This window comes from Massilia sp. CMS3.1 (assembly GCF_051262535.1).
Taxonomy (GTDB): Bacteria; Pseudomonadota; Gammaproteobacteria; order Burkholderiales; family Burkholderiaceae_D; genus Telluria.
In genome coordinates, this window is the sequence record NZ_JBIMES010000020.1 from 1 (window position 1) to 50,614 (window position 50,614).

The window sequence follows — 50,614 nt, forward strand, 5'->3', positions numbered from 1 at the left end:
AAGGCGAACGGCCAGTACGCCAGCGCCGAGGGCTTCTACGGCGCCAACCTGGGCAACGAAATCGCTACCTTCACCGTGATGGCTGGCGGCGGCGGCCTGGTCGATTCGAGCGGCTCGCCAACCAACAACGGTCAAGTCACCGTGTTCGCCAAGGCCGACACTGGTAGCTTGGACGCTGGCTACTTCTTCCGTGAAAACGGCGACGACCTGTCGCTGGAATCGGTGATGGCCTTCGCCTTCACCAACGCCAACACCGTTGGTCGTCCAGACGCCCTGCAAGTGAGCGAAATCGCCTGCCAGTTTGCTGGTTACAAAGGTGCTGGTTGCAACGGTCGCCCTTACGCTAACGACCCAGGCCACATCTTCCTGGGTAACAACGGTCAGTTCAAGCTGGCCGAAGTGCCAGAGCCAGGTTCGCTGGCCCTGTTCGGTATCGCCATGCTGGGCGCCGGCTTCGTGAGCCGCAAGCGCGCCACGAAGGCGTAATACGTTCGAATACAGCTTGGCTCCTTGATGATTAGGGGCCAGCCAAAATGCCAGTCAGCCCAGCTGACTGGCATTTTTCATTTGGAACTCGCAACGATCGTTAACTTTGTGCCCACAAAAAAAGGGTCGCAGAGATGGCGAGCAATGGGAATTGAGTCGGAATTCTTTACATATCAGTTTTCAGCGAGTTAACATTTATCTCTAACTATCTGATTTTAAACGGTTATTAAAATCTGGCACACAAATTGCTGATGAGGAGATAGCTTCACCTCATCGAACTACTGAATACGAAAAGACTACCAATCATGAAATTTCTGAAAAAACTCGCTTGTGCCGCCGCTGTTGCAATGAGCTTTGCTGGTAGCGCCAACGCCGCTACCGTGATGAACGACTGGGTCTTCAACCCAATCGGCACCGGCTTCGCCGCTGGTCAGACGGTCAAGGAATCGCTGGACGTGAACGGCAATGCCTTCATCCAGATCACCCCAACCGGCGCCAACAGCTTCTCGTTCACCGAGCACGCTGTGTTCAACATCGTCCAGGCTGACGCCAACGGCAAGCTGTTCCCAGTGAACTACCCAGGCGGCAACATCACCGCAACTTTCGTCGGTGCCGGTAACGGTACCTTCAACGGCGCCTTCTCGTTCACCGGCGGCACCATCCGCATGTACCAGAACCCGACGAACAACCAGTACGGCAGCACCGACGGCTTCTACGGCGCCAACCTGGGCAACGAAATCGCTACCTTTACCGTGATGGCTGGCGGCGGCGGCCTGGTCGATGCGAGCGGCTCGCCAACCAACAACGGTCAAGTCACCGTGTTCGCCAAGGCCGACACTGGTACCCTGGACGCTGGCTACTTCTTCCGCGAAAACGGCGACGACCTGTCGCTGGAATCGATCCTGGCCTTCGCCTTCACCAACGCCAACACCGTCGGCCGCCCAGACGGCGTGCAGGTGAGTGAAATTGCCTGCGAATTCGCCGGTTTCAAAGGTGCTGGTTGCAACGGCACCGGCTACGCCAACGGCCCAGGTAACATCTTCCTTGGCAACAACGGTCAGTTCAAGCTGGCTGAAGTGCCAGAGCCAGGTTCGCTGGCCCTGTTCGGTATCGCCCTGCTGGGCGCCGGCTTCGTGAGCCGCAAGCGCGCCAAGAAGGCGTAATCACCTGTTACATACAGCTTGGCCCTTGATGACAAGGGGCCAGCCGGAATGCCAGTCAGCCCAGCTGACTGGCATTTTTTATTCGGGATGCGCGGCTAGCGGGCCGCCTGGGTCGCCGGCTTTCCAAACAGCTCTTCGGCGCGGCGGAACAGGATCCAGGAAGTCGCAATGAGCTTGTCGCCGCTGACCGGCACATGACCCTTGTGCGTATGCGTAAACCCGGCCGGCGCGATGATCAGGCGGCCCTTTCTGGCGTCGACCTTGCGCTGCTGGTACAGGAATTCGGTCTCGCCGCCTTCCTTCACGTCGTTCAGGTAGAACTGGAACAGCAGTACCCGGTGCAGGGTGTCGCAGCTGGCGTTCTGCGGATAGATCTCGGAATGCCAGTGGTGATAGCCGCCAAGCCCCTGCAGGTATTTTTGCAGGTTGATCGGGCCGCAGCGGTACATGGACTGCAGCAGCGCAGCCAGGTGCGGCCGGCCGCATTCGTCGAAGTTCGCCAGCGACAATGCCACCGGCTGCCCGCTCTGCGGGTGCGCCACCATCGGCGCCAGCGCGCCCAGCACCAGTGCGCGGTACTGGTCGATGTAGTTGGTGAGATGCTGCGCCACAGCCGCCATCATCAGGTTGCCGACGTCATGCCACTCGGGGTGCGGTCCGATGGTGAGGTCCCAGCTGTCCTTCTTGCTGGTGTCGACGCCATTGCCGGTGCGCCCGCGCGCCACCTTGTCGCTGGCCTCGAAGCGCGCCACGATGGCGTCGCATTGTTGCGCCGTGAGGGCGCCGTCGTAGATGCCGATGAAGTCGTTCACGGTGATGTCCCTTTCGCACTTGCCTGGGGCGGCAAATGAATCGAGCGCGCCAGCAAATGTCCCGCCAGCCAGCCGCCGACCAGGCCGCCGATATGGGCCGCGTTGTCGGTGTGCGGATACACGAAGCCCATCCATAGGCTGAACAGTAAAAACGGCACGAGCGAGGAGCGCAGCTCGGAGACGACGGTCGGCGGCACGCCGCTGTTGGCGCGGCCGAGGAAGGCCAGCAGGCCGCCGATGATGCCGAAGATCGCACCCGAGGCGCCGACGCTGTTCACATGCGGATTCCACAGCACGCTGGCGATGCTGCCCGAGACGCCGGCGAGGAAATACAGGGCGACGAAGCGCGTGCTGCCGAAGATGCGTTCGGTGAGGCGCCCGACCTGCCACAGCGCCAGCATGTTGAACACCAGGTGCAGCAGGCTCCCGTGCAGGAACATCGAACTCACCAAACGCCACCATTGCCCGCCGCGCGTGAGCCGGCCGACGTTCGAGCCCCATTCGACCAGTTGCTGCGCATGCAGGATCGCCGAAGCGTTCGGCTGCAGCGCGAACAGCTGGCGCAGGGGACCGACCAGCTCCGACTGGAAATGCTTGAGGGCGAGCCACATCAGCGCAAAGATGCCGATATTTGCCGCCAGCAGGCCCCAGATCACCGGCGTCGACGGGCTCCAGTAGTCGATCCGGTCGTGGAAGACTTCGTTTTCCTCGTGCTCGCGCACGAAGGTCTCGCTCTGGCGCGTGGGCAGCAGGCTGACAATGCGCGCAGCCGTCTCGCGATCAGGCGCGGTAAAGCCGATCGTCATGTCGCCCTTCACGCCGACCACGTCGAACCAGACATCCTGGCCGCTGGCATAGGCGTTGATGATGTCGACACGGCGCAGCTTGTGCTCTTCGCGGCGCGACAGGAACAGGCGCTGCGGCGTGCCGCGCACGAACACGAAATCGGTCTCGATGGCGAGCTCGCCCTGGCCGCGCAAGCGGAAAGGGTTGGTCGGCCACTTGGCCCCGGCCGTATAGAAACGAACCTCGAAAACGGTACTGGTGCTGCTGGTACTACTTGCCATCGGCAACGCCCTGGCCGCGCTTGCGCTCGTGGTTCCAGAGCACATCGCTCCCGCCAGCGAAGCGGTTCAGCACGCGCGCCAGCACGAACATCAGGTCCGACAGGCGGTTCACGTACTGGCGCGGCTGCGGGTGGATGGTGTCCTGTTTCGACAGCGCGACGATGGCGCGCTCGGCGCGGCGGCAGACCGTGCGGCACACATGCGCCGTCGAGGCCGCGCGCGAGCCGGCCGGCAGGATGAATTCCTTCAGGGTCGGCAGGTCGGCATTGTACTTTTCCAGCAGATCGTCCAGGCGCGCGACATGCTCGTCCTTGATCATCTGGTAGCCGGGGATGCACAGCTCGCCGCCCAGGTCGAACAGGTCGTGCTGGATCGAAACCAGCTCCTCGCGCAGGTCTGGCGGCATGTCCTCGCACAGCAAGAGGCCGACGAAGGAATTGAGTTCGTCCACTTCGCCCAGGGCGTGGACGCGGGCGCTGTCCTTGCCGGTACGGCTGCCGTCGCCGAGGCCCGTGCTGCCGTCGTCTCCGGTGCGCGTGGCGATTTTGGAAAGTCGATTACCCATGATGATGGCCTGCCTTGAAAAAAAGATAGCCCGAGGATACGACAAAACGATGCGATTGTGCTTACAATCGAAGGATGTCCGCATCCCTCCAAGTCCCCCTCAGTGCCCCCATCGAGCGCCGCCAGCAAGTGGCCGCCGCCCTGCGTGCAGTATTGCCGGACGGCGCCGTCCTGTCCGATCCGGAAGATACGCGTCCTTACGAATGCGACGGCCTGGCCGCTTACCGCCAGTTGCCGATGATCGTCACGCTCCCGGTAAACGAAGAGCAGGTGCTGGCGGTCCTGAACGTCTGCCGCGCGCTGAAAGTGCCGATCGTGCCGCGCGGCGCCGGCACCGGCCTGTCGGGCGGGGCGCTGCCGATTCACGACGGCGTGGTGCTGTCGACCGCGCGCCTGAACCGCATCGTGCGCGTGGATGACTACGCGCGCACGGCCGTCGTCCAGCCCGGCGTGCGCAATCTCGCCATCTCGGAAGCCGCGGCCCAGTACGGCCTGTATTACGCGCCGGACCCGTCCTCGCAGATCGCCTGCACCATCGGCGGCAACGTGGCCGAGAACTCGGGCGGCGTGCACTGCCTGAAATACGGCCTCACCGTGCACAACGTGCTGCGCGTGCGCGTGGCCACCATCGACGGCGAGATCATTGAACTGGGCAGCGAAGCGCTCGACGCGCCGGGCCTCGATTTGCTGGCCGTCTTCATCGGCTCGGAAGGCATGCTCGGCATCGTGACCGAGGTGACGGTAAAACTGGTGCCGAAACCGGCCGCGGCGCAGGTCATCATGGCCTCGTTCAATGATGTCGTAACCGGCGGCAATGCGGTGGCCAGCGTGATCGCGGCCGGCATCATCCCGGCCGGCCTGGAGATGATGGACCGCACCTCGGCGCGCATGGTCGAGCCGTTCGTGCACGCCGGCTACGACACCGATGCCGCCGCCATCCTGCTGTGCGAGGCCGACGGCACGCCTTTGGAAGTGGCTGAAGAGATCGAGCGCATGACGCAAGTACTGGAAGCGGCCGGCGCCAGCGCGATCGCGGTCTCGCAAACCGAGGCCGAGCGGATGCGCTTCTGGTCCGGGCGCAAGAACGCCTTCCCGGCAGCGGGGCGCATCTCGCCGGATTACTACTGCATGGACGGCACCATTCCGCGCAAGCACCTGGCGCAGGTGCTGACCGGGATCGAGGCGATGGAAACGACCTACGGCCTGCGCTGCGCCAATGTGTTCCACGCGGGCGACGGCAATTTGCATCCGCTGATCCTGTTCGATGCGAACCAGCCGGGCGAATTCGACCGCGCCGAAGCCTTTGGCGCGGCGATCCTGGCGCTGTGCGTCGAAGTCGGGGGCACGATCACGGGCGAGCATGGCGTGGGCATGGAAAAGATCAATTCGATGTGCGTGCAGTTCGGACGGCCGGAGCTCGACATGTTCTTCGCGGTGAAGCGCGCCTTCGACGTGCCGATGCTGCTCAACCCGGACAAGGCGATCCCGACCCCGCACCGCTGCGCCGAGTTCGGCAAGCTGCATGTGCATCACGGGGCCGTGCCCTTCCCCGATCTTCCGCGCTTCTAGAAAGAGACAATGCAAGCGATTCAACAATTCAGGGAGCAGGTACGTCAAGCCGCTGCCGGCAAGACGCCACTGCGCATCCGCGGCGGCGGCACCAAGGACTGGTACGGCGGCCCTTTACCTTCAAGCGGCGAGATCCTCGATACGCGCATTCACACCGGCGTGGTGGACTACGAGCCGACCGAACTGGTGATCACGGCGCGCTGCGGCACGCCGCTTGCCGAGATCGAGGCCGTGCTGGCCGCGCAAAACCAGATGCTGGCCTTCGAGCCGCCGCATTTTGGCGACGGCGCCACCTTTGGCGGCGCCGTCGCTGCGGGATTGTCCGGCCCGCGCCGCGCCACCAGCGGCGCCGTGCGCGATTTTGTATTGGGCGCGACACTCATGGACGGCAAGGGCGAAGTATTGAAATTTGGCGGCCAGGTCATGAAGAACGTGGCCGGCTACGACGTCTCGCGCTTGCTGGCCGGGTCGATGGGTACGCTCGGGCTGATGCTGGAACTGTCCGTCAAGGTGCTGCCGCGCGCGGTGCGTGAAGCCACGCTGCGCTTCGAGACCAGCGAGATCGAGGCGATCCGCATGCTCAATACCTGGGGCGGCCAGCCGCTGCCCATTTCCGGCAGCTGCTGGCACCAGGGTGTGCTGGCGCTGCGCCTGTCCGGCGCCCGCGCCGCGGTCGACGCGGCGGTGCGCTCGCTGGGCGGGCAGGTAATGCCCGACTGTGCGAGCTTCTGGGCGCACTTGCGCGAACAGCGCCATGCTTTCTTCGAGGGCGACACGCCGCTGTGGCGCTTGTCGGTGCCGTCGACCACGGGCGCGATCGTGACGGGCGGCGAACAGCTGATCGAGTGGGGCGGGGCGCAACGCTGGCTGCGCGCATCGTCAAGCGACGCGGCCATGATCCGCCGCCTTGTCGCCGCCGCCGGCGGCCATGCGAGCCTGTTCCGCGGCGGCGACAAGACTGTCGGCGTGTTCCAGCCGCTGGCGCCCGCCGTGGCGCGCATCCACGAGCGCCTCAAAACGGCCTTCGACCCTGCGACCATTTTCAATCCCGGACGAATGTTCTAGCATGCAAACCAACCTGGCCGATTTCATCAAGGGCACCGCGGATGGCGACGAGGCCGAAGCGATCCTGCGTGCCTGCGTGCACTGCGGCTTCTGCACCGCAACCTGCCCGACCTATCAACTGCTGGGCGACGAGCTCGATGGCCCGCGCGGGCGCATCTACCTGATCAAGCAGGTGCTCGAAGGCGCCGAGCCCACCCGCAAGACGCAATTGCACCTGGACCGCTGCCTGACCTGCCGCAACTGCGAGTCGACCTGCCCGTCGGGCGTAAAGTACGGGCGCCTGGTCGATATCGGACGCCGCGTGGTGGACGAACGCGTGCCGCGTCCCCCAGCGGACCGCATCAGGCGGACGATGTTGAAAGAGTTCCTGCCGCGCACGAGCCTGTTCAAGCCGGCTTTCAAAGCGGGCAGCGCGCTGCGGCCCCTCCTGTCGAAGGAGCTGCAGGATAAACTGCAACGCCCGCGCCACGCCGGCCACTGGCCGACGCGCACGCATGCACGCAAGATGCTGGTGCTCGATGGCTGCGTGCAGCCGGCGATGGCGCCGAACATCAATGCGGCCACCGCGCGTGTATTCGACGCGCTCGGCGTGCAGTTGGTGGTCGCGCCGAAGGCCGGCTGCTGCGGCGCCGTGCGCTATCACCTGAACGACCAGGCCGGCGGCCTGGACGACATGCGCCGCAACATCGACGCCTGGTGGCCGTATGTGGAAGGGGCGGGGGAGGTGGAGGCGATCGTGATGACGGCGTCCGGTTGCGGCGTCACGGTCAAGGAATACGGGCACCTGTTGGCCCACGATCCCGCCTACGCGGCGAAAGCAGGGCGCATCTCGATGCTCACGCGCGACCTGTCGGAAATCCTGCCCGAGTTCGAGGAGCAGCTGGCCGCCAGCCTGCGCGGCAAGATCACCGGGCGCGTCGCGTTTCACCCGCCATGCACGCTGCAGCACGGCCAGCAAATTCGCGGCAAGGTCGAAGGGGTATTGCGCGCGGCCGGCGTCGACGTCGTGCTGTGCGCCGACAGCCACCTGTGCTGCGGCTCGGCCGGCACCTATTCGGTGCTGCATCCCGGAATCGCCCACGAACTGCGCGACCGCAAGCTGGCCAACCTGGCAGCGACCGGCGCGAAGGAAATCGTGTCGGCGAACATCGGCTGCATGACGCACCTGCAATCGGGAACCGACACGCCGGTCACGCACTGGATCGAGCTGGTGGACCGGGCCCTGGCCACTGCCGGCGCACAGCGCTGACCGGCCCGGCCGGCTTGGCGCACACGGCAGCGCATTCTCTGTTGACCAACAATCTGGTCATTTCTCTCCTTCGATCACGCGCCTTGCGAGGCGCGTGACGGTCCCCTATTGGCGTACCGAAACAGTCGCTTGACACGACTTGACCAGCTAAGTTGCGGTAAAGTAACAAAATGTATCAAATAAGCGACGGAAGTTACAGGATTTAACGACTCTGCAGGCAATTTTTGATCTCAACTTTGCTACGCATCAATGTTGTGTAACAGTATTTATGCGCGTCAACGCTATTAGTCAGATGTATGTGACTGGACCATGACAGCGAGTTGTTAAAATAAATCTACCATTCGGGAGTCGTTGTGAAGCATAAGAGTACTTTGAGCAAAAGCGCCATCGCGCTGGCAGTCACCCTGGCCTACCCGGCCTTCGCCCTGGCACAGCAGCCGATCGATCCGGCTGTCACAATGCAGCGTGTGGAAGTCACCGGCAGTAACATCAAGCGTACCGAAGCCGAAGCCGCAGGTTCTGTCCAGGTCTTGACCCGCGATGACATCGAACGTACCGGCCAAACGACGGCACTCGGCATCCTGACCTCGACTGCTTCGGTCGACACCAGCCTGAACTCGGCCACCTCCAGCAGCGGCGGTTTCGCCACCGGCGCTTCGGGTGTGAGCATGCGCGGCCTGCAAAAGGTCTCGACCCTGATCCTGGTCAACGGTCGCCGCATCGCCAATTACGGCCTGGCGGACAACGCCCAGGAAAATTTCACCAACCTCGACGCCATCGCCAGCGACGCGATCGAACGCATCGAAATCCTGAAGGACGGCGCCTCGGCAATTTATGGCTCCGACGCCATTGCCGGCGTGATCAACATCATCCTGCGCAAGGACTACCAGGGCGCCCAGATCCGCGTGAACCATCGCGAATCGCAGCATTTCCACGACGACCGCAGCCGTAGCGTGTCGGCCATCGTCGGCTTCGGCGACATCGACAAGCAGGGCTTCAACACCTACATCAGCGCCGAGTTCTACAAGCGTGATGGCTACAGCGTCGGCGACCTGAAGGACTACTACCCGGCATGGCACCGCAAGACCCCGGGCCGTTCGACCTGGGATGCAAAGAGCACCCTGTCGCCAACCGGTAACTACTTCCGCAGCAGCACCAACATCGTCGCCGCACCGGGCTGTCCTGCCGACGCGATCGACCCGGCCGACAAGCTTTGTAAATGGGACGTCCTGCCGTACAGCGGCCTGACCACCAACAACAAGCGTCACGCCATCGCCAGCAACACCCACTTCAAGATTGGCAGCGCGATCAACGCCAACTTCGAGCTCACCTCCGCCGGCGCGACCAGCGACTACATCGTGGCGCCGTTCAGCGTCAGCAACGGGAGCACGACCGCCGCGCAGAGCGTCTGGTACAACGTCAACGCCGGCAAGATGGTGGGACCGTACTCGTATCCGAAGCTGCCGGTCGGCCACCCAAACAACCCGTACAACGTCGCGACCGAATACCGTGCGCGCATGATGGACACCGGCAACGGTTTCAACTTCAACCGTACTGAGTCCGACCAGTGGCGCGCCATGCTGTCGCTGGATGGCACAATCGGCAGCTTCGACTGGCGTTCGGCTGCCGGCTGGATGAAATCGTCGGCGACGAAGGCCACCCGCGCCGTCAGCGCCGTCAACTACACCGCTGCGATCAACAATGCTACCTACAAATTCGGCCAGCAAAACGATCCAGCGCTGCTGAACTCGATGTTCCCGATTCGTACCACCGAAGGCGAATCCGATATCAAGTTCTTCGACGCCACCATCTCGGGCGCGGTCATGCAACTGCCGGCCGGTCCGTTGAGCATCGCTGTCGGCACCGACATCCGCAGCAATGGTTACTGGATGAAGAGCTCGGATAACGTCCTGAATGGCGAGCTGGTCGGCATCTTCGGCCTGCAAGTTGCCGACCGCGTCAACCAGTACGCCGTGTTCACCGAAGCCACGGTTCCTGTTTTCAAGAACCTGGAACTGAGCGCTGCCGTGCGTGCCGACAAGACCGCCGGTTTCGATGCGCATGTGTCGCCGAAACTGGGCCTGCGCTATACGGTCAACGACAAGCTGCTGCTGCGCGCAACGGCATCGGGCGGTTTCCGCGCACCGAACATCGTCGAATCGGGTGACGGCCGCGGCCGCAGCTCGGTCGCCACCAGCGTCGTCGATCCACGCCGCTGCCCGACCGCCAACGCACTGAACGCACTGGTGCAAAACGGGGCCGGCGCGACGGCTAGCGACAAGGTGCAGGCGAACAGCTTCCGCGTCCAGGAATGCGTCGGCAGCCTGCCGAGCTTCGTGTCGTCGAATCCGGAACTGGAACCGGAAACCTCGCGTTCGCTGACCGCCGGTTTCGTCTTCCAACCGATCAAGAACTGGTCGATGGCGATGGACTACTATCACATCGAGCGCCGCAACGAGATCGGTACCCGCACGACGGCCGACATCCTGGCCGATGAAGCCAACCTGCCGGCCGGTCAGCTGGTCCGTATCGACAGCACCGCGGCCGACAACGAGTTCCTGGCACTAGCACGCAAGTACGCGCCGAACACCACCCTCAACTACGGTGGCGTTAACCAGCTGGGCCTGGTGTACAACCCGTACGTCAACAGCGGCAAGACGCGCGTCTCGGGCCTTGACTTCGATACATCGGGCCGCATCAAGTTGCTGGGTACGGACGTTCGCCTGAAGCTGGACGGCACGTATGTGCTGAAGTACCAGACCTTCAACGTTGGCAAGGGTGTCTATGACCGCAACATGGTTGGTACCTGGGACTTCGGTTCGCGCATGACGGTCAAAGCCCGCGCCAACGTGAAAAAGGGTGACTTCGACAATGGCCTGACCTGGAACTACGCCAGCGGCTATACCAACGACAGCATCAGTTCGCCGACCTACTGCGCGACGCAAAACGTCGCCGCGGCGAACATGGCTGACTGCTCGCGTGTCGACCACCACACGACCCTGGACTACAACCTGGCTTACACGGGCATCCCGCACGTGACACTGAATGCGTACGTCTACAACGTGCTCGGCGAAGACCGTCCGATCCAGTACCGTGACGGCTGGAACACGACCTCGCCGCAGTTCCGCGCGTTCGGCGTTGCCGCAACCTACAAGTTCTAATGTTTTGATCGGCTGAAGTAGTACGAACGTAGTACGAAAGACCAGGCTTCGGCCTGGTCTTTTTTTGCCCGTCACAACACGTCTTTTGCCGCCGTGCTAGCATGCCGTCCCATCCATGACCGACAAGAGTACGCCATGAGTTCAGTCTTTCGCCTCGTGCGCGACGAGGGAGGCGCTGCCCCCGTCGTCCTGTTCGAAGACTCCACCACGCCCGGTTTCGTTCCCTTGTGGGAAGAGGTCGGTGTCTACGACGCCCTGTATAACAGCGACGGCAGGCACGGGCGGGACGTATCGCGTGCGCTGGCCTACGGGCTGGACAGGGTGTCGAGCGAACCCGGGCTGAACCGCCTGGTCCCGTCGTCGGCATTGATGGCGGAAGCGATCCGCTTCCTGGAAAACGTCAACCGTGGCTGTGTCATCCACGGCTCGGCGGAAATCCAGACGCGCTGAGAAGACCTTACTTGCCACGTCAAACCATCACGATTTCCGGCGAAACGCTGGACCGTAGCCGCATCGAACAACTGCTGCACGACGACGCCATGCTCGTCTTCGAGGACTGCGACCTGTCCGGCGCCGACCTCTCGCGCCTGGATCTGCAGGAGAGCAGCTTTCGCAATTGCGTGCTGCTTGAAACCTCGTTCTATGCGGCCAATCTTTCGCGCACGCGCTGGCAGCGCTGCCGCGCCGGCCACGCCGACTTCGAATCCGCCGACCTGGTCGACGCCCGCTTCGACGCCTCGGACCTGAACAACACGGTCTGGCGCCGCGCCAAGCTCGCCTCCTGTGCTTTCAAGCGCTGCAAACTCACCGGCGCCGCTTTTGAAGACGTGAGCTACCTCGGCCTGTCGTTCGAAGACTCCCTCTTGATCGGCGCCGACCTGCGCCGCATGTCGTTTCGCAAGATGACGCTGGTCGGCCTCGATTTCGCCGACGCCGATTTGTCGGGCTGCGATTTCCGCGACACCGTGTTCGAGGGTGGCAGCCTGCGCGAAGCCCATATCAAGGACACGCGCTTTGATGGCGCCGACCTGCGCGAAGCCAACCTGGGTGGATTGAAACTTCTCAATGCCAAGCTGTTCGCGGGTGCAACCATTTCACCGCGCCAGGCGGCCGAGATCGTGCAGGCGATGGGCTTGAACGTGGCCTAGGAATGTCGAAAAATCTTACAGTGACGGCGCTGTTGAATTGCCTTATATCACTAACTCTTTGATTATTATCAATATGTTTCAGGTGGAACAGTTATTGCTTATTATAAATAATAATTAACCATAACTAAGGACCTGAAAATGAACGCTTCCCGTACCCTGGCATTGTGTGTCGCTCTTGCAGCTGCATGTGTTACTCCGGCCGCGAGTGCCACCGTCTTGACGAATCAAGGTAACGGCATCGCCGCGCCTTCATACACCATCGATTTCTCCGGTCAATCCGTTGGGGCGGACGTGAGCAATGCGTATGCCGCCGATGGCCTTACCTTCTTTGGACTGAATGCAGTCAGCTTGTATGGCGAGACCTTCGCGCCAACCAAGGCACCGGCAGTCGTGAATTTTTACGCGGGTATCAACAATTCTTTCGGCTTCAATTTCGATAATGCCGTTACCGACGTGTCCTTCTTCCTTGTCACGAATGGCGCGGGTACGACGATTACTTCCTATCTGAAAGGTACCGCAGTCGAATCGTTTAACGTCGGTCGCTACCTGGGCGTCAACAGCTTCCAGGGCTTTACCAATACGATGATCGACAGTGTCCGCTTCAACGTGGGTGGCGACGGCCTCGCCCTGATGGACAATGTCGATTTCACGAACGCGCAGACGAATGATGTGCCCGAGCCGACGAGCATTGCTCTGCTGGCCCTGGGCCTGGCTGGGATTGCCGCGCGTCGCCGCAAGGCATGAGTCGAGCAGCCTGCTCATCGGAGCTGGCCCGACTTGTAAGCAAATGCCACGAATGTAAGGGATTGTTAAGCTCGTCAACTGTTTGTTGATGCGGCCCGTTGATGGATCAGTGGCATGTGAATCGTGCACTGACCATCAACTAACCGAGGAGCTGCACCATGAAAAAAATTACCGCTACCCTGATCGCCGGCCTGTTCGCTACCGCTGCCTTCGCTCAAACGCCAGCCACCCCGGCTACGCCAGATGCGCAGGCGAACGTGGACGCCACGACGCCGAAAGCTGCGTTCGTCGACAACAAGGATCTGAAGGCCGGCGCGCAAACCGATGGCAAGCTGGTCAAGAAGATCAGCAAGGCCGATGCCAAGGCGGCAGCGAAAGCGGACAAGGATGCCAAAGCCAAGGCCGACAGCAAAGACACCAAGGCGGCAGTCAAGGCAGACATCAAGGTGCCGGCCGACGCGCAGGCCGATGCCCACGCAGCGCACGGTTCGACGACCGCCACGACCTCGACGACGGCCACGACCAAATAAGGTCCCGGCAGTCGCATGCAAGCCCGCGTTCGCGCGGGCTTTTTTGCCATTGTGCGGCTCAGCGCGCCAGCAACTGCTCGATATCTGCGACCAACGCGTGCGGGGGCGTGCGCGGCGCATAACGTTTGACCACGCGGCCGTCGCGCCCGACCAGGAACTTGGTGAAGTTCCACTTGATGCGCTCTGTGCCGAGCAGGCCCGGCGCTTCGCTTTCGAGGTGCCGGAACAGCGGATGCGCATGGGCGCCGTTGACGTCGATCTTGGCGAACAGCGGGAAACTGACGCCGTAATTCTTTTCGCAGAAGGCGCCGATCTCCGCTTCGCTGCCGGATTCCTGCTGGCCGAACTGGTTGCAGGGAAAACCCAACACTTCGATCCCGCGCTCGCGGAACTGGCGATACACCTCTTCCAGTCCCTTGTACTGGGGCGTGAAGCCGCAGGCGCTCGCCGTGTTGACGATCAAAAGTACCTTGCCGCGGTAGCGCGCCAGGTCGATGGGAGCGCCGTCGAGCGCGGTGGCGTGGAAGTCGAATACGTTCATGCTGCAATGATACCAAAAAAGCAAGTATCACTTGGGTGAACAAACTTTGTTCCAAATCAAACGGTATCGTTGACGCAGGCGAGGTACGACGAAAACCATCTAAGCTGGTTCCTGACGGTCGTCCGTCCGGATGGCTGCGCCCTTCCCAGTGGAGGTTGTCATGGCGACCGCACCAAACGAAGAAATCATGATCGGCGAGGACGGCAACGAGATCTTCATCCGCAGCTGGCATCCGGCCGAGCCGCCCCGCGCGCTGGTCGTCATCTGCCACGGCGTCAATTCGCACAGCGGCCAGTATGGCTGGACGGCGGGGCAATTGACCGCCAACGGCTGCGCCGTGTATGCGCTCGACTTGCGCGGGCGCGGCAAGTCGAGCGGAGAGCGTTTTTATGTCGACCATATCGGCGACTATGTCAGCGACCTGCACAGCCTGGTCACCCTGGCCAAGTCGCGCGAGCCGGCACTGCCGGTATTCTTGCTCGGCCACAGCGCCGGCGGGGTCGTTTCCTGCGTCTACACCCTCGAACACCAGGCGGAAATCGATGGCCTGATCTGCGAAAGCTTCGCCTTCAAGGTGCCGGCACCCGACATCGCGCTCGCGCTCATCAAGGGGCTCAGCCACGTCGCGCCGCACCTGCGTGTCCTGAGGCTCAAGAACGAGGATTTTTCGCGCGACCCGCTGGCGGTGGCGAGCCTGAACAGCGACCCGCTGATCGCGCGCGAAGTGCAGCCGGCGAAAACGGTCGCCGCCCTGGTGCGCGCCGACGAGCGGCTCGAGAAGCAGTTCCCGCTCATTACCGTGCCGGTCTTCATCATGCACGGGACGGTGGACCGGGCGACGGTGCCGCAAGGCAGCCAGTTTTTCTACGATACCGTCGGCTCGAGCGACAAGACGCTCAAGCTCTACGAGGGGCATTACCACGATCTGTTCAACGATTACGGCAAGGACGACGTCATGGCCGATACCACGGAATGGATCAACCGGCACCTGCCAAGTGCGCCGGCCGGCATGGCGCCGGGCATGGCGTAAGGGACTTGGGCGGGCTTACACCAGGCCGAGATGCTCCGTCCCGCTCGAGAAATCGCGGTCCTTCGCGTTCTTGCTGTTGAGCTTGATGTTCAGGCGCAGGTCGTTCACCGAGTCGGCATTGCGCAGCGCGTCTTCGTACGAGATGCGATCGCCCTCGTACAGGTCGAACAGCGCCTGGTCGAACGTCTGCATGCCGAGTTCGCGCGACTTCTTCATGATCTCCTTGATTTCATGCACTTCGCCTTTGAAGATCAGGTCCGAGATCAGCGGCGAGTTGAGCAGGATTTCCATGGCCACCACACGGCCTTTGTCTTCCTTCTTCGGGATCAGGCGCTGCGAGACCAGGCCGCGCAGGTTCAGCGACAGGTCCATCAGCAATTGCTGGCGCCGCTCTTCGGGGAAGAAGTTGATGATGCGGTCGAGCGCCTGATTCGCGCTGTTGGCGTGCAGCGTGGCCAGGCACAGGTGGCCGGTCTCGGCGAACGCGATCGCGTGCTCCATCGTTTCCCGGTCGCGAATTTCTCCGATCTGGATCACGTCCGGCGCCTGGCGCAGCGAGTTTTTCAGGGCTGCTTCAAAACTGTCGGTGTCGACGCCCACTTCGCGCTGCGTAATCACGCAGTTGCGGTGCGGATGCACGAATTCGACCGGGTCTTCGATGGTGATGATGTGGCCGTAGCTGTTCTCGTTACGGTAGCCGACCATGGCGGCGAGCGTCGTCGATTTGCCCGAGCCGGTGGCGCCGACCATGATCACGAGGCCGCGCTTGGACATGACGACATCCTTCAGTACATTCGGCAAGGCCAGGTCTTCGAACTTCGGAATCTGCGTCGTGATCGTACGCAGCACCATGCCGACGCTGCTCATCTGCACAAACGCCGAGACGCGGAAGCGTCCCAGATCGCCCGGGCTGATTGCGAAGTTCGCTTCGCGGGTGGTCTCGAAGCCGGCGGTCTGCTTGTCGTTCATGATCGAACGCGCGAGATCGGCCGTGTGCGTGGCCGTCAGCGGCTGGTTTGAGACCGGCGTCATCCTGCCGTCGATCTTGATCGCCGGCGGGAAGCCGGAGGTAATGAAGAGGTCCGAACCGCCCTTGCTGACCATCAGGCGCAGCAGGTCGAACATGAATTTTGAGGCCTGGTCGCGTTCCATGGCTTAACCCGGGAAGTTTTCGGGGATCTTGGCGGCCGAGCGGGCGGCGGCGCTGGAGATCACATTGCGGCGCACGAGGTCCGTCAGGTTCTGGTCCAGCGTCTGCATGCCGATATTGCTGCCGGTCTGGATGCTCGAGTACATCTGGGCGATCTTCGCTTCGCGGATCAGGTTGCGGATCGCCGGCGTGCCGAGCATGATTTCGTGGGCTGCCACGCGCCCGGAACCATCCTTGGTTTTCAGCAGGGTCTGCGAGATGACGGCCTGCAGCGACTCGGACAGCATCGCGCGCACCATCTCTTTTTCCTCGGCCGGGAACACGTCGACGATACGGTCGATGGTCTTCGCCGCCGACGAGGTATGCAGGGTGCCGAACACCAGGTGGCCGGTTTCGGCGGCCGACAAAGCGAGACGGATGGTCTCGAGGTCGCGCAGTTCGCCGACCAGGATGGCATCCGGGTCTTCACGCAGCGCCGAACGCAGCGAGTTACTGAAGGAGAGGGTGTGCGGGCCGACTTCGCGCTGGTTGATCAAGCATTTTTTTGACTCGTGGACGAATTCGATCGGGTCCTCGATCGTCAGGATGTGCCCATATTCCGTCTCGTTCAGGTGGTTGACCATCGCCGCCAGCGTGGTCGATTTACCCGAGCCGGTCGGGCCGGTCACGAGCACCAGGCCGCGCGGGCGCAGCGCCAGTTCGGCGAAGATCTTCGGGGCGTTCAATTCTTCGAGCGACAGGATTTTCGACGGGATGGTACGCAGCACGGCGGCCGCGCCGCGTTCCTGATTAAAAGCGTTGACGCGAAAACGCGCCAGGCCGGGAATCGCGAACGAAAAATCGCATTCGAGCATCTCCTCGTACTGCTTGCGCTGGCCGTCGTTCATGATGTCATAGATCATGGCGTGCACGTCCTTGTGCTCGAGCGGCGGCAGGTTGATGCGGCGTACGTCGCCATGCACGCGTATCATCGGCGGCAAGCCGGCCGACAGGTGCAGGTCGGAGGCCTTGTTCTTTACCGAGAAGGCGAGTAGTTCTGAGATGTCCATTTATAATCCTTATGCCGTAGAGCTTCTAACAACACCGCCATGGCGGCGTTGTTAGACGCGCTAACGTAATATTGCAAATATTGCCCATAGAAAACGATTATGTCCACAATCGCTGCCAACTTGCAAGCTGTCGAAGCGACAATCGCCGCCGCCGCGGAGGCTGCCGCCAGGCCCCGTTCGAGCGTCCAGTTGCTCGCCGTATCGAAGACCTTCCCGATGGAGGCCGTGGTCGAGGCCATCGCCGCCGGACAGCGCGCCTTCGGTGAAAACTATCTGCAGGAAGGCGTCGAAAAAATCGCCGCCGTGGCGCGCGCGCAACCGGATGGGCTCGTGGAGTGGCATTTCATCGGTCCGATCCAGAGCAACAAGACGCGCCCGATTGCCACCAGCTTCGCCTGGGTGCACACGGTCGAACGCCTCAAGATCGCCCAGCGCCTGTCCGAACAGCGGCCCCCGGAGATGGGACCCCTGAACATCTGCCTGCAAGTGAACATCAGCGGCGAGGCCACCAAGAGCGGTGCGACCCCGGCCGAATTGCCTGAACTGGCACGCCAGGTCGCCGCGCTGCCGAATCTGACACTGCGCGGCTTGATGGCCATTCCCGAAGCCCAGGCCGATGCTGCGCTCCAGCGCGCGGCCTTCGCCAAATTGCGCGCGCTGGCCGACGCGCTGCGCGCCGGCGGGCTGGCGATCGATACGCTGTCGATGGGCATGTCGGGCGACATGGCAGCCGCCATTGCCGAAGGCGCGACCATCGTGCGCGTCGGCAGCGCGATCTTCGGTTCGCGACACTACGATTAAGGGACAAGCATGAAGATCGCGTTTATCGGTGGCGGGAATATGGCAACGGCGCTGATCGCCGGGCTGGTGGAGGAGGGCGGCGCGGGCACGCAGGTGCATGTGGTCGATCCGAATCCGGAGGCCTTGACGCGGCTGGCGGCGCAGTATGGCGCTTCTACTTCCGGCGCCATCGATGCCGCGGTGGGCGCTGTCGACGTGATCGTGCTCGCGGTAAAACCGCAGCAGATGCGCGACGTCGCACAGGCACTGGCGCCGCATTTGACAGCCGGGCCGCTGGTGCTGTCGATCGCGGCGGGCATTCGCGGCGCGGATTTGTCGCGCTGGCTGGGCGGCTATGGCGCCATCGTGCGCGCGATGCCGAACACGCCGGCCTTGATCGGGATGGGCGTGACCGGCCTGGTGGCCGCCGCCGGCGTGAGCGCCCCGCAGCGCGCGGCCGCCGACAGCGTGCTGCGCGCGGTCGGGCAGACCGTGTGGCTGGACGATGAAGAGCTGATCGATCCGGTGACGGCGGTGTCGGGCAGCGGGCCGGCGTATGTGTTCTATTTTCTGGAAGCGATGCAGGCCGCGGCCGTGGAGATGGGCTTGCGCCCGGAGCAGGGCAAGCAGCTGGCGCTGGCGACCTTTGCCGGGGCCACGCAGCTGGCGGCGCAGTCGGACGAGTCGCTCGAGGTCTTGCGCCAGCGCGTGACCTCGAAAGGCGGCACGACGCACGCGGCCATTACCAGCATGGAGTCGTCAGGCGTGAAGGCGGCAATCGTTGCGGCGATGAAGGCGGCAGCGGCAAGAGGGCGCGCGTTGGGGGATGAGTTGGGAAAGGATTAACGGTCGCGTCCAAGCTCGCGCCGTACCGCGTGGGCTCAAGAGCCCACCCGACGAAACGGCGCAAAGGCAGGTGGGCCCGGCGGCCCCTTATGCCATCAACGTCGATTGATCAGCATGCCCAGGATGACGCCGGCAGCGGCGCCGATGCCGACTGCCTTCCATGGATTGTCCTTGACGTAGGTGTCCGTGGCCTTGGCGGCGGCTTTCGACTTCTCGATGACTTCCAGGTTTGCCAGGCCTTCTTTGGCGCCGGCGATGGCGCCTTCGAACTTGGCTTTCGCGTTCTTGAGCTCATCGCCGGTCAGCGTGCTGCCGTGGCGCAGCCAGGCTTCGGCGTCCTGGATGACCGTTTTCAGGTCGGCCATCAGTTGATCGCGGGCACCGGTCTGGGTCGGGATTTTTTCCATCATGGGGAGTCCTCTTCATGTCAATGTGAGATGCGGCCTCGTAAGCCGCAACGGGTCGTGCAATTCGGACAATATTATCCTAATGCATAGTCTAACGCGACACCCACGAAAAGGGCCGCACCCAACCAATTGTTGTGCCGGAAGGCTGCAAAGCAGCGCATCCGGTCGCGCTCGCGGATCAGGCTGTAGTGATACAAGGCGATGCCCGCCGCGACCACCACGCCACCGACGAACCACCAGCGCAGGCCCAGCATCCAGCCGCACACCAGGTCGATGGCGAGGGCCAGGCCATAGCACAGCATCACGGCGGCCACGTCGAAGCGCCCGAAGGTAATGGCCGAGGTGCGCATGCCGATTTTGAGGTCGTCGTCGCGGTCGACCATCGCGTATTCGGTATCGTAGGCCACGGCCCAGAACACGTTCGCCGCCAGCAGCCACCAGGCCACGGCGGGCACCGTGTTCTGGACGGCCGCAAACGCCATCGGGATGCCGAAGCCGAAGGCAATGCCGAGATAGGCTTGCGGGATGGCGAAGAACCGCTTGAAATAGGGGTAGGTGCCGGCGACGATCACGGCCAGCACCGACAATTGCTTGGTGAGCGTGTTGAGCGGCAGGATCAGCAGGAAGGAAATGAGCGCCAATACGAGCGCGACCATGACCGCTTCCCAGCTCTTGATGCGCCCGCTGGTCAATGGCCGGTCGGCTGTGCGCTTGACGTGTTTGTCGAAATCGCGGTCGGCGTAGTCGTTGATCGCACAGCCGGCCGAACGCATCAGGGCGGTACCGAGGACGAAAATGACGACGATCATCGGATCGGGCTTGCCGCCGGACGCCATCCACAGCGCCCACAGGGTCGGCCAGAGCAGGAGAAGAATGCCGATCGGCTTGTCAGCGCGGACCAGCCGGAAGTAGAGCGCCAGCTTGTTCATGATTCGCTTCTTGTCGCGCAAGAATTATTGTGTACAAGACAGCGATTTTACCGGATCGCGAACGCACGCGACCAGACGACATTACGCCGCCTTGTCCAGCGCCAGCATATCCACGCCCGGCAAATCGCAATGCGCCACCGCATTGCACACCGCCTCGATCGCTGCGCGCCGGGTAAAACTCTTGCGCCACACAATCACCACGCGGCGCGAGGGCGCCGGGGCCGCGAAGGGCACAAACGACAGCAAGCCGTGTGGATCGTCCATGTCGCGCACCGAAGCGCGCGGCAACACGGTCAGGCCGATGCCGCTGGCCACCATGTGGCGGATCGTTTCCAGCGACGAGCCCTCGAAGGTGCGCTGCATGCCGTTGCCCGGCGACGAGAAGCGCGCCATTTCCGGGCACACTTCCAGTACCTGGTCCCGGAAGCAGTGGCCGCTGCCCAGCAGCAGCATGGTTTCCGCTTTCAAATCGTCGGCCGGGATTTCGCGGCGCTTGGACCAGGGATGGGCACGCGGGGTGGCGACGACGAAGGGTTCGTCGTACAGCGTCTGCATCAGCATGCCGTGGTCCGGCAGCGGCAGCGCCATGATGGCGGCGTCGAGCTCGCCCTGGCGCAGCAGTTCCAGGAGTTTGACGGTGAAGTTTTCCTGCAACACGAGCGGCATCTGCGGCACGTTGTCGATCAGGTTACGCACCAAAGGCGGCAGCAGGTAGGGCCCGATTGTGTAGATCACGCCCAAACGCAAGGGACCGGCCAGCGGGTCCTTGTTCTGCTTGGCCAGTTCCTTGATCGCGGCGGTCTGCTCGAGCACGCGCTCGGCCTGGGCCACGATCTGGGCGCCGACCGGCGTGACCGACACTTCCGAGCCACCGCGTTCGAACAGCGTGACGCCGAGCTCGTCTTCGAGTTTCTTGATGGCGACCGACAGGGTGGGTTGGGCGACGAAACACGATTCGGCGGCATGCCCGAAATGTTTGGCACGCGCGACGGCGACGATGTATTTCAGCTCGGTGAGTGTCATAGAAGATGGTCAGTCAAATTGCAATGTTGCAATAATAAACCTGCCATGGCCCGGCGTGGTCTGCCGAGAAATAGTATTTTAACGAGAATCTTAGTCGATATAATTGCCCCGCGGGTGATATCGATAACGAATAATCGCCTGCACGTTCAGAAAGGCAGCCGCATGACCTCTACGTTTGGCCCGTCCGAAGCCCTGGCCTATATCCAGAAATTGCTGTCCGTCATGCACCAGCAAGGCGGCTCGGATCTCTTCATTTCCGCCGATTTCCCGCCCAGCATGAAGTACCAGGGCGCGATGAAACCGATGAGCCAGCAGCGCCTGACCGGCGAAGTCACGCGTGCGCTGGCCCTGTCGCTGATGAACGAGCGCCAGCGCGCCGAATTCGAAGCGCAAATGGAGTGCAATTTCGCGATATCCCTGCCGAATGTCTGCCGCTTCCGTGTGAATGTGTTCGTGCAGCAGCAAAGCGTCAGCATGGTGGTACGGACCATCGCTTCGGAAATCCCGAATTTCGAAAAACTCGAACTGCCCGAGGTCCTGAAAGAGGTCGTCATGACCAAGCGCGGCCTGGTGCTGGTCGTCGGCGGCACCGGTTCCGGCAAGTCGACCACGCTGGCGGCGATGATCGATTACCGCAACAGCAATTCGGCCGGCCACATCATCACGGTCGAGGACCCGGTCGAATACGTCCACAAGAACAAGAATTGCCTGGTGACGCACCGCGAAGTCGGCGTCGACACCCATTCCTGGCACAACGCGCTGAAGAACACGCTGCGCCAGGCGCCGGACGTGATCCTGATCGGCGAGATCCGCGATACGGAAACGATGGAGCACGCGATCGCGTTTGCCGAGACCGGCCACCTGTGCCTGGGCACGCTGCACGCGAACAACGCCAACCAGACGATGGACCGGATCATCAACTTCTTCCCGGAAGAGCGCCGCAACCAGTTACTCATGGATTTATCGGCCAACCTGCGTGCGATCGTCTCCCAGCGGCTGGTGCGTACCGAGGATGGCAAGGGCCGCAAAGCCGCGATCGAGATTTTGCTGAATACCCCGACCATCGGCGAAATGATCCTGAAGGGGAATTTCCACAGCATCAAGGAGATCATGCACAAGTCGCGCGAGCTGGGCATGTGCACCTTCGACCAGGCGCTGTACGAGCTCTACAACAACGGCCATATCGGCTATGACGAGGCGATCAGGAACGCCGACTCGGCCAATGGCCTGCGCCTGCAAATCAAGCTGTCGGGCGAACGGCGCGAGCTCGATGAAGGCCGCGCCGGCAACACATCGTCGCTGTCGATGATGCTCGAAGAAGAACCGCAAGACCCTGCCAATCCGAGTTGACTTAGTCCAAGCTGAACCTTATGCCGAATTTTGAAACCAAACTCTGCTCGCGCGCCGAGCTCAAGGCGCGCGTCGCCGCCCTCCCGAAACCGGTCGTGCTGACCAACGGCGTGTTCGACATCCTGCACCGCGGCCACGTCACCTACCTGGCGCAGGCACGTGAACTGGGCGCTTCGCTGGTTGTCGCCGCGAACACCGACGCTTCCGTGAAACGCCTCGGCAAGGGCGACGACCGCCCGCTCAACACCCTGGCCGACCGGATGGCGGTGCTGGCGGCACTCGAATCGGTCAGCCTGGTCGTCGAATTCGACGAAGATACGGCCCTGGAGACGGTGCTGGAGGCGCGTCCCGGGATCTACGCCAAGGGCGGCGACTACGACATGAGCGCGATTCCGGAAGGGCAGGCCGTGCTGGCCTACGGCGGCCAGGCGGTTGCCATCGATTTCGAACACGACCGCTCGACCACCAAGCTGCTGACGAAAGTGCGCGCCGGCTAGAAAGGAGCGGCCGAATGCAAAAAACACTGGGCATCCTCCTGCTGCTCGGCATTGCTGTCTATGCAGCCGCCTGCCTCGCCCTGTTTCTCCTGCAGCGTTCCCTCATCTATTTCCCACCCGCCAAGGCCGCCATCCAGGCCCCAACGGTCTCGACTCTGACCGTCCCGGGCGCCATTCTAAAAATTTCCGAACGCCCGCGCGCAGGAAAGCGGGCCATCATCTATTTCGGCGGCAACGGCGAAGACGTCACGATGAGCCTGCCCCTGCTGGACGAGGCCTTTCCCGACCACGCCCTCTACCTGCTGCATTACCGCGGCTACACCGGCAGCAGCGGCAAGCCGGCGGAAGCGGCGCTGGTGGCCGACGCCCTGCTGCTGTTCGACCGGGTCGCCGCCGCGCACGCCGAAGTGGTACTGATTGGGCGCAGCCTGGGCAGCGGCATCGCACTGCAGGTGGCCAGCAGGCGTGCGGTGCACAGGCTGGTGCTGGTGACGCCTTATGACAGCCTGGCGGCGCTGGCGGGGCGCCAGTTCCCGTATTTTCCGGTGCGCTGGCTGCTGCGCGACCGTTACGACTCGGTGCGCTACGCACCGCAGGTGACAGCCCCGACCCTCGTGATCGCCGCCGGGCAGGACGAAGTGATCCCGGCGCAGAGCACGGCCCGGCTGCTCGCGCGCTTTGCCGATGGCGTGGCAACGCAACAGGTGATCGACGGAGCCGGACACAATACGATTTCCGAGCGCGCCGGCTATGTGAAAACGCTGCAATGGGCGAGGAAATGAACGGCGGCCGGCATCCACCACGAGCATGCCGATCGGCTCATTTTATTATCACAATAACAATAATCGGCTCGGAAAGTTGTTCCGCGCCCACGTTATCGCTTCAACAGACTATTTCCCAGTGGCACGAACTGGTAGACTCCGCCAGCTCACGTCCTTCACAGATGTGTTGAATTACATTAAACATACAAGGGCTGACGCCATGACCGAACCGACCGCCGCCGACCCGCGCCTGCGCGCCGACCCGCTGGCCGACGACACGGTCGCGCGCATCTTCGGCGACTGGAATGACGGCGCGGCCCGCCTGTCGCGCTGGGAGGCGATTGCGCACGTCGAACGCGCGCTGGCGGGCTGGGACACCAACGGCGCCCTCGATGGCTGGACGGCAGACGGCAGCACGCCGGCACCGATCGTCGCCGCCCTCGAAGACTATGTCCTGCAAGCGTGCCGCTTGCCGGCCTGGTGTGACGCCGGGAAAATCGGCTGTGCCGAAGCGGTGTTCGCCGACATCGGCATGCTCGCGCCCACCTTGCTGGCGTGCGCCAGCCTGCCGGAATCGGCGGTGATGGTCGACCCGCTCGGACAGCAGCCTGAGGACCGGCTGCGTGCGGCGGCGTCCTTGCTGTTGGCGGCGCTGGTGCGCGGCGGCCTGCTTGACGCGAGCGGCGCCGGCGTGGCGCAGGTACTCAAGCTGCGCCTGACGAATGCGCTGATCCGCCACCTGATCGTGCGCGGGAACCCGGCCGAGGCGCTGGCGCATGGCGCCGCCATTCCGGCGCTGCTGCCCGAAGGCGCGGACGACTACCGCGCGTTCTTTGCGCGCGGCTGGGACGTGCGCGCGAATGGCTTGCCGCGCAACCAGGAAGAACTGGCCTGCACGCTGCTCACCCTCCATTACGTGTTCCTGCGCAGCCTGCGCCGCCTGGGCCTGGGTCTGAAGGAGCAGGAAGAGGGCGCCTGGCTGCACGCCTGGAACGTGGTGGGCCACCTGCTCGGCATCGAGGAGGCGCTGCTGGCCGCGACGATGCAGGACGCCGCGGCACTGTTCGCCCGCCTGCAACGCGCCGCGCGTGCCGTGGCCCGCGCGCGCTACCTGGCGCCCGGCGGCAAGCGCAGTGTGCCCGGCTACGGAAAAATGACCGATCCGCGTCCGGCGCTGGCCGCCGCCCTGATGCGTGTCGTGGGGGACGAGATCGCGCCGCGTTCCCTGACACTGTTCCCGGTGCTGCTGGCGCGCCGTTTGTGCGGGCCTGCGACCGGCCGCATCCTGGGCCTGGACGGCCAGGTGACAAGTTTCTCGCGCGCGCTGTTCGCGCTGGGAATGGGGACGGCCCGCTGTGTCGATACCGCGGCGCGTCTCCTGTGCCCGGGACTGTCGACCAGGCGCCTGGCCGCACGCATCCTCGGCTACCGCCTGGCGCAACGCTTCCTGACCGATCCGGTCCGGCCGCTGGACTTGCCGGACGCGCTCCTGCGCCAGGTCGAAGCTGCCCTGCGCGAGTCGGATGCCGACCCGGCGGCGCCCGGCTGGGTGAATGCCATCGAACGCCGTTGCAGGCCGCAGCGCGGCGGGCGCAGCGCGCACGAGGCAGCCGCATGCTGACATGGGTGCGTCCGGGGCTGCGGGCAAGCGCTGTCCTGGTCCTGCTGGCGCTCGTACTGGTGCTCTTGCCGCGCGCGTCGGTGGCATCGACGCCGCTGGTGCTCGACGAGCGCAGCGGCAGCGTCGAAGCCTGGCCTGCGCTGACGATGCTGACGGAACCGGACGGCAGGCTCGGTATCGAAGCCGTCATGCAGGCGCCGCAGCGCTTTGCCGCGCCGCTGTCGAGCCAGGGGACGCTGGGCGTGCTGAACGCCCCGGTCTGGCTGCGCGTCCCCGTTATCGTGCCGGCGGGCAGCCGCGCCAACTGGATCGTCAACATCGATTACGCGGTCCTGAACAAGGTCGAGCTGTTCGTCACAGCTGACGGCCGGGTGCGTCAGCATGCGCTGGCGGGCAACCTGCAGCCGGAGCAGCAGGGCACGCGCCGGCTCCGTACGCCCGCCATGCTGCTCGACCTGGCGCCGGGAGCGCGCCATGACATCTACCTGCGCATCGATAACATCGGCCCGCTGGTACTGCCGATCCGCTTCTCGCAACCCTCGGTATTCCACGCCGATGCCCTCAGCGAGCAGATGCTGCAGGGCCTGCTGCTGGGCCTGTCCTTGTGCCTGCTGCTCTACAGCCTGGGCCAGGCCATCAACTTGCGCGAGCCGCTGTTTGCCAAGTACGCGCTGATGCTGCTGGGGACCGCCCTGTTCTCGGCCGAGACATTCGGTATCGGCACCCAGTACGCCTGGGGCGGCAATGCCTGGATGACGATCCATGCGTTCGGCCTGTTCGCCTTGACCTCCTCGTTCGGCGCCTACCTGTTCGTCGAACAGGCGCTGGCGCGTCCCGGCAGGGACCGCGTCTTCCGCCGCCTGATGAAAAGCGGCGCCGCGCTCACCGCCGCGGCCGCGCTGGCGTTCGGCCTGGACCTGATCGGCCCCGGCCAACTGTTGGCCGTTGCCAGCACGCTCGGCATCATGCCGATGCTGCTTGGCCTGCCGGGCGCCTGGCGGCGCGCGCGCGGCGGCGACGCAGTCGGCTTCTATTTCCTGGGCGGCTGGGCGCTCAGCTTCGCCGGCGCGCTCGCGCTGAGCCGGATGGTCGGCGGCGCGCTCCCTGCCAATTTCTGGACCATGCACGCGCTGCAGTTCGCGACCTCGATCGACATGGTGGTTTTCATGCGCGTGCTGGGCCTGCGCACGGCCGAGATCCGCCACGCCATGCTGCGCGCGCAAGCAGCCACGCGCCTGAAATCTGACTTCCTGGCGAATATGAGCCACGAGATCCGCACCCCGATGAACGCGATCATCGGCATGAGCCGACTGGCCCTGATGGCCGAACCGGCGCCGCGCCTGCGCAATTACCTGGGCAAGATCCTGGGCGCGGGCGAACACCTGCTCGGCATCGTCAACGACATTCTCGACCTCTCGAAGATCGAGGCCGGCCAGATGACGCTCGAACAGGTCGAGTTCGACCTGAAGGACCTGCTCGAGGGTTTGTCGAACCTGACCGCGCCCAAGCTTGACGCCGAGAACGTCGACATCGTGTTCCGGATCGGGCACGGTGTGCCGGCGCGCCTGGTCGGCGATCCGCGGCGCCTGGGCCAGGTCCTGATCAACCTGGCCGGCAACGCCGTCAAGTTCACCGAAGAAGGCGAAATCGTCGTCACGGTCGACGTCGCAGCGCGCAGCACGACCTGCGTCAGCTTGCGCTTCGGCGTTAGCGACACCGGCATCGGCATGGACAAGGACCAGCTGGCGCGCCTGTTCCAGTCGTTCAGCCAGGGCGACGACTCGATCACGCGCAAGTACGGCGGCACGGGACTGGGCCTGTCCATCTCGAAGCAGCTGGTCGAACTGATGGGCGGCGCGATCCTGGTCACCAGCACGCCGGGCGTGGGCAGCAGCTTCAGCTTCACCGTCGCGCTGGGGCAGGGCGACCTTGCCGGCGGCGTGCTGGCCGCGCCCGGCGCCACGCCCAGGCGCCCGGCGCTCGATGCGCGCGACCTGGCGCGCCTGCGTGGCGCGCGCATCCTGCTGGTCGAGGACAACGCCAACAACCGCGAGGTGGCGCTCGACTTCCTGGCCGCCGCCCCGGTCCTGGTCGACGTCGCCGTGCATGGCGCCGAGGCCGCCGACATGGTGCGGCAGGCGCACTACGACCTGGTGCTGATGGACATCCAGATGCACGAGGTCGACGGCTTGACCGCGACACGCCGCATCCGCGCCATCGCGGGCCTGGAAAAGCTGCCGATCGTCGCCATGACGGCGAACGCGATGGCGGGCGACCGCGAACGCAGCCTCGCCGCAGGCATGAACGATCATATCCCCAAGCCGATCGATCCGGACCTGTTGTTCCGCACCCTGCTGGCCTGGATCGATCCGGCGCGCCTGGCCGGTCGCGTGGCGCCGGCGCCGCATCGGGCGACGCCCCCTGGGGGCGACACGGTCGTGCTGCCGCCGGTCGCGGGCATCGACTGGGACGCCGCGCTGCTTGGGGTCGACTACCAGCATGCGCGCCTGATCAGGCGCGTGCGCGGCTTCGTGGGAGAATACCGGGCGGCGCCGCGCCAGCTGGCCGAGGCACTGGCGGCAGGCGACGACGCGCCGCTGCGCGCACTGGCGCACAACCTGAGCTCGAGCGCGGCCTATATCGGCGCCCACGCGCTGGCGGCAAGCGCGCGCCAGGTCGAGGACGCGCTGCGTGCCGGCCAGCGCGCGCGCGCGGCCGCCCTGGCGTCCGGCCTGATCGCGGCCCTCGACGCGGTATTGGCTGGCATCGCGCCGCTGGCCGGTGCGCGCGACCCGGCTGCACCCCCAGCCGACGCGCTGCCGGCGCTGTTCGAGCGGCTGGCCGCGCACCTGGCGGCGGACGATGCGCGTGCACGCGACGTGCTGGCGCAATTGCAGACGCTGCTGCCCGGTCCCGAATACGCAGCGCCGCTGGCGCAAATCGCGCACGCCGTCGACGAACTGGAATACGCGGCCGCCCTGGTGCCGTTGGCGCGGTTGGCGCGCCTGCCTGGCCTGAACCTTGAGGAAACCGCATGACGCCCCCCGAGCTGCAGAAAGTCCTGATCGCCGACGACGACGCGATCAACCGCGACGTCCTGTGCGAGCTGCTGCAGCCGGAGTACACGGTGCTGCTGGCGAAAAACGGCACCCAGGCCCTGGAACGCGCCACGCGCCACGTGCCGGACCTGATCCTGCTCGACGTGATGATGCCCGACGTGAGCGGTTTCGACGTGCTGCGGCGCCTGCGTGCGGCGCCCCAGACCGAGCACATCTCGGTGATTTTCATCTCGGGCCTGAACCGCCCGGAAGACGAAGCGGCCGGCCTCAAAATGGGCGCCTCCGACTACATCGCCAAGCCCTTCAATGCGACGGTGGTGCTGGCGCGCGTGGCGCTGCACCTGCAACTGGTGCGCCAGCGCCGCCTGCTCGAACACCTGGCGCACGTCGACGGCCTGACGGAACTGGCCAACCGGCGCCGCTTCGACGACGTCTACGACCTCGAATGGCAACGCGCGCGCCGTAGCGGGCTGCCCTTGTCGCTGGCTCTGCTCGATATCGACTCGTTCAAGCAGTTCAACGACCTGTACGGCCATCCGGCCGGCGACCGCGCCCTGCGCGCCGTCGCGCGCGTCGCCGGCGCCCACATGCGGCGCCCCGCCGACCTGGCGGCGCGCTACGGCGGCGAAGAGCTGGTGCTCCTGATGCCCGCAACCGATGCCGCGCAGGCGCTCCCCATGATGGAGGCGCTGCGCGAAGCGGTGGCCGGTTTGCGCATCGCGCACGCCGGTTCGGCGGCCGCGCCTGTCATTACCGTGAGCATCGGCGGCGCCACGCTCGACCCGTCCTTGTCGGAAAGCTCTGCGGAGCTGTTCGAGGCGGCCGATGTGCAGCTGTACCGGGCGAAGCAGGGTGGGCGGAATCGGGTGATGTGGCGAACGGTGCCCGATCACCGCGGCGTTGACTGAATCATTTGTTAGTGAATGCCTATCGGTCTGATAGCAAATAATTAAAGTATCTAATGGTTTTCTGTTAACTACTTAACGTAGTGTTCAAGTCTCCTCGGTTATGTTGTTTGTTTAAGTGACGACAGCTGATCAACCATCGAGGACAAAATGACTGCACGCAATAACAAACCTGGCGCCACTGATGGTGCAGGCTCCGTACTGAGCACCGTGGCAGGACCATCCGTCAGTACGCCGCCATCGAACTTGGGCAGCAAGGAGCCGGTTCCCGCGCGCTTGCTGGAAAAAACCAGCGCCGAAAAGCAGCTTGCGGCCGCCATGCCATTCAACCCGAACAAGCCTGGCGAATATGGCGATGCATCGCGCATGCCGGCAGAGGGCGATCATCACCAGCCGACTACGCCTGCCGCGACCGGCAGCACCAGCACCGAAATCATTGCCTCAGGCAAGGTCGGCAGCGGCCAGCCGCCGGTTGGCCAGAACCCCACCGTCGCACCGCTCGACCGCGTGCGCGTCGACCCCAGCAATCAGGTGCTCACCACCAATCAGGGCGTACCGGTCGCCGACAACCAGCATTCGCTGAAGATCGGCCTGCGCGGGCCGACCGCGATGGAAGACTTCATCCTGCGCGAAAAGATCACCCATTTCGACCACGAGCGGATTCCCGAGCGTGTGGTACATGCGCGCGGTTCGGCCGCCCACGGCTTCTTCGAATCGTATGGCGACTTCAGCGAACTGACCCGCGCCGTCCCCTTCGCCGCCAAGGAGAAGCGCACGCCGGTCTTCGTGCGCTTCTCGACCGTCGCCGGCGAACGCGGTTCGACCGACACGGCGCGCGACGTGCGCGGCTTCGCGGTCAAGTTCTATACCGAACAGGGTAACTGGGACCTGGTGGGTAATAACATTCCGGTGTTCTTCATCCAGGATGCGATGAAATTCCCGGACCTGGTGCACGCCGCCAAGCCGGAGCCGCACCATGGCATGCCGCAGGCGGGCACTGCCCACGACACCTTCTGGGACTTCGCGTCGCTCTCGCCGGAAATCGCGCACATGCTGATGTGGGCGATGTCGGATCGCGCCATCCCGCGCAGCTACCGAACCATGCAGGGCTTCGGCGTGCACACCTTCCGCCTGATCAATGCCGCCGGCGAATCGCGCTTCGTGAAATTCCACTGGACGCCGAAGCAGGGTACGCACTCGCTGGTCTGGGACGAAGCGGTGCGCATCTCGGGCGCCGACTCCGATTTCCATCGGCGCGACCTGTGGGAAGCAATCGAATCGGGCAATTTCCCGGAATGGGAACTGGGCTTCCAGGTCTTTACCGAAGAGCAGGCTGCGTCCTTCCCCTTCGATATCCTCGATGCGACCAAACTGATCCCGGAAGAATTGGTGCCGCTCACCCCGATTGGCCGCATGGTGCTCGATCGCAATCCAGACAACTTCTTCGCCGAAACCGAGCAAGTAGCCTTCTGTACCGCCCACATCGTCCCGGGCATCGATTTCTCGAACGACCCATTGCTGCAGGGCCGTATCCACTCCTACCTCGATACCCAGATCAGCCGGCTGGGCGGCGCGAATTTCCACGAAATTCCAATTAATTCGCCGATTGTCCAGATCCAGAACAACCAGCGCGACGGCATGCACCGCCAGGCCATCAACCGCGGTCGCGTGAACTACGAACCGAATTCGCTGGGCGGCGGCTGTCCTTTCCAGGCTGGAAAGATGGGCTTCACCAGCTTCCCGCAAACTTTTGCGAGCGAAGACAAAGTGCGCGGCAATCCGGAACTGTTCTCCGAGCATTATGGCCAGGCGCGCCTGTTCTACCAGAGCCAGAGCGCGGCCGAACAGGCGCACATCGCCAACGCCTTCCGCTTCGAACTGACCAGGGTGCAGACCCCGGCCGTGCGCGAGCGCGTGCTGGCGCTGCTGGCCAATGTCGACGCAGGCCTGGTGGCGAAAGTCGCCGAAGGCCTGGGCATGGAGGTGCCGGCGCCGCTGCCATTGGCGAGCCCGAACCCGATCCCATCCTACGAACCGTCGCCGGCCCTGTCGTTGCTGAGCCGCCCGGGCCAGACCGGCATCCGCACCCGGCGCGTGGCGATCCTGGTGGCCGCCGGTGTCGACGGCAATGCAGTGCGCGCGATGTATGCCAGCCTGTTGAATGACGGCGCCGTGCCGCGCCTGGTGGGCAGCATGCTGGGCAAGGTCAAGACGAGCGCGGGCGACCCGCTGGATGTCGAGATCTCGCTTGAAGCAGGGCCATCGGTCATGTATGACGCGGTGATCGTTCCGGATGGCGACAAATCGTCCGACCTGTTGGCACGCAATGCCCATGCGATCGACTTCTTGCGTGAGCAATATCGTCACTGCAAGCCGATCATGGCCTTGGGTGGCGGCGCGAATCTGCTGGTCAAGGCGATGATTCCGCCAACGCTGCCGGACGGTTCTGCCGACCCGGCGCTGCTGATCGACGGCAGCCTGGAGGCCTTCAAGGCAGCTTTGGCCAGCCACCGCACGTTCGCGCGCGAGACCGATCCGCCGATGGTGTAAGTCGTCGTTGTAATGCCCCCGTGCAATGCGGGGGCATTGCCGGCGGACTGAGTGAGTTTATGCGCTCACTGTCCGCCGGCATACCCGTTCTGCCTCCACGCCTCATATACCACTACCGCCACCGTGTTCGACAGGTTCAGGCTGCGGTTGTCCGGCATCATCGGCAGGCGGATGCGCTGGGCGGGCGGGAAAGCGTCGCGGAAAGCCGGCGCCAGGCCGCGCGATTCGGGGCCGAAGATGAAGACGTCGCCCGGCTCGAAGGCGGCGTTCGCGAAGGGCGCCGAGCCGTGCGTGGTGAGCGCGAACATGCGCGCCGGGTCGGGCTGGGTGTCAGCGATAAAAGCATCCCAGTTCTTGTGCACCTTCATCGTTGCGTAGTCGTGGTAATCGAGGCCGGCGCGGCGCATCTTGGCGTCGTCGAGCGGAAAGCCGAGCGGCTCGATCAGGTGCAGCTGCACGCCGGTGTTGGCGCACAGGCGGATGACGTTGCCGGTGTTCGGCGGGATTTCGGGTTCGACTAAAACGACGTGAAACAATTCATGCTCCTTGGTGTGGTGGCGTGCGCGCGAACACCAGGTTCGACACGCGCGCGGCGCCGGCCGCCTTCAGGGTGGCGGCCAGTTCGTTCAATGTGTGCCCGCTCGTCATGACGTCGTCGACGACGCCGACGTGCCGGCCCTCTATCAGCGCCGCCATCCCGGGTGCCAGCGCGAACGCGCCGCGTATGTTGCCGGCACGCTCGCGCGGCGCCACGCCCGACTGCGCCGCCGTCTCGATGGCCCGCATTGCCAGGCGCGGCTGCAGGTGGACGCCGAGCATGGCGGACAAGGGTCGGGCGATCTCGAGCGCCTGGTTGAAGCCGCGTTCGGCGAGCCTGCGCGGCCCCAGCGGGACCGGGCACAGCAGGTCGGGCAGGCGCCAGCCGGGTTGCGCCAGCACCACATCGCGGATGCGGCCCGCGAACCAGGGTGCCAGCGGCAGGCGCGCGCCGAATTTCAAGCCGAGCACGAGGCCGTCGAGCGGCGCCGCATAGTCGCTTGCCACGACCGTGGCGTCGAAGGCCGGTGCCTCGCTCATGCAGCCGGCGCAGGTTTGTCCCTCCATCTCGGACGGGTCCAGCGGGTTGGCGCAGCGCGGACAACGCGGCCCGTCAGGACCGGTGTAGCGCAGCGTGCAGGGCGCGCATACAGCGTCGGACGCCAGCTCGCCGCACAGCGCGCAGGAGCAGGGCAGGAGCGCGCGGGCCAGGGTGCGCGGCCAGCGCAGCGCGAAGGGTCCCATCGGCTCGCTCATCTGCTTGACTCCCCTGCAAACATGTACACTTCCGCCATTATCTCATTCGAACGCAACAGAACCATGGCTTCTCCCTCGTCCCCATCGAAAATGAGCGCACCGATTGATGCGTTGCGCGTACGTGCGTTGTTCGCGCAGCCCCAGCGCGTGGCGGACGCCGACTTCCTGCGCCGCGAAGTTGCCGAGCGCATGCATGAGCGGCTGAGCCTGGTAAAGATCGTGCCGCAGCGCGTGCTCGATGCCGGCTGCGGCGCGGGGCCGGACCTCGGCACGCTGCAAAAGACCTACCCGGCGGCCCAGGTCGTCGGCATGGATGCCTCTGGCGCGATGCTGGCCGGCGCCAGGGCGGCGGCGCCGGCGACGGGTGCGCTCAACCAGATGCTCAGCCGCCTGATGCCGGCCAAGGCCGGCGTCGATCTTCTTTGCGGCGACTTCGGTACCTTGCCGTTCGGCCCGAACTCGATCGACCTGGTGTGGTCGAACCTGGCGCTGCACTGGCATCCGCAGCCGGACCGCGTGTTCGCCGAGTGGCGCCGCGTGCTGCGCGTCGACGGCTTGTTGATGTTTTCGAATTTCGGTCCCGACACCTTCAAGGAGCTGCGCACGGCCTTTGCCGCGCTCGACGAAACGCCGCACACCTTACCGTTCGTCGACATGCACGACTTCGGCGACCAGCTCGTCGAGGCCGGCTTTTCGACGCCGGTGATGGATGCCGAGCGCATCACGGTTACCTATGGCACGGTCGCCGCGCTGCTGCTTGACGTGCGCGCAATCGGCGGCAATCCGCTGGCCACGCGCCGGCGCGGGCTGATCGGGCGCGCGGCATGGGGGCGCATGATCGACGCGCTCGAGGCCATGCGCGGGACGGACGGCAAGATCGGGCTGACCTTCGAAGTGATTTACGGGCATGCATTCCGGCCGGTGCCGAAGACCACGGCCGCAGGGGAGTCAATTGTACGGTTTCAGCCGCGCAAGCCGTAAGCCCACGGATGCATACGGCTAGCACGGGCTGGGGCTGGCGGCAAGGCCCATGCGGCAACGCTCGATGCCATAACGCACGAAATAACACAGCCGTGACAAGGATTTTCCTTGAATAAAAATTAGCGATTTGAGTATAATCAATAACTATTTTTTCGTCCTGTGCCCTATAAACGTCTAACAACGGGGCATAAAGGTGGAAGAATTAGAAAATAGAAAAGCATCCGCAAGTTTCGCGCCCGTCAGTGTGTTGTTGCAGTTGCTGGTGGACGAGCAGCAGGTTTTAACCCGTTGCGCGTCTACAAGCCGCGCCGCCGGGAACCAGCTTGCACTTGGTTTCGGAGCGGCGGCGGTTCGTTCATGGAATTGCTGACCGTTTAAAAATATTCTTATTTTGGGTGGTTGGGGACAATTCAATGACATATGCAAAGCGACTTCACGCCATGGTGCTCGGTCTCGCAGTATGGACCAGTATCCCGGCACTGGCAGCGCCGGAAATCACGGGGCGGCCGGTGGAACACCAGTTGAACATGCAAACTCCGGTGACTGGGATCGGCGCTGACATCTACAGCATGCATAACTGGCTGATGCTGGTCTGCCTCATCATCTTCGTCGCCGTCTTCGGCGTCATGTTCTATTCGGTGTTCAAGCACCGCAAATCCCTCGGCCACAAGCCCGCCACCTTCCACGAATCGACCGCTGTCGAAATCGCCTGGACCATCGTTCCCTTCCTGATCGTCATCGGCATGGCGCTGCCTGCCACGAAGACCGTCATCGCGCTGAAAGACACCTCGAATGCCGACCTGACCATCAAGGCCACCGGCATGCAGTGGAAATGGGGCTACGACTACCTGAAGGGCGAAGGCGAGGGCATCAGCTTCCTGTCGACCCTGTCGACCCCGCGCAGCCAGATCGGCGAGCCGGGCGTGGCCAATACCGAAGCGCGCAGCGAAAACTACCTGCTCGAAGTCGACAACGAAGTGGTCGTCCCGGTCGGCAAGAAGGTCCGCATGGTCCTGACCGCCAACGACGTGATCCACGCCTGGACGATTCCCGCGTTTGCGATCAAGCAGGATGCGATTCCCGGCTTCGTGCGCGACGGCTGGTTCAAGGCCGAAAAGATCGGCGTCTACCGCGGCAACTGCGTCGAGCTGTGCGGCAAGGACCACGCCTTCATGCCGATCGTGGTGCGCGTCGTCTCGGCCGAGGACTACACTGCCTGGGTCAATACCAAGAAGAAGGAAATGGCCGCGCTGGCCGACGATCCGGCCAAGGTCTGGACCATCGACGAACTGAAAACCAAGGGCGAAGCCGTGTATGCCGCCAACTGCGTGGCCTGCCACCAGGCCAACGGCAAGGGCGTGCCGAACGCGTTCGCGCCGCTCGACGGCTCGCAAGTGGTGAATGGTCCGAAGCATCCGCAGATCGACGTCCTGCTCAACGGCCAGGATACGCCGGTCTATCCAGGCGCAATGCCGGCCTGGAAGCAGTTGTCGGACTCGGACATCGCGGCGGTGATCACCTACACCCGCAATACCTGGTCGAACAAGGCCGCCGAAAACATCGTCCAACCGGCCGAAGTGCTGGCTGCACGTAGCAAGTAACGTAGCAAGTTAATGAGTTTCCAGGACACTGACATGACTACCAGCACACTCGACCACGCGCACGACGACCATCACGGCCACGATCATGCGCACGACATGCCGACCGGCGCCCGCCGCTGGCTCTTCGCCACCAACCACAAGGACATCGGCACCCTGTACCTGTGGTTCTCGTTCATCATGCTGCTCTCGGGCGGCGTGCTGGCGCTGATGATCCGCACCGAGCTGTTCCAGCCCGGCCTGCAGTTCTTCCGCCCCGAGTTCTTCAATCAACTGACCACCATGCACGGTCTGGTGATGGTGTTCGGCGCGATCATGCCGGCCTTCGTCGGCTTCGCCAACTGGATGATCCCGCTGCAGGTGGGCGCGTCCGACATGGCGTTTGCACGCATGAACAACTTCTCGTTCTGGCTGCTGCCGCCGGCGGCCCTGCTGCTGGCCGGGTCCTTCTTCGCGCCGGGCGGTGCCACCGCCGCCGGCTGGACGCTGTACGCGCCGCTGTCGACCCAGATGGGGCCGGGCATGGACATGGCGATTTTCGCGATGCACATCATGGGCGCCTCGTCGATCATGGGTTCGATTAACATCATCGTCACCATCCTGAACATGCGCGCCCCTGGCATGACCCTGATGAAGATGCCGATGTTCTGCTGGACCTGGCTGATCACCGCCTTCCTCTTGATCGCCGTGATGCCGGTCCTCGCCGGCGCCATCACCATGACCCTGACCGACCGCCACTTCGGCACCTCGTTCTTCAACGCCGCCGGCGGCGGCGATCCGGTCATGTACCAGCACATCTTCTGGTTCTTCGGTCACCCCGAGGTCTACATCATGATTCTGCCGGCCTTCGGCATCGTCTCGCAGATCCTGCCGGCCTTTGCCCGCAAACCGCTGTTCGGCTACGCCTCGATGGTCTACGCGACCGCCTCGATCGCCGTGCTGTCTTTCATCGTCTGGGCGCACCACATGTTTACCACCGGCATGCCGGTGACTTCGCAACTGTTCTTCATGTACGCCACCATGCTGATCGCGGTGCCGACCGGCGTGAAAGTGTTCAACTGGGTCGCCACGATGTGGAAGGGCTCGATGACCTTCGAGACGCCGATGCTGTTCGCGGTCGGCTTCATTTTCGTGTTCACGATGGGCGGCTTCACCGGCCTGATCCTGGCCGTGACCCCGATCGACATCCAGGTCCACGACACCTATTACGTGGTGGCGCACTTCCACTACGTGCTCGTCGCCGGTTCCCTGTTCGCGTTGTTCGCCGGCTTCTATTACTGGGCGCCGAAGTGGACCGGCCACATGTATCCTGAAGGCCGCGGCAAGATCCACTTCTGGCTCTCGCTGATCACCTTCAACGTCACCTTCTTCCCGATGCACTTCCTGGGGCTGGCCGGCATGCCGCGCCGCTACGCCGACTACGCCGTGCAGTTCACCGACTTCAACATGCTGGTCTCGGTTGGCGCCTTCGGTTTCGGCCTGTCGCAGGTGTACTTCCTGTTCGCAGTCGTGCTGCCGACGATCAAGGGCGGACCGAAAGCCGACGCCAAGCCATGGGAAGGCGCGGAAGGCCTGGAGTGGACCGTGCCGAGCCCGGCGCCGTTCCACACCTTCGAGACCCCGCCACTGGTGAAGTAATGAACGGACAAAAGAAACCGGGCAACGGCAAGATCGCCCTGGTGCTGTGCGTGGTGGCCGCGTTCTTTTTCGCGGCGGTCATCATCAAACGTGCCTGGTTCATGTCGTGAGCTATACACCGACAGAGCGCTTGCGCCTGAACCGCTCCACCTTCGGCAAGCTCGTGGTGGTGGCGGTGGCGATGTTCGGCTTCGGCTATGCGCTGGTGCCGGTGTACCGCCAGATGTGCGAGGTGCTCGGCATTAACGTGCTGACCCAGCAGGACGGCACCGTGGAGCGGCCCGAGAATACGCAGGTCGACAAGACGCGCACCATCACGGTTGAACTCGACGGCAATTCACAGGGACCATGGCGCTTCCGTCCGACCACGCGCAGTATCGACGTGCATCCTGGCGAACTGGCGACCGTCGTCTATGAGGTCGTCAACACCCAGGCGCGGGCGGTCAAGGCGCAGGCGATTCCGAGTTATGCGCCGCAGTCGGCGACGCCGCACTTCAAGAAAGTGGAGTGCTTCTGCTTCCGCGAGCAGATGATGAAACCGAACGAAGCGCGCCAGATGCCGGTGGTATTCTTCATCGATCCGAAGCTGCCGAAGGAAGTCAAAACGATCACGCTGTCGTACACCTTCTTCGAGATAGCCGGCGCGGTGGCCGCGAACTGATGGAACCGAACGAGCCGGCGCCGCGTCGGAAGGCCTCGTTCTGGTCCTCGATGAAGGCCGTGTTCTGGTCCTTTTTCGGGGTGCGCAAGCGGCGCGATTACGAAGACGACGCGGTGAACCTGAACCCGTTCCACGTGATCATCGCGGCGCTGCTCGGGTTGGCAATATTTATCGGCGTGTTGTTGTTCTTGGTAAAAATGGCGGTCGCGCAGTAGAAGTTAAAGCATGTCAATTCAACGCATTAGAAGAACGATCTAGGAGATGAAGATGAGTGTGTCAAAGACCGCGCCGCATTATTTCGTGCCGGGCCCTTCCATGTGGCCGATGGCCGGCGGCATCTCGATGCTGGTGACGATGCTCGGTGCATCCGGCTGGGTCAACAGCGCCTCCTGGGCGCCGGCCGTCTGCCTGGCCGGCATCGTGGCGATGCTGGTGGTGCTCTACTTCTGGTTCGGCGACGCCATCAAGGAGTCGGAATCGGGGCAGTACGGCCACAACATCGATTCGTCCTTCCGCTGGTCGATGAGCTGGTTCATCTTCTCCGAAGTCATGTTCTTCGCCGCCTTCTTCGGCGCGCTGTTCTACGCTAGAGCGATCTCGATGCCGTGGCTGGCCGATCTCGACCACAAGGTCTTGTGGCCGGACTTCGCCGGCCAATGGGGCAACACGGGCCCTGCCGGCGTGGTCGACGCGTTCAACACCATGGGGCCGTTCCCGATCCCGACCATCAACACGGCCTTGCTGCTGCTGTCGGGTGTGACGCTGACGATCTCGCACCACGCGCTGCGCGCCGGTCACCGCCGCAACACCGCGGTTTGGCTGTTCGCGACGATCCTGCTCGGCGCAGTCTTCATGGGCTTCCAGGTCTATGAATACATGCACGCCTACCAGGAACTGAACCTGAAGATGACCTCGGGCATCTACGGTTCGACCTTCTTCATGCTGACCGGGTTCCACGGCTTCCACGTGACGCTGGGTGCGATCATGCTGTCGGTAATTCTCTACCGTGTGCTGCGCGGGCATTTCACTGCCGACAACCACTTCGGTTTCGAAGGCGCGGCCTGGTACTGGCACTTTGTCGACGTGGTCTGGCTTGGCCTGTACGTAGTTGTGTACTGGCTGTAATTTGACGTCAAGCTGGTATGGCGGGGGACAGCCGGAGCGGCTGTCCCTTGTCGTATCTGGAAGTACGTGATCAGCGGATGCCGGTCGGCTGGATCCAGCCCATCTTGTAGGATGCGAGCAGGATCAGGAACAGCGTGATCGACAGGCCGACGCGCATCGCCAGGGCCTGCACCGTCCGGTTGCTGCGGCCCTTGTCCTTCATCAGGAAGAACAGCGCCGAGCCGAGGCTGGCGATGATCAGGATGAAGGCGATGGCAACGAAGGTTTTCATGGTGTGCCTGGCAATGTCGGAAGGGTTTATTGTAATGCGTTTGGCATTCCGGTTTAGAGTGATCCCGTTTGTGGCGACGGTCGCGTTGGTGCTGCTGGGGATTGTGTTGGGGAACTGGCAGACGAGGCGGGCGGAGGAGAAGCTCGGTATTGCGGCGCGTCTTGCCGAACGGTCGGCGGCGCCGGCGGTGGTGTTGGGGGGCGGTGGTGGTGTGTTAGAGCACGGCCGCGTGGGCACAAGTGCCTTGCGCGGCCCGGCCCACCCTACGAATATCGAATATCGAAGGGTACGGCTTACGGGTGAATGGGTAAGTGCCTGGCCGCTGTTCCTGGATAACCGGCCGTTCAATGGAAGGGCCGGTCTCATCCTCGCGATGCCGTTTAAAATAGCGGGTGCCAGCGGACACGTGCTGGTGCTGCGCGGGTGGTTGCCGCGCGATGCGCGCGAGTACGGGAAGCTGCCCGGCTTTGCCACCCCAGGCGGCACTGTCACCATCGAGGGCGTCGCCACGCTCAGCGCGGGAAACGTGATGCAGTTGGGTACGCCGGGCGCGTTGACACCGGGTTCGCGCGTGCAAAACCTGACGACCAGCGAGGTGGCCAGGGCCAGCGGCCTGGCGCTGCAGCCTTTCTTCGTGCAGCAGACGGGGTCGGGGCAGGGCGAAGGGATGGTACGCGACTGGCCCGCGCCGGCGACGGGCGTCGACAAGCACCGCGGTTACGCGTTCCAGTGGTATGCATTGGCAGCAATGGCTGCCCTATTTTTTGTCATAACGGGATTTCGAAGTGGAAGAAAACAAGGTGGTTGAAGGAACGTCGAACAAGGCCCGCTGGCACGGGCGCCTGAAACTGATGGTGTTGCTGCTGGTATGCGCGGCGCCGATCATTGCTTCGTATGTGACGTATTACATCATCAAGCCGGAAGGGCGCACGAACTACGGCGCCTTCATCGACCAGCGCGCGCATCCGATGCCGACAATGACGAGCACGACGCTCGATGGCCAGCCGGAGACGCTGGAAAAATACGCCGGCAAGTGGATCATGGTGAAGGTGGGCGGCGGCGCCTGTGCCGAGGCTTGCCTGAAACAGCTGTTCGCGATGCGCCAGCTGCGCACCATGCAGGGCAAGAACATGGAACGCATCGAACGGGTCTGGCTGATTACCGATAAGGAGCCGCTCGACACCATGGTGATCCGCCAGCACGACGACGTGCACATGCTGCGCGTACCGCGCGAGCAATTGTCGCGCTGGCTGCCGGTCGAAATCGGCACGAAGCTCGACGACCACATTTTCCTGATCGACCCGCGCAGCAACTTGATGATGCGCTTCCCGAAGGACCCGGACCCGCGCCGCGTGCACAAGGACCTGTCCAAGCTGCTCAAGGCCTCGGCGATCGGATGAGCATGAATGCGTCGACCCTGTTCCAGCTCGCGCTGATGGGCATCTTCATCGCCAGCATTCCGCTGACGATGGTCTGGCTGTCGTCGGATGCGAACAAATACCGCAAGCTGGTCTGGGTGATGGCTTTCCTCACCTTCGATTTGATCGTGTTCGGCGGTTTTACCCGGCTCACCGATTCGGGCCTCGGTTGCCCGGACTGGCCGGGCTGCTATGGCGCGGCCAACCCGTTCATCGCGCACGAGCAGATCGCCGCGGCCGAGGCAGCCATGCCGACCGGACCGGTGACCCAAGTCAAAGCCTGGATCGAGATGATCCACCGCTACTTGGCGATGGGCATTGGGGTGCTGATCATGGCCCTGATGTTCCAGTCGATCCGCCAGTGGCGCAAAACGCACAGCCAAGCCTTTGCCCCGGCGCTGCCGGTGGCGCTGTTTGTATTCGTCTGCATACAGGGCGCGTTCGGCGCCTGGACCGTGACCCTGAAACTGCAGCCGGCGATCGTTACCATCCATCTGCTGCTGGGCATGGGATTGTTGGCCATGCTTGCCTGGCTCGGCGGGCGCGAGGATTACCTGTTGAAACCGCCGGGCCCAAACCGGGACCTGGCCGGCCTGCGCGCGCTGCGTACGCTGGCGCTGGTCGCGGCCGTGGTGCTGGTGGTGCAGATCGCGCTCGGCGGGTGGGTCAGCACGAACTACGCGACCCTGGCCTGCGATGAATTCCCCCTGTGCGACGGCCAGCTGGTGCCGGAGATGGACTTCGAACACGGTTTTACCTTGTGGCGCGAACTGGGCAAGACGGCGGCCGGCAACTACCTGCAATTCTCGGCCCTGGTTGCGATCCATTGGGTGCACCGCAATTTTGCGATTGTCGTCACGCTTGTGCTGGGGCTGGCTGCCTGGCGCGCCAGCCGCCAGCCGGCCCTGCGCGGCACGGGGGGCCTGATCGCGGCAGTCCTGCTCGCGCAGCTCTTCACGGGGATGGCGACGGTGTTCTTCGACTTCCCGCTCGCCATTGCCGTATTGCATAACGCGGGGGCGGCGCTCCTCGTCCTGCTAGTGACCATGTTAAACTACAAGGTCAAGCACCTGCTCGACGTGTCGCAGCGCACCCCCGCGCATGCCCACGTTCCCGCGAACTCGTACCGATGACCACCCAGACCGCCCTCCAACCGACCAGCCGCATCTCCCAATACTGGACGCTGACCAAGCCCCGGGTGACCCAGCTCGCCGTGTTTTGCGCCATCATCGGCATGTTCCTGGCGACCGACGGCTTTCCCGGCTGGCGCGTGCTGGTAGCCGGCACGGCCGGCATCTGGCTGCTGGCCGGTGCCGCCTTTGCCGTCAACTGCCTGATCGAAGCCGAGATCGATTCGCGCATGGCCCGCACCGCGCGCCGCGCCACCGCGAATGGCGAACTGACGCGCAACCAGACATTGATCTTCTCGGCCATCATCGGCGGCCTTGGCATGTTCGTGCTGTATGCCTTCGTCAACCCACTGACCATGTGGCTGACGTTTGTGACCTTTGTCGGCTACGCCGTCGTGTATACGATTTACCTGAAGCCGGCCACGCCGCAGAACATCGTCATCGGCGGCCTGTCGGGCGCGATGCCGCCGGCCCTCGGCTGGGCGGCAGTGGCCAACGAAGTGCCGATGCAGGCCTGGCTGCTGGTATTGATCATTTTCGTCTGGACCCCGCCGCATTTCTGGGCGCTGGCCATGTACCGGCGCGACGACTACGCGCGCTCCGGCCTGCCGATGCTGCCGATCACCCACGGCATGGACTACACCGGCCAGCAAGTGTGGCTGTATTCGCTGGCCTTGTTCGCCACCACCATGCTGCCGTTCGCGGTGCGCATGAGCGGCCTGATCTACCTGGTGGCGGCGATCATCCTGAATATCCTGTTCCTGCGCCACAGCTGGCGCGTGCACAAGCACTATAGCGACGGCAACGCGCGCAAGGCCTTTGCCTATTCGATCCTCTACCTGTCGCTGCTGTTCGCGGCGCTGCTGGTCGACCATTACTTCAGGTTCTGACATGAAACGATTGATCACTGCGGGCATGCTCGCGCTGGCCCTGCTCGCCACCGGCTGCGACAAGCTCGCTTCAAAACCGGCCGCGTTCCAGAATACCGACCTCACTGGCCTCGACTATGCCAAGGGCTTTTCGCTGACCGATCACACCGGTAAAGCGCGCACCCTGGCCGACTTCAAGGGCAAGCTCGTCGTGCTGTTCTTCGGCTACACCCAGTGTCCGGACGTGTGCCCGACCACGATGGCCGAAATGGCCGGCGTGCTCAAGGAACTGGGACCGGCGGCCGATGACGTGCAGGTGCTGTTCGTCACCCTTGACCCGGAACGCGATACGCAGGAATTGCTGGCCTCCTACGTGCCGGCTTTCGACAAGCGTTTCCTCGGCCTGCGCGGCACGCCTGAACAGACGGCGCAGACGGCCAAGGAATTCAAGGTGTTCGTCTCGAAAGTACCGGGCAAGGAACCGGGCAGCTACACGGTCGACCACACGGCCGGCAGCTATGTGTTCGACAAGGAAGGGCGCGTGCGCCTGTTCCTGCGCCACGGCCAGGGTCCGGCGCCGATTGTTCACGACCTGCGCCAGCTGTTATGATTGTCTTGTAAAGACAACTCATCACAGTTCGAATGGAACCACGCTCAGGCAGAAACTACACCCGCATCGCCACGGTCGTCCTGCTGACGCTGGGCTGCCTGTTCGTCCTCAAGCCTTTTCTTCCGGCGATCCTGTTCGCGGTCGCCATCGTCATTTCTTCCTGGCCCCTGTACTTGCGGCTGCTGGGCGCGATGCGCGGGCGCCGCACGCTGGCGGCGCTGACGATGACGCTGTCGCTCACCCTGCTCGTCATCATCCCGCTCGCCACCGTCGCCTACAACCTGGCCGACGACGTCGCCACCACCTTCGGCCAGATGCGTTACGCGCTCGAGCATGGCGAACTGCTGCCCCCGCACTGGATCCGCGAGCTGCCCTTCGTCGGCGAGACGCTCGATAATTACCTGCGCCAGTTAGTGGCCAGCCGCGAACAGATGCTGGCGCTGGCGCGGCGCAATGTCGAACCGGCGCGGCGTTACCTGATGGCGGGCGGGCTGATGCTCGGTACCGGCGTCGTCCAGATGAGCCTGGCCGCTTTCGTCAGTTTCTTCGTCTACCGCGACGGCCATTCGCTGATCGCCGTCACCTCGAGCATGATGACCAAGGTGATGGGAAAAAGCGCCGAAGCGGTCACTGACATCATCAGCCAGACCACCCGCGGCGTCATGTACGGCCTGCTGGGCACGGCCCTGGCCCAGGCGCTGGTGGCGGCGATCGGCTTTGCCATGGCCGGGGTGCCGGCGGTGCCGCTGCTGTCGGTGATGGTGTTCGCCACCTCCCTGGTGCCGTTCGGTCCGCCGCTGATCTGGGGCGGGGCGGCGATCTGGCTGTTCTCGCAGGGCAGTACCGGCTGGGGCATCTTCATGGTGATCTGGGGCGCGGTATTGATCAGCGGCGTCGACAACGTGGTGCGGCCGATGCTGATCAGCCGCGGCACCAGTTTGCCGTTCCTGCTGACACTCCTCGGCGTGCTGGGCGGCCTGATCGCGTTCGGGGTAGTCGGGATGTTCATCGGGCCGGTGCTGCTGGCGGTGGGCTACTCATTGATGAGCGAGTGGGCCGGGACGCGTGATCCGATTGTGGTGCAAAAAGGCGAGGTGTCGTGACGGTCACCGCGGTGGATGCGTTTCGACTGCGCGAATGCCGCACCGCGTGAGGTGCGACAACGGGCATGTTGATCGCGGCAGCATGCGAACGGCAGCCCTGACCGCTTGGTTGTAAGGCCAATGTCGCCTCAGCCGTGGTCGCCCTCGTCCTCGCCGCGTCCCAGGCGCGGAATCACTTTCACCAGCAGGATGCGCGGGCCATTCGTCTTTTTCACCACCACGTCGAACTTCGGGAACTCGATGCGCTGACCCTGTTTCGGGATGTCACCGAGTTTTTCCATCAACAGGCCGCCGACCGATTCGACGTCGTCCAGGCCCATCTCTTCATTGTCGATATCGATCCCGAGCAGGCGTTCGAGCGAATAAATCGGCAGGCTGGCCTTGCCGATATAGGTGCCGTCCGACTGTGGCAGCCAGTCGTTTTCGTTCATCCGGAATTCGTCGCGGATCTCGCCGACCATCGCGCCCAGCAAATTATCGAGCGTGATGAAGCCGACCGGGCGCTTGCCTTTTTCACCGATCAGCGCGAAATGCGGCGCGCCGGTGCGGAAGCGCCGGAAGATGTCCTGCGCGGGCGTCCTTGCCGAGATTGTCTCGACCGGGCGCAGGAATTGCGTCAGGTCGCTGATGTCTTTCCCCGACTGCTGGGCGAAGAACAGGTCTTTCAGATGAATCACGCCCAGCACTTCCTCGCCTTCCTCGTCGAAAAACGGGTAGCGCGAGAAGCGGTTGCGGCGTACCGTGTCGAGGTTTTCCGCGATCGACAGGTCTTCGTGCAGCGCGATCACTTCGTTGATCGGACGCATCAGGTCGGACACGGCCATTTCGGAAAACTCGAGCGACTGGGCCAGGATGTGGCGCTCGTCGTGGGTGAACTTGTCCTTGCCGGAACCGGCGCCGGTGCCCGTATTGGTGCTGGTGTTGGTGCGCAGGATCAGTTTCAGTTCCTCGATCGAATAATGTGTGTCGTGGCTGCCGCTGCCGGCCAGGCCCGCCACGCGCAGCACCCCGTTCGCACTCTTGTTCAGCAACCAGATCGCGGGGTACATGGCCCAGTAGAAACCATAGAGGGGCAGGGCGCACCACAGCGCGACCGCCTCGGGCAGGCGGATGGCGAGCGTCTTCGGCGCCAGTTCGCCGACCACGATGTGCAGGAAAGAGATGACGCTGAAGGCGACGACAAACGAGACGCCGTGGATGACTTCCGGGGACGTCACGCCGACCAGGGCGAACAGCGGTTCGAGCAGGCTGGCAAAAGCCGGTTCGCCGACCCAGCCGAGACCGAGCGAGGCGAGGGTGATGCCGAGCTGGCATGCCGACAGGTATTCGTTGAGCTGGCCGTGGACCTTGGACAGGATGCGCCCGCGCAGGCCGGTGGTCTTGGCAATGGCGCGTACACGGGTTTTGCGCAACGTGACGATACTGAATTCCGCCGCCACGAAGAAGCCGTTCAGGGCGACCAGGAAGAGCGCCAGAACGACAAATATGAGATTTTCCATATAAAAAATGAGTTGATAAAGGGCACAGCTGATGAGCATTGTACAAGGTCCCCCGAACTCAGCCGCCGCCCAGCCCTCCATGCTGCGCGGCCGACAGGATCGCCTCGACCGCAGGATGCTGGATTTTGCGCTCGTTCGAGATCGCATAAAACTGCTCGCGCACCTCGGGAACCCGGCCCACCAGCACCGCCTGCAACTGCTCGAGCAGGTCGCCGGCGAGTGCGGCCGGCGCGAAGAACAGACCCAGGCCGCGCCGGCCAAACGTGTTCAATAAAGCGTTGTCCTCGAACTCGCCGACCACGTCCGGATGCACCCCCTGCAACTCGAACCACTCGTCGATCTTGCCGCGCAATGCATTATTCCTCGTCGGCAGCAGGAAAGGCGCGCCATTCAGTTTTTTCGGGAAATCTTGTGCGTAGGTAGCTGCAAGAGCCGCCGTGCCGACCACCGTCATTTCGCTCTCGAACAGCATATGGCTGAACACGCGCAGCGTGCCGCCTTGCGGCAGTGCGCGGTCGGTCAGCACCACGTCGAGCTTGTGCAGGGCAAGATCGGCCAAGAGCGACTCGTACTGGTCTTCCGAGCAGACCAGGCGCACCGGCGTGGCCAGGCGCGTGGTCGCTTCCAGCAGGCGGTAGGCGGTCAGTTTCGGCAGCGAATCGGAAATCCCGACCGACAGGCGCGTGCGCAGGGTCGAGGTCTGGTCGAGCGCATCCTGCATCTGCTCGCCCAGCAAAAAGATCTGGTCGGCGTAGGTGAGGGCCAGGCGGCCCGCTTCGCTGAGCACGAGGCGCCGCCCCTGCTGGGTGAACAGCGACTTGCCGAGCGACTGCTCGAGCAAGGTGATCTGGCTGCTGACGGTTTGCACGGCAAGGTTCAATCGTTCCGCGGCGCGGGTAATGCTACCCTCCTTGGCGACGACCCAGAAGTAGTACAAATGGCGGAAATTGGTGCCTGCGTTTTTCATCTGTTCTGTTTTTTCGAAGTAATCATTCGATTATCTTCGCTTTTTCAATAAGCTGTACAGCTTTACAATGCGTTCCATCAATTCAACATTGAAGGTAAATTAATATGAAGAACTTTTTAATTGAAAGGAAATCAACATGAAGCACTTTAGAGGATCTTTCCTCGTCACGATCATCTGTCTGAGTTTGGCTGGCTGGTGGGGTTACGAGCACGGCGGCGTGTCGGGTATGCTGACGGCGCTTGGTATCGCCACCATCCTGTCGGTGATGGAAGTGTCGCTGTCGTTCGATAATGCTGTGGTGAATGCCTCGGTACTGAAGGGCTGGAACGAATTCTGGCTCAATCTGTTCCTCGGCCTGGGCATGATCATCGCCGTGTTCGGTATGCGTCTGGTGTTCCCGATCGTCATCGTCGCAGTCGCGGCCGACCTCGGCATGACCGAAGTCTGGAACCTGGCGCTGAACGATCCGAAGGCATTCTCCGGTCACCTGACGGCGCACCATGCTGAAGTGGCGGCATTCGGCGGCATGTTCCTGATGCTGGTATTCCTGAATTTCCTGCTCGACGACGAAAAGGAAACCCACTGGCTGGGCAACTTCGAGAAGAAGCTCGCTTCGTTCGGTAGAGTGTCGTCGATTTCGGTCATGATTTCACTCGCAGCCCTGCTGTTCGCATCGACCTTTGTCGATGGTGCCCAGCGCATGATCGTGCTGGTCGCAGGTATCTACGGCATCCTGGTGTACGTCGGTGTCGACATGATCAGCAGCCTGTTGGAGAAGAGCGAGTCGGATGAAAACAGCAACGTCGGCGACATGGTCAAAACCGGCGGTATCGGTGGCTTCCTGTACCTCGAAGTGCTCGATGCCTCGTTCTCTTTCGATGGCGTGATCGGCGCATTCGCGATTACCAGCGACGTCGTGATCATCATGCTGGGCCTGGCAATCGGCGCGATGTTCGTGCGTTCGATGACGGTCTACCTGGTCAAGAAGGGCACGCTGGATGAGTTCGTGTACCTGGAACACGGCGCGCACTACGCGATCGGTATCCTGGCCGTGATCATGCTGGCCAGTATGAAGTTCCACGTGCCTGAGCTGGTGACCGGCCTGACGGGTGTGGCCTTCATTGCGGCTTCGTTGTGGTCGTCGATTCAGCACAAGAAGAAGCATGCTGCGCTTGAGTCACATGGTGCCAAAGAGCTGGCGTAAGGAGTAGTTCCGGGCGGTGGCGATGTTTGCCACCGTCTCGATGGGGACGCGCCGTACAACGCAAGAACAGCAGCACAGAATTCGCGCAGCGCCCCAAAGGCCGCGCACAAAAAACCGCACGGCGAATGGCAGAACACCAGTTCGCTGAGCGTATTACCCCGGTGTTCAAAAAGTAGTACTTACAAGGAGATACACATCATGGCAATCAGTCTGCAAAAAGGCGGTAACGTCAACCTGTCGAAAGAAGCCCCTGGCCTGACCAACCTGAAAGTCGGCCTCGGTTGGGATACACGCGCCACCGACGGCGCCGCCTTCGACCTCGACGGCGCAGTGTTCCTGCTGAACTCGTCGGGCAAGGTCCGCTCCGACGCCGACTTCATCTTCTACAACAACCTGAAGTCGACCGACGGCTCGGTCGTGCACTCGGGCGACAACCTGACCGGCGCCGGCGAAGGCGATGACGAAAGCGTCTCGGTCGACCTGGCCAAGGTGCCTGCCGACGTCGACAAGATCGTGCTGGCCGTGACCATCCACGACGGCGAAACCCGCCGCCAGAACTTCGGCATGGTCGGCAAGGCCTTCATCCGCTGCGTCAACGCCAGCGGCGACGCGGAAATCGCCCGTTACGACCTGTCGGAAGACGGCTCGACGGAAGCGGCGATGATCTTCGGCGAGGTGTATCGCAACGGCGCCGACTGGAAGTTCCGCGCCATCGGCCAGGGCTTCGCAGGCGGCCTGGGGCCACTCGCCAAGAACTACGGCGTCAACGTTTAATTAAAAAATAGTTACATAAAACCCGCAGGCGGCGTCCATGCATGGAGGCCGCCTGCCAAAAGGAAGCCATTTTAAAATGCCAACTTTTACCGTGACCGGGGATGTCGATCCCTTCTTGCATGTGTCGATGCTGCAGGGCGAGACCATCTATTGCGAATCCGATGCGATGGTGATGATGGAGTCGACCCTTGACCTGAAGGGCAAGATGCGCGGTGGCCTCGGCAGCGCGCTGATGCGCACCTTCGCCAACGGCGAGTCCTTCTTCCAGCAGCACATCGAAGCGACGCGCGGTGCGGGCGACTGCCTGCTCTCGCCGACGCTGCCGGGTGCGATGCAGATCGTCGACGTCGGCCCGAACCAGTACATCCTCAGCGATGGCGCGTTCGTCGCGGCGTCGTCCAGCGTCGAGCTGAAGGTACGCACCCAGAACATCGGCAATGCGCTCTTCGCCAACAGCGGCGGCTTCTTCGTCACCGAAACCGGTGGCCAGGGCCAGGTGGCGGTGTCGGGGTTCGGGTCGATGTCGGTGCTCGACGTCGAGCCGGGCAAGGACGCGATCATCGACAACTCGCACGTCGTGTGCTGGGACAGCACGCTGCGCTACGAGATCTCGATCACGACCGGTACCAGCGGCGGCTTCCTGGGTAACCTGATCAACAGCCAAACCAGCGGCGAGGGCATGGTCCTGCGTTTTTCCGGCAAGGGCAAGGTCTACGTGTGTTCACGTAACCGTGCCGCTTTCAAAGCCTGGATGCAGGCGCCCGCCAAGTAAGCCCGCTTATTAAGGAGTAACGCAATGTCAGTCAGTCTGCAAAAAGGCCAGAAAATTTCGCTCTCGAAAGAGGGCGGCGGTGCCCTGACCCGCGTGACGATGGGTCTCGGTTGGGACGCCATCAAATCGAAGGGCTTCCTCGGCTTCGGCGCGAAGACCGAAAGCGTCGACCTCGACGCCTCGGTCGTCATGTTCGACGAATCGAACCGCCCGGTCGACACGGTCTGGTTCCGCCAGCTGAAAAGCAAGGACGGCAGCGTCGTGCACACGGGCGACAACCGCACCGGCGCCGGCGATGGCGACGACGAGCAGATCAACGTCGACCTCTCGAGCGTGCCGCCGAACGTGAAGTCGCTCGTGTTCACCGTGAACAGCTTCACCGGCCAGAACTTCTCGCAAGTGCAAAACGCCTATTGCCGCCTGTTGGACGCTACCGGCAACAAGGAAGTGGCGCGCTACGACCTGTCGGTGCAAGGCGCGCACACGGCCCAGGTGATGGCCAAGCTGTACCGTCACAACAGCGAGTGGAAGATGCACGCCATCGGCGAAAACGCCAGCGGCCGCACCTTCGACGATCTGATGCCATCGATTACGCCGCATTTGTAATCGTTGTTCGTAGGCGTTCGATAAAACACCGGGGATACG

General features: G+C 63.3%; 50 protein-coding genes. 36 read left to right on the forward strand and 14 right to left on the reverse strand.

Annotated features, from left to right (window positions below; genetic code table 11):
* Nucleotides 1-486: PEP-CTERM sorting domain-containing protein (locus ACHAC9_RS21890; protein WP_435763442.1), on the forward strand; the 486-nt coding region annotated here is incomplete at its 5' end.
* 305 nt (nt 487-791) lie between these two features.
* Complete coding sequence (gene pepA / locus ACHAC9_RS21895; protein WP_435763444.1) at nt 792-1,649, forward strand: flocculation-associated PEP-CTERM protein PepA; 858 nt, start codon at nt 792-794, stop codon at nt 1,647-1,649.
* A gap of 95 nt (nt 1,650-1,744) precedes the next feature.
* Here pepA and ACHAC9_RS21900 read toward each other — a convergent pair whose 3' ends face one another.
* The 3 genes from ACHAC9_RS21900 to ACHAC9_RS21910 are packed head-to-tail and all read right to left on the reverse strand — an operon-like array spanning nt 1,745 to nt 4,093.
* A complete protein-coding gene (locus tag ACHAC9_RS21900) occupies nt 1,745-2,461 on the reverse strand; it encodes a 2OG-Fe(II) oxygenase (RefSeq protein WP_435763446.1) in 717 nt (238 codons plus the stop codon).
* The gene (locus ACHAC9_RS21905; RefSeq protein WP_435763448.1) at nt 2,458-3,528 is read right to left on the reverse strand and encodes a rhomboid family intramembrane serine protease; all 1,071 of its coding nucleotides are present in this window, start codon (nt 3,526-3,528) and stop codon (nt 2,458-2,460) included. The genes ACHAC9_RS21900 and ACHAC9_RS21905 overlap by 4 nt, the downstream gene beginning before the upstream one ends.
* The gene (locus ACHAC9_RS21910) at nt 3,518-4,093 is read right to left on the reverse strand and encodes a cob(I)yrinic acid a,c-diamide adenosyltransferase (protein WP_435763450.1); all 576 of its coding nucleotides are present in this window, start codon (nt 4,091-4,093) and stop codon (nt 3,518-3,520) included. Before ACHAC9_RS21910 ends, ACHAC9_RS21905 begins: the two co-directional genes overlap by 11 nt.
* Before the next feature lie 74 nt (nt 4,094-4,167).
* On the opposite strand from ACHAC9_RS21910, the gene ACHAC9_RS21915 reads away from it, so the two are divergent.
* The 8 genes from ACHAC9_RS21915 (at nt 4,168) to ACHAC9_RS21950 (ending at nt 13,558) form a co-directional block, all read left to right on the forward strand.
* Nucleotides 4,168-5,661, forward strand: a complete 1,494-nt coding sequence (locus ACHAC9_RS21915; protein ID WP_435763452.1) for an FAD-linked oxidase C-terminal domain-containing protein — start codon at nt 4,168-4,170, stop codon at nt 5,659-5,661.
* 9 nt (nt 5,662-5,670) lie between these two features.
* A complete protein-coding gene (gene glcE / locus ACHAC9_RS21920; RefSeq protein ID WP_435763454.1) occupies nt 5,671-6,726 on the forward strand; it encodes a glycolate oxidase subunit GlcE in 1,056 nt (351 codons plus the stop codon).
* A 1-nt stretch (nt 6,727) separates the two neighbouring features.
* Nucleotides 6,728-7,975: a glycolate oxidase subunit GlcF gene (gene glcF, locus ACHAC9_RS21925; RefSeq protein ID WP_435763456.1), complete on the forward strand. Its 1,248-nt coding sequence runs from the start codon at nt 6,728-6,730 to the stop codon at nt 7,973-7,975.
* Between the two features lie 371 nt (nt 7,976-8,346).
* Entirely contained in the window at nt 8,347-11,136 is a 2,790-nt protein-coding gene (locus ACHAC9_RS21930) for a TonB-dependent receptor plug domain-containing protein (RefSeq protein ID WP_435763458.1), read from the forward strand.
* A 135-nt stretch (nt 11,137-11,271) separates the two neighbouring features.
* On the forward strand, nt 11,272-11,586 hold the full coding sequence (locus ACHAC9_RS21935) for a hypothetical protein (RefSeq protein WP_435763460.1): 315 nt from the start codon (nt 11,272-11,274) through the stop codon (nt 11,584-11,586).
* Between the two features lie 11 nt (nt 11,587-11,597).
* Nucleotides 11,598-12,284: a pentapeptide repeat-containing protein gene (locus ACHAC9_RS21940; RefSeq protein ID WP_435763462.1), complete on the forward strand. Its 687-nt coding sequence runs from the start codon at nt 11,598-11,600 to the stop codon at nt 12,282-12,284.
* Nucleotides 12,285-12,422: 138 nt separating this feature from the next.
* On the forward strand, nt 12,423-13,028 hold the full coding sequence (locus ACHAC9_RS21945; RefSeq protein WP_435763464.1) for a PEP-CTERM sorting domain-containing protein: 606 nt from the start codon (nt 12,423-12,425) through the stop codon (nt 13,026-13,028).
* 158 nt (nt 13,029-13,186) lie between these two features.
* Entirely contained in the window at nt 13,187-13,558 is a 372-nt protein-coding gene (locus ACHAC9_RS21950; protein WP_435763466.1) for a hypothetical protein, read from the forward strand.
* Nucleotides 13,559-13,616: 58 nt separating this feature from the next.
* On the opposite strand, the gene ACHAC9_RS21955 is transcribed toward ACHAC9_RS21950, so the two are convergent.
* Nucleotides 13,617-14,099: a glutathione peroxidase gene (locus tag ACHAC9_RS21955; protein WP_435763468.1), complete on the reverse strand. Its 483-nt coding sequence runs from the start codon at nt 14,097-14,099 to the stop codon at nt 13,617-13,619.
* A gap of 160 nt (nt 14,100-14,259) precedes the next feature.
* Here ACHAC9_RS21955 and ACHAC9_RS21960 point away from each other — a divergent pair, with 160 nt between their 5' ends.
* Nucleotides 14,260-15,129, forward strand: a complete 870-nt coding sequence (locus tag ACHAC9_RS21960) for a lysophospholipase (protein ID WP_435763470.1) — start codon at nt 14,260-14,262, stop codon at nt 15,127-15,129.
* A 15-nt stretch (nt 15,130-15,144) separates the two neighbouring features.
* On the opposite strand, the gene ACHAC9_RS21965 is transcribed toward ACHAC9_RS21960, so the two are convergent.
* Together ACHAC9_RS21965 and ACHAC9_RS21970 are read right to left on the reverse strand one after the other, a co-directional pair.
* Nucleotides 15,145-16,281, reverse strand: coding sequence for a PilT/PilU family type 4a pilus ATPase (locus ACHAC9_RS21965; RefSeq protein ID WP_435763472.1), 1,137 nt, complete (start codon nt 16,279-16,281; stop codon nt 15,145-15,147).
* A gap of 3 nt (nt 16,282-16,284) precedes the next feature.
* Nucleotides 16,285-17,328, reverse strand: a complete 1,044-nt coding sequence (locus tag ACHAC9_RS21970) for a type IV pilus twitching motility protein PilT (RefSeq protein WP_435763474.1) — start codon at nt 17,326-17,328, stop codon at nt 16,285-16,287.
* Nucleotides 17,329-17,427: 99 nt separating this feature from the next.
* Between ACHAC9_RS21970 and ACHAC9_RS21975 the strand changes: the two genes are divergently transcribed.
* Both ACHAC9_RS21975 and proC read left to right on the forward strand, forming a co-directional pair.
* Complete coding sequence (locus ACHAC9_RS21975; protein ID WP_435763476.1) at nt 17,428-18,129, forward strand: YggS family pyridoxal phosphate-dependent enzyme; 702 nt, start codon at nt 17,428-17,430, stop codon at nt 18,127-18,129.
* Nucleotides 18,130-18,138: 9 nt separating this feature from the next.
* Complete coding sequence (gene proC, locus ACHAC9_RS21980) at nt 18,139-18,954, forward strand: pyrroline-5-carboxylate reductase (protein WP_435763478.1); 816 nt, start codon at nt 18,139-18,141, stop codon at nt 18,952-18,954.
* A gap of 95 nt (nt 18,955-19,049) precedes the next feature.
* Here proC and ACHAC9_RS21985 read toward each other — a convergent pair whose 3' ends face one another.
* The 3 genes from ACHAC9_RS21985 to ACHAC9_RS21995 form a co-directional block, all read right to left on the reverse strand.
* A complete protein-coding gene (locus ACHAC9_RS21985) occupies nt 19,050-19,364 on the reverse strand; it encodes a DUF883 family protein (RefSeq protein WP_435763480.1) in 315 nt (104 codons plus the stop codon).
* A 71-nt stretch (nt 19,365-19,435) separates the two neighbouring features.
* Nucleotides 19,436-20,290 (reverse strand): 4-hydroxybenzoate octaprenyltransferase, encoded by an 855-nt coding sequence (gene ubiA / locus ACHAC9_RS21990; RefSeq protein WP_435763482.1) that lies wholly within the window; start codon nt 20,288-20,290, stop codon nt 19,436-19,438.
* 81 nt (nt 20,291-20,371) lie between these two features.
* Nucleotides 20,372-21,313: a hydrogen peroxide-inducible genes activator gene (locus ACHAC9_RS21995; RefSeq protein WP_435763484.1), complete on the reverse strand. Its 942-nt coding sequence runs from the start codon at nt 21,311-21,313 to the stop codon at nt 20,372-20,374.
* Nucleotides 21,314-21,475: 162 nt separating this feature from the next.
* On the opposite strand from ACHAC9_RS21995, the gene ACHAC9_RS22000 reads away from it, so the two are divergent.
* The 7 genes from ACHAC9_RS22000 to ACHAC9_RS22030 all read left to right on the forward strand — a co-directional run bounded on the left by ACHAC9_RS22000 (nt 21,476) and on the right by ACHAC9_RS22030 (nt 32,056).
* Nucleotides 21,476-22,663, forward strand: a complete 1,188-nt coding sequence (locus ACHAC9_RS22000) for a PilT/PilU family type 4a pilus ATPase (RefSeq protein WP_435763486.1) — start codon at nt 21,476-21,478, stop codon at nt 22,661-22,663.
* A gap of 20 nt (nt 22,664-22,683) precedes the next feature.
* The gene (locus ACHAC9_RS22005; RefSeq protein ID WP_435763488.1) at nt 22,684-23,160 is read left to right on the forward strand and encodes an adenylyltransferase/cytidyltransferase family protein; all 477 of its coding nucleotides are present in this window, start codon (nt 22,684-22,686) and stop codon (nt 23,158-23,160) included.
* A gap of 14 nt (nt 23,161-23,174) precedes the next feature.
* Complete coding sequence (locus tag ACHAC9_RS22010; RefSeq protein ID WP_435763490.1) at nt 23,175-23,942, forward strand: alpha/beta hydrolase; 768 nt, start codon at nt 23,175-23,177, stop codon at nt 23,940-23,942.
* Nucleotides 23,943-24,141: 199 nt separating this feature from the next.
* Nucleotides 24,142-25,542 (forward strand): oxygenase MpaB family protein, encoded by a 1,401-nt coding sequence (locus ACHAC9_RS22015; RefSeq protein WP_435763492.1) that lies wholly within the window; start codon nt 24,142-24,144, stop codon nt 25,540-25,542.
* Nucleotides 25,536-28,580 carry an ATP-binding protein gene (locus ACHAC9_RS22020; RefSeq protein ID WP_435763494.1) on the forward strand — a complete coding sequence of 1,015 codons (3,045 nt, stop codon included), beginning with the start codon at nt 25,536-25,538 and terminating at the stop codon, nt 28,578-28,580. Before ACHAC9_RS22015 ends, ACHAC9_RS22020 begins: the two co-directional genes overlap by 7 nt.
* Entirely contained in the window at nt 28,577-29,509 is a 933-nt protein-coding gene (locus ACHAC9_RS22025; RefSeq protein ID WP_435763496.1) for a diguanylate cyclase, read from the forward strand. The genes ACHAC9_RS22020 and ACHAC9_RS22025 overlap by 4 nt, the downstream gene beginning before the upstream one ends.
* Before the next feature lie 147 nt (nt 29,510-29,656).
* Nucleotides 29,657-32,056 carry a catalase gene (locus ACHAC9_RS22030; protein ID WP_435763498.1) on the forward strand — a complete coding sequence of 800 codons (2,400 nt, stop codon included), beginning with the start codon at nt 29,657-29,659 and terminating at the stop codon, nt 32,054-32,056.
* Between the two features lie 65 nt (nt 32,057-32,121).
* On the opposite strand, the gene trmL is transcribed toward ACHAC9_RS22030, so the two are convergent.
* Nucleotides 32,122-32,592, reverse strand: a complete 471-nt coding sequence (gene trmL / locus ACHAC9_RS22035; RefSeq protein ID WP_435763500.1) for a tRNA (uridine(34)/cytosine(34)/5-carboxymethylaminomethyluridine(34)-2'-O)-methyltransferase TrmL — start codon at nt 32,590-32,592, stop codon at nt 32,122-32,124.
* Nucleotide 32,593: 1 nt separating this feature from the next.
* Nucleotides 32,594-33,349, reverse strand: a complete 756-nt coding sequence (locus tag ACHAC9_RS22040) for a double zinc ribbon domain-containing protein (protein ID WP_435763502.1) — start codon at nt 33,347-33,349, stop codon at nt 32,594-32,596.
* A 90-nt stretch (nt 33,350-33,439) separates the two neighbouring features.
* Here ACHAC9_RS22040 and ACHAC9_RS22045 point away from each other — a divergent pair, with 90 nt between their 5' ends.
* The 6 genes from ACHAC9_RS22045 to ACHAC9_RS22070 all read left to right on the forward strand — a co-directional run bounded on the left by ACHAC9_RS22045 (nt 33,440) and on the right by ACHAC9_RS22070 (nt 39,352).
* The gene (locus ACHAC9_RS22045) at nt 33,440-34,330 is read left to right on the forward strand and encodes a methyltransferase domain-containing protein (protein ID WP_435763504.1); all 891 of its coding nucleotides are present in this window, start codon (nt 33,440-33,442) and stop codon (nt 34,328-34,330) included.
* Nucleotides 34,331-34,743: 413 nt separating this feature from the next.
* On the forward strand, nt 34,744-35,931 hold the full coding sequence (gene coxB / locus ACHAC9_RS22050) for a cytochrome c oxidase subunit II (RefSeq protein ID WP_435763506.1): 1,188 nt from the start codon (nt 34,744-34,746) through the stop codon (nt 35,929-35,931).
* A gap of 33 nt (nt 35,932-35,964) precedes the next feature.
* Entirely contained in the window at nt 35,965-37,566 is a 1,602-nt protein-coding gene (gene ctaD, locus ACHAC9_RS22055) for a cytochrome c oxidase subunit I (protein WP_435763508.1), read from the forward strand.
* A gap of 106 nt (nt 37,567-37,672) precedes the next feature.
* The gene (locus ACHAC9_RS22060; RefSeq protein WP_435763510.1) at nt 37,673-38,227 is read left to right on the forward strand and encodes a cytochrome c oxidase assembly protein; all 555 of its coding nucleotides are present in this window, start codon (nt 37,673-37,675) and stop codon (nt 38,225-38,227) included.
* Nucleotides 38,227-38,442, forward strand: a complete 216-nt coding sequence (locus tag ACHAC9_RS22065) for a DUF2970 domain-containing protein (protein WP_435763512.1) — start codon at nt 38,227-38,229, stop codon at nt 38,440-38,442. Before ACHAC9_RS22060 ends, ACHAC9_RS22065 begins: the two co-directional genes overlap by 1 nt.
* 52 nt (nt 38,443-38,494) lie before the next feature.
* The gene (locus ACHAC9_RS22070; protein WP_435763514.1) at nt 38,495-39,352 is read left to right on the forward strand and encodes a cytochrome c oxidase subunit 3; all 858 of its coding nucleotides are present in this window, start codon (nt 38,495-38,497) and stop codon (nt 39,350-39,352) included.
* A gap of 70 nt (nt 39,353-39,422) precedes the next feature.
* On the opposite strand, the gene ACHAC9_RS22075 is transcribed toward ACHAC9_RS22070, so the two are convergent.
* Nucleotides 39,423-39,623, reverse strand: coding sequence for a twin transmembrane helix small protein (locus ACHAC9_RS22075; RefSeq protein WP_435763516.1), 201 nt, complete (start codon nt 39,621-39,623; stop codon nt 39,423-39,425).
* Between ACHAC9_RS22075 and ACHAC9_RS22080 the strand changes: the two genes are divergently transcribed.
* Genes ACHAC9_RS22080 through ACHAC9_RS22105 form a run of 6 tightly spaced genes read left to right on the forward strand, consistent with a single transcriptional unit; the run spans nt 39,604 to nt 44,753 of the window.
* Nucleotides 39,604-40,431: an SURF1 family protein gene (locus ACHAC9_RS22080; protein ID WP_435763518.1), complete on the forward strand. Its 828-nt coding sequence runs from the start codon at nt 39,604-39,606 to the stop codon at nt 40,429-40,431. The two genes, ACHAC9_RS22075 and ACHAC9_RS22080, sit on opposite strands and share 20 nt — an antisense overlap.
* Nucleotides 40,424-41,023: an SCO family protein gene (locus tag ACHAC9_RS22085; RefSeq protein ID WP_435763520.1), complete on the forward strand. Its 600-nt coding sequence runs from the start codon at nt 40,424-40,426 to the stop codon at nt 41,021-41,023. The genes ACHAC9_RS22080 and ACHAC9_RS22085 overlap by 8 nt, the downstream gene beginning before the upstream one ends.
* A 2-nt stretch (nt 41,024-41,025) precedes the next feature.
* The gene (locus ACHAC9_RS22090; protein WP_435763540.1) at nt 41,026-42,174 is read left to right on the forward strand and encodes a COX15/CtaA family protein; all 1,149 of its coding nucleotides are present in this window, start codon (nt 41,026-41,028) and stop codon (nt 42,172-42,174) included.
* On the forward strand, nt 42,171-43,061 hold the full coding sequence (gene cyoE, locus ACHAC9_RS22095) for a heme o synthase (RefSeq protein ID WP_435763522.1): 891 nt from the start codon (nt 42,171-42,173) through the stop codon (nt 43,059-43,061). Before ACHAC9_RS22090 ends, cyoE begins: the two co-directional genes overlap by 4 nt.
* Before the next feature lies 1 nt (nt 43,062).
* The gene (locus tag ACHAC9_RS22100; protein WP_435763524.1) at nt 43,063-43,650 is read left to right on the forward strand and encodes an SCO family protein; all 588 of its coding nucleotides are present in this window, start codon (nt 43,063-43,065) and stop codon (nt 43,648-43,650) included.
* A 32-nt stretch (nt 43,651-43,682) separates the two neighbouring features.
* The gene (locus ACHAC9_RS22105; protein ID WP_435763526.1) at nt 43,683-44,753 is read left to right on the forward strand and encodes an AI-2E family transporter; all 1,071 of its coding nucleotides are present in this window, start codon (nt 43,683-43,685) and stop codon (nt 44,751-44,753) included.
* Between the two features lie 128 nt (nt 44,754-44,881).
* On the opposite strand, the gene ACHAC9_RS22110 is transcribed toward ACHAC9_RS22105, so the two are convergent.
* Together ACHAC9_RS22110 and nhaR are read right to left on the reverse strand one after the other, a co-directional pair.
* Complete coding sequence (locus ACHAC9_RS22110; protein ID WP_435763528.1) at nt 44,882-46,252, reverse strand: hemolysin family protein; 1,371 nt, start codon at nt 46,250-46,252, stop codon at nt 44,882-44,884.
* 58 nt (nt 46,253-46,310) lie between these two features.
* Nucleotides 46,311-47,219 (reverse strand): transcriptional activator NhaR, encoded by a 909-nt coding sequence (gene nhaR / locus ACHAC9_RS22115; protein WP_435763530.1) that lies wholly within the window; start codon nt 47,217-47,219, stop codon nt 46,311-46,313.
* A gap of 136 nt (nt 47,220-47,355) precedes the next feature.
* Between nhaR and ACHAC9_RS22120 the strand changes: the two genes are divergently transcribed.
* The 4 genes from ACHAC9_RS22120 (at nt 47,356) to ACHAC9_RS22135 (ending at nt 50,575) form a co-directional block, all read left to right on the forward strand.
* Complete coding sequence (locus ACHAC9_RS22120; RefSeq protein WP_435763532.1) at nt 47,356-48,423, forward strand: DUF475 domain-containing protein; 1,068 nt, start codon at nt 47,356-47,358, stop codon at nt 48,421-48,423.
* A 198-nt stretch (nt 48,424-48,621) separates the two neighbouring features.
* Entirely contained in the window at nt 48,622-49,197 is a 576-nt protein-coding gene (locus tag ACHAC9_RS22125; protein WP_435763534.1) for a TerD family protein, read from the forward strand.
* Between the two features lie 76 nt (nt 49,198-49,273).
* The gene (locus ACHAC9_RS22130; RefSeq protein WP_435763536.1) at nt 49,274-49,969 is read left to right on the forward strand and encodes a TIGR00266 family protein; all 696 of its coding nucleotides are present in this window, start codon (nt 49,274-49,276) and stop codon (nt 49,967-49,969) included.
* A 24-nt stretch (nt 49,970-49,993) separates the two neighbouring features.
* Nucleotides 49,994-50,575, forward strand: a complete 582-nt coding sequence (locus ACHAC9_RS22135; RefSeq protein WP_435763538.1) for a TerD family protein — start codon at nt 49,994-49,996, stop codon at nt 50,573-50,575.
* Nucleotides 50,576-50,614 lie beyond the last annotated feature (39 nt).

Excerpts from the sequence above, each read along its gene's own strand:
- pepA (WP_435763444.1), top strand. The coding sequence starts at position 792 with ATGAAATTTCTGAAAAAACTCGCTTGTGCCGCCGCTGTTGCAATGAGC.
- ACHAC9_RS21905 (WP_435763448.1), bottom strand. The coding sequence starts at position 3,528 with ATGGCAAGTAGTACCAGCAGCACCAGTACCGTTTTCGAGGTTCGTTTC.
- ACHAC9_RS21910 (WP_435763450.1), bottom strand. The coding sequence starts at position 4,093 with ATGGGTAATCGACTTTCCAAAATCGCCACGCGCACCGGAGACGACGGC.
- ACHAC9_RS21915 (WP_435763452.1), top strand. The coding sequence starts at position 4,168 with ATGTCCGCATCCCTCCAAGTCCCCCTCAGTGCCCCCATCGAGCGCCGC.
- glcE (WP_435763454.1), top strand. The coding sequence starts at position 5,671 with ATGCAAGCGATTCAACAATTCAGGGAGCAGGTACGTCAAGCCGCTGCC.
- glcF (WP_435763456.1), top strand. The coding sequence starts at position 6,728 with ATGCAAACCAACCTGGCCGATTTCATCAAGGGCACCGCGGATGGCGAC.
- ACHAC9_RS21935 (WP_435763460.1), top strand. The coding sequence starts at position 11,272 with ATGAGTTCAGTCTTTCGCCTCGTGCGCGACGAGGGAGGCGCTGCCCCC.
- ACHAC9_RS21945 (WP_435763464.1), top strand. The coding sequence starts at position 12,423 with ATGAACGCTTCCCGTACCCTGGCATTGTGTGTCGCTCTTGCAGCTGCA.
- ACHAC9_RS21950 (WP_435763466.1), top strand. The coding sequence starts at position 13,187 with ATGAAAAAAATTACCGCTACCCTGATCGCCGGCCTGTTCGCTACCGCT.
- ACHAC9_RS21955 (WP_435763468.1), bottom strand. The coding sequence starts at position 14,099 with ATGAACGTATTCGACTTCCACGCCACCGCGCTCGACGGCGCTCCCATC.
- ACHAC9_RS21960 (WP_435763470.1), top strand. The coding sequence starts at position 14,260 with ATGGCGACCGCACCAAACGAAGAAATCATGATCGGCGAGGACGGCAAC.
- ACHAC9_RS21965 (WP_435763472.1), bottom strand. The coding sequence starts at position 16,281 with ATGGAACGCGACCAGGCCTCAAAATTCATGTTCGACCTGCTGCGCCTG.
- ACHAC9_RS21970 (WP_435763474.1), bottom strand. The coding sequence starts at position 17,328 with ATGGACATCTCAGAACTACTCGCCTTCTCGGTAAAGAACAAGGCCTCC.
- ACHAC9_RS21975 (WP_435763476.1), top strand. The coding sequence starts at position 17,428 with ATGTCCACAATCGCTGCCAACTTGCAAGCTGTCGAAGCGACAATCGCC.
- proC (WP_435763478.1), top strand. The coding sequence starts at position 18,139 with ATGAAGATCGCGTTTATCGGTGGCGGGAATATGGCAACGGCGCTGATC.
- ACHAC9_RS21985 (WP_435763480.1), bottom strand. The coding sequence starts at position 19,364 with ATGATGGAAAAAATCCCGACCCAGACCGGTGCCCGCGATCAACTGATG.
- ubiA (WP_435763482.1), bottom strand. The coding sequence starts at position 20,290 with ATGAACAAGCTGGCGCTCTACTTCCGGCTGGTCCGCGCTGACAAGCCG.
- ACHAC9_RS21995 (WP_435763484.1), bottom strand. The coding sequence starts at position 21,313 with ATGACACTCACCGAGCTGAAATACATCGTCGCCGTCGCGCGTGCCAAA.
- ACHAC9_RS22000 (WP_435763486.1), top strand. The coding sequence starts at position 21,476 with ATGACCTCTACGTTTGGCCCGTCCGAAGCCCTGGCCTATATCCAGAAA.
- ACHAC9_RS22005 (WP_435763488.1), top strand. The coding sequence starts at position 22,684 with ATGCCGAATTTTGAAACCAAACTCTGCTCGCGCGCCGAGCTCAAGGCG.
- ACHAC9_RS22010 (WP_435763490.1), top strand. The coding sequence starts at position 23,175 with ATGCAAAAAACACTGGGCATCCTCCTGCTGCTCGGCATTGCTGTCTAT.
- ACHAC9_RS22015 (WP_435763492.1), top strand. The coding sequence starts at position 24,142 with ATGACCGAACCGACCGCCGCCGACCCGCGCCTGCGCGCCGACCCGCTG.
- ACHAC9_RS22020 (WP_435763494.1), top strand. The coding sequence starts at position 25,536 with ATGCTGACATGGGTGCGTCCGGGGCTGCGGGCAAGCGCTGTCCTGGTC.
- ACHAC9_RS22025 (WP_435763496.1), top strand. The coding sequence starts at position 28,577 with ATGACGCCCCCCGAGCTGCAGAAAGTCCTGATCGCCGACGACGACGCG.
- ACHAC9_RS22030 (WP_435763498.1), top strand. The coding sequence starts at position 29,657 with ATGACTGCACGCAATAACAAACCTGGCGCCACTGATGGTGCAGGCTCC.
- ACHAC9_RS22040 (WP_435763502.1), bottom strand. The coding sequence starts at position 33,349 with ATGAGCGAGCCGATGGGACCCTTCGCGCTGCGCTGGCCGCGCACCCTG.
- ACHAC9_RS22045 (WP_435763504.1), top strand. The coding sequence starts at position 33,440 with ATGAGCGCACCGATTGATGCGTTGCGCGTACGTGCGTTGTTCGCGCAG.
- coxB (WP_435763506.1), top strand. The coding sequence starts at position 34,744 with ATGACATATGCAAAGCGACTTCACGCCATGGTGCTCGGTCTCGCAGTA.
- ctaD (WP_435763508.1), top strand. The coding sequence starts at position 35,965 with ATGACTACCAGCACACTCGACCACGCGCACGACGACCATCACGGCCAC.
- ACHAC9_RS22065 (WP_435763512.1), top strand. The coding sequence starts at position 38,227 with ATGGAACCGAACGAGCCGGCGCCGCGTCGGAAGGCCTCGTTCTGGTCC.
- ACHAC9_RS22070 (WP_435763514.1), top strand. The coding sequence starts at position 38,495 with ATGAGTGTGTCAAAGACCGCGCCGCATTATTTCGTGCCGGGCCCTTCC.
- ACHAC9_RS22080 (WP_435763518.1), top strand. The coding sequence starts at position 39,604 with ATGGCAACGAAGGTTTTCATGGTGTGCCTGGCAATGTCGGAAGGGTTT.
- ACHAC9_RS22075 (WP_435763516.1), bottom strand. The coding sequence starts at position 39,623 with ATGAAAACCTTCGTTGCCATCGCCTTCATCCTGATCATCGCCAGCCTC.
- ACHAC9_RS22090 (WP_435763540.1), top strand. The coding sequence starts at position 41,026 with ATGAATGCGTCGACCCTGTTCCAGCTCGCGCTGATGGGCATCTTCATC.
- cyoE (WP_435763522.1), top strand. The coding sequence starts at position 42,171 with ATGACCACCCAGACCGCCCTCCAACCGACCAGCCGCATCTCCCAATAC.
- ACHAC9_RS22100 (WP_435763524.1), top strand. The coding sequence starts at position 43,063 with ATGAAACGATTGATCACTGCGGGCATGCTCGCGCTGGCCCTGCTCGCC.
- ACHAC9_RS22105 (WP_435763526.1), top strand. The coding sequence starts at position 43,683 with ATGGAACCACGCTCAGGCAGAAACTACACCCGCATCGCCACGGTCGTC.
- ACHAC9_RS22110 (WP_435763528.1), bottom strand. The coding sequence starts at position 46,252 with ATGGAAAATCTCATATTTGTCGTTCTGGCGCTCTTCCTGGTCGCCCTG.
- nhaR (WP_435763530.1), bottom strand. The coding sequence starts at position 47,219 with ATGAAAAACGCAGGCACCAATTTCCGCCATTTGTACTACTTCTGGGTC.
- ACHAC9_RS22120 (WP_435763532.1), top strand. The coding sequence starts at position 47,356 with ATGAAGCACTTTAGAGGATCTTTCCTCGTCACGATCATCTGTCTGAGT.
- ACHAC9_RS22125 (WP_435763534.1), top strand. The coding sequence starts at position 48,622 with ATGGCAATCAGTCTGCAAAAAGGCGGTAACGTCAACCTGTCGAAAGAA.
- ACHAC9_RS22130 (WP_435763536.1), top strand. The coding sequence starts at position 49,274 with ATGCCAACTTTTACCGTGACCGGGGATGTCGATCCCTTCTTGCATGTG.
- ACHAC9_RS22135 (WP_435763538.1), top strand. The coding sequence starts at position 49,994 with ATGTCAGTCAGTCTGCAAAAAGGCCAGAAAATTTCGCTCTCGAAAGAG.